Here is a 47,777-nt window from a genome sequence, read left to right on the forward strand (position 1 = left end):
CGACCCATCGACGTGACCGTCAGAGAGGACCTCACCGTCGGGCAGCTGGCCCGGGAGTTGGCGACGCCGACGGACTTCCTCCACTACATCGGCCACTGCGAGAACGGCGGCCTGCGCTGTCCCGACGGGACGCTGTCGACGGCCGAACTGGCCCGCTCGCGAACGCGGACGTCTTCCTCAACGCCTGTGGCTCCTACCACGAGGGTATCGACCTCGTCGAGGCCGGCAGTATGGCCGGAGCGGTGACGCTGACGGCCGTCCTCGACGAACAGGCCGCGACGGTCGGGACGACCTTCGCACGGCTGTTGACCCACGGATTCAGCATCGAACGCGGGATGCAGATAGCCCGGCGGCAGGTCCTGATGGGCAAGGACTACGCCGTCGTCGGCGACGGGACGAGTTCGCTCGTCCCGGTCCCCGAGGAGGAGGCCGTCGTCCACCTGACCGGCCGCGACGGCGAGTACGAGGTCCGCTACGAGGTGCTCACGACCGACGGGAAGGGCCAGCGCTACGACTGCCCGTTCGACGGGACGCCACGCCTCTGTGGCGACCCGACCGAACGGACGGTGTCGGCGGCGAGGCTGCGGACAGCCTTCGACGGCCGGACGCTCCCGGTTATCTACGACGGGGAACTGCACTGGTCGGACGACCTCGCGCCGCGGCTGTGACCGCCTGTGAAGGCGACCCTTGCGAACGAGCCACATTGACGTTACAATCGTGTGAAATAATTGAAGATGGCCAACACAGTTAAATATATCACGACGGTATATAGATATACAGTATGGTCAGTCAAAACCTCCTTGAAAAAGACATCGAAAACATCCTTACGACGGCACTCGGGTCCGTCGACGAGATGGTCGTCGTCAACCCCTCCCGGGAGATGATCCGGGAACTGGTGTCGGCGATGGACGGACTCGAAACCACCCCCGTGGTACACGTGCTCGCCGCCGAGCGTCCGTTGAAGGACGTGATGGACGACTTCCTCGTCGCGAGTACCGCCGCGGACCTAGTCGCCTCGGACACGCTCACCCTCCACGTGAAAGAGGATATGCCAGTGAACTCGCTGCTCGTCTCCGCGGAGTCGGTCGTCTCGGTCGTCAGCGGCGGCGACCACGTCGCCGGCCTCGTGACAGACGACGGGGCGTTCGTCGACGACGCCTACGCCCACTACACCGAGCAGTACGAGTCGGCCGACTCCTTCTCCCTGCGGACCCCCCCGCTCTCGCAGGTCCGGGAGACGCTCGACTCGGATATCGGTCCCGAGACCGCCGCCGACTTCGACGCCGTCCTCAGTTCCCTCCAGACGGCCCGCGGCGACGGCGACGGCCTCGACGAAGTGACGATCAGTCTGCTGGTCGCCGCCAAGAACGGCGAACTGCTGTACGACATCAGCAAGTGGGGCGAGGACATCGGCCTCGCCAGCAAGGCGACGTTCTCCCGGACGAAGACGCAACTGGAGGACCGCGGCCTGATCGACACCGAGAAGGTGCCCATCGACGTGGGCCGACCGCGTCTCCGACTCATGCTCGGTGACGACCGACTCGGCGACGCCGAGGCCGACGAACTCGCCAGCGTGGCCCAGAGCCTGCTGGCGTCCTGACGCCGCGACCCTTTTTACCCGGCCGCTCGTTCGGGCAGCTATGACTATCGCAGTCGTCGGATCGAGCCCCGCCGTCGAGGCCGTCGACGCCGCCCTCCGGGACGTCGACGCCGACGTGACGCCCTCGGGGACGGACGGAATCGGCGACGCGACCTCGCCGTCGTCGTCGCCGTCGCCGGAGCGGCCACACTCGAACGGGCCGACCGTATCGCTCGGGAGACCGGAACTCCGTGGCTCGCCGTCGAACTCGGCGGCGTCGGCGGCTACCCGGTCGTCGACGCCGCCGTCACTGGATTCGGCCCCGAAACGGCCTGCTACCAGTGTCTTCGGGCACGCGTGGGGTCGAACGTCGACCCCGACGAGGAACCGACCGCGGCCCCGCCGGGCCCGGTCGCCCGACTGGCCGGTGCGGTCGCGGGGCAGGCCGCGGCCTCCTTCGCCGTCGGCGAACCGGCGCTGTTCGGGACCGTCCGGGAGATACCACACGCCGAGCGGTCGCTGCTCCCGGTTCCGGGGTGTGAGTGTGCGGACGGCCACGACCGATCTCTCGATCGAAGCGTCGTCGACCGAGAACTCGAGGAGTCACTCTCCCGTGCCGAGCAGGGATTGGACGAACGAATCGGTGTCGTCCGGGAGGTGGGCGAGGCCGAGTCGTTCCCGGCCCCGTACTACCTGACGACGCTGTGTGAGACCGCGGGGTTCAGCGACGCCAGCGCGCCCGCGAAGGCCGCCGGCGTCGACAGCGACTGGAACCGCGCGCTGATGAAGGGTCTCGGCGAGGCCATAGAGCGGTACTGTGCGGGCGTCTACCGGAGCGAATCGTTCGAACACGGAACGACCGAGTCGGTCGCGGGCGCGGTCGATCCGTCGCGGTTCGTCGGCCCGGACGACCGCGAGTTGGCTGCCGAGCGGTGGTGGGTGGAGGGCGAACACCTCCACAGCGGCGACCCGGCGGCGCTGCCGGCGGAGTTGGTCACCTATCCGCCGAGCGACCACGACATCCGTCCGCCGGTGACGACCGGCCTCGGTCTCGGCAACGGCGGCGTCGACGCGTTGCTGTCGGGGCTGTACGAGGTGATCGAACGCGACGCGGCGATGCTGTCGTGGTACTCAACGTTCGACCCGTTGGCGCTGGCCGTCGAGGACACCGCCTTCGAGACGCTGTGTCGCCGCGCCCGCAGCGAGTCGCTGTCGGTGACGCCGCTTCTGGTGACACAGGACGTCGACGTGCCCGTCGTGGCCGTCGCGGTCCACCGGGACAAGGAGTGGCCGAAGTTCGCGCTGGGGTCGGCGGCGGACTTAGACGCGGTCGCGGCCGCCCGGTCGGCGCTGGCCGAGGCTCTCCAGAACTGGATGGAACTGCGCGGGATGGGGTGGGCCGAGGCCGCCGACGAGGACGGTGCCATCGGCGACTACGCCGGTTTCCCCGCGAGCGTTCGGTCGTTCGTCGACGTCGACGGACAGGTCCCGGCCAGCGACGTCGGCCCGTCCGAGGTCCCCGAGGGCGAGGCCGAACTGGACGCCGTCCTCGAACGCGTCGCCGACGCCGGGATGGACGCCTACGCGGCGGCGCTGACGACCCGCGACGTCGAGACGCTCGGCTTCCGGGCCGTCAGGGTGTCGATTCCGTCGGCCCAGCCGCTGTTTTTCGACGAACCGTACTTCGGCGACCGGGCGCGGTCGGTCCCCGAATCACTCGGGTTCGAACCGCGACTCGAAAAGGACCACCACCCGTTCCCTTAGATGCCGAACGTGGCCCGGACTAGGTCGCGGGTCCCGGGCCCAAGGCCGACGGCAGCGATAGCGATCAGGAGGATCAGCGAGTAGCGCGGGCTCTCGTCCATGAACTCCTCGGAGAACAGCCAGACGATAGCCAGCGCGACGACGAGTTTGACGACGAGGAACGGCCACGAGGTGCCGATGGCAGCCGACAGCGAAGCCGGCTGTATCGACTCGGTCACGCTGATGATGACGGCGTTTGCGGGGTGTTTCGGGGTGTAAGCGAAGGGGACGCCCAGAGCGTCCGTCCAGTCCGAAGCGAGGACGTTCGCCACGCCGTCGATGGCGTGGGCCCAGAGGACGACCAGCCCGATGTAGCCGGTCCCGGCGTTGATTTCGGGCGCGACCCGGTCGGCCAGCGCGTAGACGCCGTACGCCAGCGCCGAGGCCAATCCGAGGGTCGCGAGCAAGAACAGCGGATAGACGCCCACCTCGTCGTTGGTCGTCGCGAGGATGACCAGCGCCGCCGACGTGACGACCAACAGCGTAGTGCCGATACCGGCGAGCAACCGACTGTAGGAGTCGACGACGTCGCGCCGGGAGAGGGAGACGCTGCTGATCAGCGCCGCGAAGGTGAGACCGGCGACGGTGAAGTAGATGAGCGGGCTGATCAGCAGTGTGTTCGTCGGATAGCTGATGACCATCTCGCCGGTCTGTGAGAACACGAAGTCGTTGGCGTCTTCAATGACCCGTAGGACGCCGCCGAACAGCAGGAACGGGACGAGCGCGAAGAACATCTCCCGGTCGTGACCGAGGTTCAGTCGGTCCAGCAGGAGATAGATACCGATCAGGAAAAACAGCCCGACGATCATGTATCCGACTTCCGAGACGGCCGTGTATCCCGGCGTGACGACGATAGCGCTCTCGGCGGCGGCGCTACAGGTCTCGGCGAATCCCGGGCCGCCCAGTGAGGTACTTCCCCCGTCTTTGATCGCGCACTGGGCGTTGTGGGCGTCGGCGTACACCGGCCCCCAGAAGTACCGCCAGACGAACCGGTCCCAGACGGTCCGTGTCGCGACGAGCGAGCCCCCGCCGAAGACGAGAATCCCGGCGGCGAGCGCCCCCAGCCACGCCCGTACCGGTCCGATTCGGTCGATAATGTCCATACCCGTGGTGCCGTGTCGCGGCGTGTTTAGGTTTCCGGTCCCGTGTGCGGGTGGTGGGACTACGCTTCCGGGGCCGGCGTGGGAACCGCCGCGAGGACGGCCTCGTGGGAGTTGCCGTTGGAGGCGACCAACCCCTCGCTGTCGAGGGTCCAGCGCTCGCCGTCAACGCCGGTGACCGTCCCGCCGGCGGCGCGGACCATCCCGACGCCGGCCAGCGTGTCCCACGGCGCCGTCGGCTCCGTCGTCACCACGGCGTCGAGTTCGCCGCTGGCGACGAACGCGAGCGTCGACTGCAGGCTCCCGTACCGCCGGAAGTCGCCCAGCGTCTCGGTGATAGATTGGGCCAGCGTGCCGAGGCGGTCGGCGCTGTCGACCGACCAGCGGCCTGTGATAGCTGTCGCGAACGTCTCCGGGTCCTCGCGGTCGCTGGTCGACAGCGTCGTCCCGTCACGGCTCGCCCCGTCCGGGCCGACGGTGTAACAGTCCTGTGCGGCGGGGAGATACGTCGCGGCCCCGACGGCCTCGCCGTCCTCTACGGCGGCGACGACGCTGGCCCACAACCGGAGCCCGCGGGCGTAGTTCGCCGTCCCGTCGATGGGGTCGACGACCCAGCAGGTTCCCGACTCGGGCACCGAATCGAGGAACCGCTCGTCGGCTATCTCCGCGGGCGTCTCCTCACAGACAAACCGGGCGTCCGGGTCGGCCTGATCGATGGTGTGGACTATCTGGCGCTGGGAGTCGTGGTCGGCCTCGGTGACTAAGTCGTTCTTGTCGGCCTTCGTCGACACCGACAGCGACCCCCTGAAGGTGTCCCGCGCCACCGCGCCGCCGGCGCGTGCCGCCCGTTCACAGACCGCCGCCCGCTCCCGTGTGTCGCGCATACACGAACGTCCGCCCGCCGCTTTCTCCCACCGTCGATTGCGGCAAAACCTACTGGCGACGCTTGGTCTTCTCGATCACTTCGACGCCCTCGATGGCGGTATCGGGGTACTCCCCGTCGGCGTCCTTCTCGGCGGCTTTCACCATATCCCAGACGACGTTCAGCCCCGTCGTCACGCCCTGTAAGGCCTCCATCTCACAGCCGGTCTTGCCGGTCGTCTCGACGGCAACGGTCAGCGTGAGTTCGTCCTCGCCCACCTCGAACGCGACGTCGACGTTCGTGACGGGAATCTGGTGACACATCGGGATGGTCTCCCACGTGTGCTTGACGGCGTCGATAGCGCCGATTCGGGCGGTCGCCAGCACGTCGCCTTTCTCGACCGCGTTGTCCTCGATGGCCGCGACGGTCGACTCGGTCAACGAGATGGTCCCGCGGGCGACGGCCCGCCTGTGGCTGTCGGGCTTGTCGCCCACGTCGACCATCTGGACCTCGCCCTCCTCGCCGGTGTGGGTCAACTCGTCGTCACTCATCGGTGACACCCCACATCACCCGCGGGACGGCCTCCGGTACGTCGGTCGCCAGCAGGCCGTACCCCTGCTCGTCGGCGACGCTGTCGCCTGCCGCGCCGACGACGTACGCGCCGATCGCCGCCGCCTGCGCGACGGGGAGGGTCGCGGCGAGTGCGGCGGTCGTCCCCGCCAACACGTCACCGGTCCCACCGACGGTCATCCCGGGGTTGCCGGTCCGGTTGACGCGGTAGTCCCGTCCGTCGCTGATCACGTCGTAACGGCCCTTGACCAGCAACGTGTGGCCGAGTTCGGCGGCGAAGTCGGCGACGAGCGTCCCGCGCTCGCGGTAGTCCTCGGCCGTCTCGCCGCCCATCCCCCGCAGTTCGCCCTGATGGGGCGTACAGAGAAGCGTCGCGTCGGTGTCGACGTCGGGGACGACCGAGAGGGCGTCGGCGTCGACGACGGCCGTCCCGTCGAACCGCCCGAGGAACTCCCGGACCGCCGCCCGCGTCGCCTCGGACTCGCCCAGTCCCGGCCCGAGACAGACGCTGTCGTGGTCGGCCGCCAGTTCGAGGACGCGGTCGACGGCCTCGGGAGTGAACCGCTCGCCGTCGAACGGCCGGACGATGAGGTTCTGGTCGTAGCCGGCGATGGCATCGGCGACCGACTCGGGGCAGGCCACCCGGGCGAGGTCCGCGCCGGCCCGGAGCGCCGCCCGCGCGGCCAGCGCCGGTGCGCCGGTGTAGGGGCCGCCGCCGACGACCAGCACCTCCCCGAACGCGCCCTTGTGGCTGTCCGCCGGCCGCGAGAGCCGTGTCAGGTCCCCGCGTTCGACGAAGCGCTCTGCGGCCGCCGGGACGCCGATGTCGGCGACGGTCACCGTGGCGTCCAGGTCGGCGAGTCCGGGCTTGGGCTTGTGGAACGTGACGACCCGGTCGGGGTGGACGGCCCCGGCCGGGAGCGTCCCCGTCCCCGCGTCCAGTCCCGAGGGCACGTCGACGGAGACGACCGTCGCGTCGCTGTCGTCGATGGCCGCGGCGGCCGTCGCCGCTGGTTCTCGCAACGCGCCGCTGATCCCCGTCCCTAGCATCGCGTCGACGATCACGTCGGGGTCGCCCAACGCCAGCGCCGTCGAGTCCCGCACCTCGCGGGTGTCGTACTCGGCGTCCCGCAACGCTTCCCAGTTCCCGCGAGCGATGTCGGTCGCGATGGTCGCCGCGCGCCCGAGCAACAGGACCGTGAGGTCGAAATCGTCCAGAAAGCGGGCGGCGACGAACGCGTCCCCGCCGTTGTTGCCCCGGCCGGCGACGACGGTGACGCTGTCGCCGGGGTCGGCGACGGCCCGCACCTCGCGGGCGACGGCGTTGCCGGAAGACTCCATCAACTGCCTGCGCGGGACGCCCAAGGCCGCGGCGTTCTCGTCGACGACGGCCATATCGGCCCCGGAGATGACTGCCTCGATCATAGCGAGGCGTTCGACGGCCGGGCCGATAAGCGCTCGGCTACCGCCGTATCTCGAACCCCTCGATCCCCTCGGGGTCCTCTTCGGTCACCTCGACGTCCTCGACGCGGGCCTGCGGGCTCCCCTCGTGACAGAACTCGACCATCGCCTCGACGACCGCTGACGGTCCCTCGAAGACCGCCTCGACGCGCCCGTCGTCGAGGTTCTTCACCCAGCCGTCGGCCCCCTCCTCGCGGGCGGTGTCGCGGGTCGTTGCCCGAAAGAACACGCCCTGAACGCGTCCGGTGACGTACACGTGTGCGCGGGTGCGGTCGCTCATAGGCGAGTGTGTGGTCGGCACCCTCAAAATCCTACCCCCGCTGTCGGACTACTCGCCGCCGCCGTTGCGGAGATGGTGGAAGACGTACGTCTGGGCGTAGCGGCGTACTCGCCGCCCAGACGCGCCCGGATGGCCGCCGAGGTGTCGTCGTAGTTGCCCTGCTCGCAGTCGGGGTAGTACTCGGCGATGGTCTTGCGGATCCACGTGTCCAGCGGGACGGCCTCCAGAAACCCCAGCGAGAACAGCAACACGCAGTCGGCGACCTTCTGGCCGACGCCGACGAACTGCGTGAGGTACTCGCGGGCGTCGAGGTAGTCCATCCCGCGGGCCGCCTCTGGGTGGGCCTCGCCGTCGGCGACCATCTCGGCGCTGCGCTCGACGTAGGGCGCCCGATAGCCGAGGCTGAGGTCCCGTAAGTCGGCCTCGCTGGCGGCCGCGAGAGCCGACGGCGTCGGGTAGGCGTGGTACGTGCGACCGTCGAAGGTGACGGCCTCGCCGAAGGCTTCCATCAGCGACACCTGCATCCCGTGGATGCGGGAGACGCGCATCTGGGCCGAGCAGATGAACGATATCAGGCCGCCGAAAGGTGGGTCGCGGACGATGCGCAGGCCCGAGAAGCGGTCGAAGGCGTCCTCGATCAATTCGTCGTCTGGACAGGCCGCCCGGATGGCCGGCAGGTCGTCGTCCAGTCCCAGAAGCGATCGGACGGCGTCCTCGGCGGGGGCGGAGCCTCCCACTCCAGTCGGTCGTCGGTCTGCCTGACGCGGACGACGACCGGCTCCCCGCGGTCGAGTCGGATCGATCCGTCCGCGCGGCGGACGACCGTCCAGTACCAAGCGTCGCCACCGCTGGGCGCGTCGACCTCGTACATCCCGTCGTCCTCGCGCCGCCAGAGGTACGACTGGCCGCTCTCTAGGGTGGCCTGCAGGTCCATCCCGCCGTCGAGCGACGCCACGTCGATGTGCCCGCTGTGCATTCGGCCCCCTCTCAGGGGGCGGTCGGTATGGTCGTTTCGGGACGGTGCGAAGCTTCATATCGTTGGCGTGGTAACACGTACCTATGGATTGCCGTGTTGTCGTCGAAGCCGCAGTCCCCGTCTACGACGTAGAGACGGCCGACGAGGCGGTCCGTATCGCCATCTCCAAGACCGGCGAGATGCTCAATCCGGACCTCAACTACGTCGAGATAAATATGGGTGACCGGGAGTGCCCCCACTGCGGCGAGACGCTCGAACCCGCCTACATCGCCGCCGACGAGAGCCTCGTCTCGCTGGAGTTGGAGATGACCGTTTTCAACGTCGAACGCGACGAACACGCCGCCCGGATCGCACGGAAAGAGATCGGTCAGCGACTGGAGAACATCCCGCTGGAAGTCGTCGAGATAGCGGAGATAGACGACGAGGAGACGGACGAATCGACAGACGACGAAGCGGCAGGCGACGAGGCGACGGCCGAGGGCGACGACGAGGATATTCTGCCGGAGTTCGAGTCGCTGATCGACGAGTAGTCGTCTGCGTTCGCCAACTGCGGGTACGGGGTCAGGGAACGTACGAGAACGAGATGCCCCCACCGGGGAGCTGCCGTCTCGACCTGCTCAGTCGGCAGTCGCCGGCTCCGCCTCGACGGTGTCAGACTCCAGTTCGTCGGTCAGCCCGTCCGCCAGCGCGAACACGGCGGCTTTGTGGTCGGTCTTCGACTTGTGAATCGATGTCGGCCGGACGCCCTGATCGGTGTACTCGTCGTGGTCGACGGTGTTGCCGGTGTTGCCCTCGTAGTGATCTTGTACCTGTGCGAGCAGGCCGTGAAGGTGAATGAGCTCCTGCTTCTTCATAGTCAACTCCTTCTTTCGGCTCGGGGATTATAGTAGTACCCTGAGTACTGTTACCAAACGACTGCCGTTATCGGGCATTTTATCGCAGTCTATTCACCGAAATCAGGGTGGACGAAAAACTACCTCACAGATAGAGGGGTCGGTCTGAAAGACTTATACATCGAGGTCGGAAACGGATAGGTATGGATTACGACGACATGCTCGACCGGGCTATCGAGGAGACGCCCGACATCGACGGCGGTAGCGAGCGGTTCGACGTGCCCGACCCCGAGGTCCGACAGGAGGGGAACGTCAGCGTCTACGAGAACTTCCAGTCGACGGTCGACCGCCTCGGACGCGAGGAGGACCACGTCGTGAAGTTCCTCCAGAACGAGGTGGGGACCAGCGGCCACATCGACGAGAGCGGGCGTGCGCGCCTCACCGGTGAGTTCAGCGAGCGCCGAATCCAGAACGCCCTCGACGCCTACGTCGAGGAGTTCGTCCTCTGTTCGGAGTGTGGGCTCCCCGACACGCACATCGTCCGCGAGCAAGGGGCGGTGTTGTTGCAGTGTGACGCCTGCGGCGCGCGGTCGGCGACGAGCAGCTAGCTCCCGAGTCCTTTCAGCGTCTGGAGGTCGTGTTCGGTTCGCATAAACTCCGAGAGGTGGCGGGTCGCGTGACAGTTCGGGCAGTGGTACATCTCGTCCGGACCCGGTAGCGACCGCGGCGTCGACTCCCACTCCTTTGCACACTCCGGACAGAGCAGTCTGACGTACGCTTCTTCCATGCCTACCAGTGACACGGCAGACCGGGATAAGCTTTGTCACGGGATGCCACAGCGTCAGACGCCGCGATAAATATATATCGGGCGCGTCGCATACCTCGAAGATACTGGGGAATATGGGACGGCAGACACAACCTTCGGGGGGGCCGAGGAGTCGATGACTAGCCGCAGCGATGCACAGTCCGTCGGGGAGCAGTATCTCAGACTCGACGCCGGGACGCAGGCGCTGGTGGCGTGTGACTCGCTGCAACCGTCGCTGTCGCTGCTCCCGCCGTCGGCCTACAGCAACCTGCTGGTCGTCTCGCCGAAGTCGCCGCGGGCCGTCGAACGGACGATACGGGAGTCCGGCGGCGACGTCGCGAACGTCGGTCACCTGCCGCTGGCGTCGACGGCCCACGGCTACGACGGGCCGATGTGGACCGCAAAGGCCATCGACCCGAGCGACCTGACGGGACTCAGTATGCAGTACAGCCGCGCTATCGAGGCGCTGGCGGCTGACCACGGCTGGGTCCTGTTCGACGAGTTCAACGCGCTGTTGCTGTACTGTGACAGCGACCGCGTCGTCCGGTTTCTCAACCACACCGCCCGACAGACGCGAGAAGCGTCCCTCCGCGGTGTCTACACTGTCGTCCGGGACGCGATGGACGACACGACGTTCGCAAGTCTGCGCAACGTCGTCGACACGGACGTCGACGCCCGTTAGCTGGCCTGTCGTTCGATCAGGTCGACGTAGAAGGACTTGTCCCTGACGCCGACGACCTGTTCGACCTGCTCCCCGCCGGCGAACAGGACGAGCGTCGGAACGCCGCGGACACCGTACTGGCCGGCCAGCGACTGCAGAGCGTCGATGTCCACCTTCGCGACGACGGCCGCCGTCTCGGCCGCTATCTCTTCCATCGTCGGCTCCAGCATCTGGCAGGGGCCACACCAGTCGGCGTAGAAGTCGACCAGTACCACGTCGTGGTCGGCGGTCAACTCGTCGAGGTGGTCACCGCTCTCGACGTGGACCGGTTCGTCCGGGGTGTTCGCCGTCTGCTGTAACTGCTCGCGTTTCTGTGCTTTGATGTCCTCTATGTCGTCTGCCATACCTCCCGGTACGTGCCCAACCCGTATAATAGTTGTGCCAGTAATATACAATACCACCACGGGGTTACCAATCGGAAACCGGCCTCAAACCATACCCATCCGTATAAGAAGCTATTTCCCGGAATTAGAATTGCCCTGAAATAACAATATTGCACCGAGAGGGAGGGACCCGGACACCCGGTCCGGCGGTTGTCGGGGTCAGGCTCAGACGAGTGCCAGCGGGAGGCCGAAGATAACGGCGAGGCCGACGACCAGGACGACGACGCCGGTCAGGACCTGTCCGGTCGTGTACTCGCTCTGTGGGGCCGTGCTTCGGAGCGGCGGTGCCTTGGCGGGGATGGAGACGTTCTCGGGGTCGTAGTCTGGCCGGTCGCTCCCGTGGTCGTGGTCGTCGTGGTCGTCGTGGGTCGTGTCGTGGTCGTCCTCGGTCATACTCGGTCGTTCGGCCAGCGGCGGTTTCTAACTAACGGAACACTGCGGCGACACTGACGCCGAGCGAAACCGTATTGGGCGCTTGTGGCGAACCACTACGCAATGCTGACAAAGCGGATCATCCCGTGCATCGACGTCGACATCGACGACGACGGGGAGGCGGCGGTGTACACGGGCGTCAACTTCGAGGACTTGGAGTACACCGGCGACCCGGTGGAGATGGCCAAACGCTACAACCGCGCCGGGGCCGACGAGTTCGTCTTCCTCGACATCACTGCCTCCGCGGAGGGCCGGGAGACGATGCTCGACACCGTCGGCCAGGTCGCCGACGAGGTGTTCATCCCGCTGACCGTCGGCGGGGGGATCCGGACCCGCGAGGACATCAAGGAGACGCTCCGGGCGGGCGCGGACAAGGTGTCGATCAACTCCGGCGCTATCGCCAACCCCGACCTCATCGAGGAGGGCGCGCGCTCGTTTGGCAACCAGTGTATCGTCATCTCCGTCGACGCACGGCGGCGCTTCGACGAGGGCGGCGAGCACTACGTCGAGGTCGACGGCGAATCCTGCTGGTTCGAGTGTACCGTCAAGGGCGGCCGCGAGGGGACCGATCTGGACGTGATCGAGTGGGCCCGGGAGGCCGAGGAGCGCGGCGCTGGCGAGTTGTTCGTCAACTCCATCGACGCCGACGGCACCAAGGAGGGCTACGACATCCCGCTGACGAAGGCCGTCTGTGACAGCGTTTCGACGCCCGTCATCGCCTCCTCGGGCTGTGGCGGTCCCGAAGATATGTACGAGGTGTTCACCGAGGCCGGTGCCGACGCCGGGCTAGCCGCGTCTATCTTCCACTTCGAGGAGTACTCCATCTCGCGGGTCAAAGAGTACCTCGACGAGCGCGGGATTCCGGTTCGGCTGTAGTTCGGGACGGACGACACGCCGGAGGCGATGCCTTTTCCTCGCCGCCACCCCGATGGCAAACGATGAAATGGCGCTGTCCACAGTGTGGGAAACCCCACGAGCGCAACGACCCACCCTGTGACAACTGTGGGCACCACAAACTCGAGGAAGCTGTCGTCCCGACCGCCTCCGCCGGCGACGACTACGAACAGTTCGCGTGGGCCTGCACGGAGTGTGGCCGGGTCCACCAGCGGAACAGTCCGCCCTGCAAGCGGTGTGGTAACCCCCACTTCGAGAAGCAGTCGATGGAGTTCGACGACACCGAGGTCGGGAGCGTCCCGAGCTACCGGGAGTTGATCGGCCGCTTCGAGGCCGCGGTCATCGTCGCCGTCGTCGCCCTCGTCGCCGTGTTCGGGCTGGGGCTCCTCGGTGTCATCCAAGTCCCGGGTATCCTCCCGCTCGGGACGCCCGCCGTCAGCGACGTGCCGGGCGAGAACACGACCTACGGCAACGTCTCGATGGCCGACATCGAGGCGAACGTGACCGCCGACATCGACGCCCAGCGGACCGGGCCACCGCTGGAACGCGACGATGGACTCGACGACGTAGCCACGTACGTCACCAGACGAACAGTCAAGAACAACTACACCGACGAAAACCGGCCCGTGACCGAACGGGACATCCGACGGTTCGAGACGGACTGTTCGTCGACGCCGGGCGCGCTCACCCGGACGGTGTCGGGTGTAAGCGGCGACAAGACGGCGGTGACGCTGGCGCAGTCGCTCGGGTTCGGTGACGATCCGGACGTGATCGACCCCACCGACAGTGAAGTGACAAAGGCCGGCGTCGACGCCCACGTCGGGCCGGACGGACGGCTGTTCGTCACCGTCGCGTACTGTTAGATGGCGGCGTCGTAGGCCTCGGTCAGCGCGGTCGTCTTCTCGATGACGCGGTCGGTCCCGGCCTCCAGCGCGCTCAGCGCGTCCGTGTCGTCCTCGGTCTTGATCGTCAACACCGGGTCGGTCTGGCCGCCGGACTGCTCGGGGTTCATGTCGTAGGTCGCCGCGGCGACGCCCTCGGTCTCTAACAGCGCACCCTTGAGCACGTTCATGAAGGTGTGGTCCTCGCCAGTGATCTCGATAGAGAGGCTCGTGTCGTCTTTCTCGATGACCCGCAGGTCCATACTCTACTGTTCGTGGGCGGGCGAAAAACGCTTACGAACCAGCCGGACGGGACGGCCGAAGATGCTATTACCCGTTCCCCGGTAGGGGGTGGTATGTGCGGTTGGAGACGAAGAGTCGTCGCGGCCGTCGTCGCGGTGGTCGTCCTCGCGCCGTTGCTATCGGAGACGTTCCGCGGAGCGGTCGCCGTCGCGCGGGCGGTCGGTGACACCGTCAGTCGGAACGTCGGCCAGTCGATTCCACGGCCCGTCTTGATTGCGGCGGGGCTGATACTGTTTTTGGTCGTCTCCTTCGCGGTCATCTTCGGCCTCGTCCGCCTGTTCACGGAGGTCGGTGCGGCCAGCGGCGAGCGTCTCGCGACCACGTACGACCGACTGACGCCCGACTCGCCACAGACGAAGGCGCTCGCCTTCATGGTCGTGTTCGTCGTGGTGTTCATCGGCGGTCTCGGCGTCGCGGCACCGTGGTTCGCCAACACGCTGGTCGAAGACTCCGGTATCGACGACGTCGTCAGCGACATCGAGGACGCCCGCTACGAGGGGCAACTCGAGGAGCTGTTCGCGGACGACGGCGTCGGGAGCGACAGCCCCACGGTGTCGAAGGCGCCGACGAACACGACCGACAGCGACGGCGACGGCTTCCCCGACGCGTGGGAGGAGGCCGGCGTGACGCCGTGGGGGATGGACCTCTCGACCGCGAGCCCGGACCGGATGGACCTCTACGTCCAGTTCAACTACGGGGCGAACGTGACGGGGATGACCGAGTCCGAGCGCCAGCAACTCCGCAGCGTCTGGAACACGATGCCCATCGAGAACCCCGACGGGTCGAGCGGCATCGACCTCCACATCGTCGACGCCGGCGACACCGCCGGCCGACTCAACCGGTCGGTCGATATCGGGTCGAGCGACAGAGTCGACCGGTTCTACACCCGGGAGTTGCTCGGGGACCGGTACTGTGGCTACCACCAAGTCGTCCTCGGCGACGTCGGTGACACGAACCGCATCGGCTACAGCGAGACGCCGGGCTACGCGTCGGTGCTTGACGGCGGCCAGTTCGACGGCTACGACGGCGAGGTGACCTTCCGCGTCGCGATGGTAACACACGCCCTGTTGCACAACGTCGTCGGCCCCGTCGAGGACGGGACCCACACCGACGGCGGATGGCTCGACTACCCGGACCCGGACAACGAGGCACTGACCGACGCGGTCGCCGAACGGATCGACGGCGAAGGGTTCGTCACGACGCAGAACTACCGCGAGGAGTGCACCTAGAGGAACGCCCGGTGGGCCTGTCTGGTCTCGGCGAGGTCGCCGTCGGCGACCGCCAGCGCGAACCCGTCGATGCGCGCGAGGTCGGTCGCGTGCTCCCAGACGTCGTCGGGACCGATACCGTGGAGAACGACGGCGTTCGGCGTCGGGTTGACGACACGCATCGCCACCAGCGGCGACTCCCCGCGAGTGACGTTGGTGAACACCAGCGCGCGGTTGGCACTCTGGCCGTACAGCCGATAGAACTCCTCGCTAGAGAGTCTGGTTATCGCCTCGATGCTGTCGATGATCGTGTGCCCCGCGATAGTGTCCTGTGAGCCCGCGACTAGTTCGGTCGCCCCGACCGCGTCGTAGTACCGCGACAGCGGGACGGTCGCCGGATACTCCCGCAGGTCTAACACCACGTCCGTGTCGAACCCGGCCGAGAGGAGTCGCTCGTGTCGGCGGACGTGACTTCCGCCCCGGCGCTGGTCTATCTCGATCAGACCCGTCACCAACCGTCGAACCACGGCGATACCGGGGTTGTCCCGGCGGCCGCTCTCGTAGTCCGAGATCACCGACGAGGAGATGTCGAGGTTGTCGGCCAGTTCAGTCTGGGTTATCTCGAAGTCGGTCCGCCACTTCCGGATGGTCGCACCCACGTCGTCGCTGATCGCTATCTCCCCGGCGATTCGTTCGGCCAGCGTCCGGCGTGCGGCCTCGTCCATACCTTCTCGTCGTCGGGGAGCGCCAAACCACTGTCGAACCGCAGTCACGACAGTTGCCGAACCGGTCCGTCGCAATCGAGCAGTCCCCGTTTCTCTCACCGACGGAGCTGAGATTTATACGATTCGGGGGCCATCCGACGCGTATGAACGCGGGGACGACCGTTTCACTCGCGCTCGCGGCGGGGCTCGTCGCGGTTCTGGGCGTCATCATCAGGTACTTCGGGATGGTGCATCTGATCGCCGGATACGACGCCGAGCGCGTCACCGACGAGGAGGGACTGGCGGATTTCGTCGGGTTGAACGCACTCTACGTCGCCGCCATCACCGGGGTCGTCGCCGTCGTGGAGTACACGCGACCGTTCGGGGGGTCCCGTGCGGTCTGGATCCTCTACGTCCTCGGCGTTGTACTACTGACCGTACGGATGGTTCGCGGTGCGCGCCGGTACGAGACGGCCGGGAGACCAGTGCAGGTACCGCGCTGGGACCCCGAGACGCGCCGGGAGGCGCGTCCCAAGGGATATATCGACCCGTCACTCACAGTCGGCTATGCCCTCGACAGTCGTTCACGTATCACTCGCCGGGCTGATCGCGGCCGGGTTGCTCGGCCGGGCCTTCGAGTGGCGGTCGCTGGCCGTCGTCGTCGTCGCCGCGACGGTGTTCGTCGACCTCGACGTGTTCCTCGGGTGGTGGATCGGTGGCGCCCACCGCGCGGCCTTCCACACCCTGTTGCTCCCGGCGCTGCTCGCCGGGCTGATCGTCTACGACACCCGCTACCGGGAGGCGTCGGTCCTCCGGTCGCGGTTCGCGGCCGGCCCGCGCATCGCGTGGGTGACCGTCGCGGCCGTCACGTTCGGCGCTATCGGCCCCGACCTCTTTTTCAACGGCGTCAACGTCTTCTACCCCGTCCACGACCAGTTCTACAAACTCAACGGCGAGGTCCTGCTGTCGAACCAGCGTGGGTTCGTTCAGACCTTCGTGGACCTCTCGCCGCCGGAACCCAACGGCTCGAACGCCACGAACGCGACCACGCCCACCGGCGGCGAGGGCGAGAGCGGGGCCGTCGGCTCGACCGAGGAGGTCCACTACCGGACCGGCGTCGACCCGAGCAGGGGCGAAGAGTCCGCGAACGTCGAGCGCGTCTTCCCCGTCGTCCGGTCGGGCCAGCAGGCGCTGGTCGTCCTCACGAGCGCCTTCGTCGTCGGGTCGCGGCTCCTCGGGACCCGACGGAGCCGGTAGCTACAAAGTGGCCCACTCCTTGGTAGGGAACGTGACCCGACAGGCAGTCGAAACCGGGTTCGAACGGTTCGTCGATGACGCCATCGAGATAACCGCCGAGGAGTTCTCCGTCGCGCGGGCGCTGCGCCGGGGCACCGCCGGTCGGGGCGGGAAGCTAATCGACCGCCTCCTCAAGAACAGCGACGCGCTCTGGAGCCGCGTCGTCCAACCGGAACTGGACGCCTACCGGGACCAAACTGTCGAACAGTTCGCCATCCTCCTCGACTGCGTCGACGCCGGCGGCGACGTGGCCGACTACCGCGAGGAGTTGCTGGCCGCCGACGGGTTCGCCGCCGCCATCGAATCGTCGGTCCCGGCGTCGCGCCGCCGGGAGATAGAGGACGTCCTGATGGGCCGACTGGCGGGGCTGGCCGAGGCAGTCGAACCCGTCGTCGAGACGCCCGAGGAGGAGTTCTGGCCGGCCGTCCGCGCCAGTCTCGACGCCGACCAAGCCCGGGCGCTGGTCGAAGAGCACTTCGCGTTCACGTGGCCCCTCCGGGAGAACCGGGCGGCCTTTGCCCTGCAGACGAGTTTCGACCCGAAAGACGTCGTCGGCGGCGGCATCGGCGGCCTGCTCTCCCGCGGGATGCCGACGATGGACGTCGACTACACCGACGAGGCCATCCGGGCGATGCGCCGCGCCGAGCGCAAGGTCATCGCCGACGCTATAGACGATATCGACGAGCGGTTCGCCGACGCGTGAGGCCCGTGGCACAACCACTGTATCCGGGTCGCGCCTACGCCCGACAATGACCGACTGGACGGAGCAGTCAACAAAGTCCGATATCAGACGGACACACTGACAGTTGGTGTATTCCCACGCACGGGTTTATATTGGAAGCCGAACTACATTCTGACAATGGCAGACATCGTTCGGACTGACGACGTTCTCGGCGGCGACCCCCGCATAGAGGGGACGCGCGTCGGCGTGCTACACGTCTACGAACTGGTCGTCGGAGGCGACCACTCGGCCGCCGACGTGGCCGACCAGCTCGACCTGTCTCTCGGCGAGGTGTACTCGGCACTCGCGTACTACCACGAGCATCCCGAGGAGATGCGAGCAGTTCGCAAGGCACACGAGGATGCGGAGAGGGCGCTTGCCGAGAAGTCTCTGTCACCGCCCGAGCCAGCAAAGTAATCGCGCCTCTGCTCACCGACGAACACGTCCCACGAGTATTCATCAACACCCTCCAGTCGAACGGGCACGAGGTCGTCGAAGCCAGAGAGGCGTTCGGCGAGGCGACCGACGACGAGCGGCTCTACGGTACGCCGGTGGGAACGGTCACATCCTCGTTACGCACGACAAGAAGGACTTCGCCAGACTCACCGAAACAGTAGACCACGCTGGACTCGTCGTGTACACCGACCCGAACTATCTGCGTGACGACCCCGAAGGAGCCGTCCACACACTCGAACGAGTTTTCTCACACTATCCGTCCGAGGAACTGGCGAACGAAATCGTATGGCTGGATCAGTGGCGCCGGTAGGGCGCAACCACTAAACGGAGTTCGGACCAAGGGATGCCAATGACCGACTGGACGGAGAAGTACCGGCCCTCGACCCTCTCGGAGTTGCGGGGCAACGACAAGGCCCGCGACGCCCTACAGGAGTGGGCCGACACGTGGGAAGACCACCGCGAGGCGGTCGTCCTCCACGGCGTCCCCGGGGTGGGCAAGACCTCCGCCGCCCACGCGCTGGCGAGCGACAAGGGGTGGCCGACCATCGAACTCAATGCCTCCGACGCCCGGACGAAAGACGTCATCGAGCGGGTGGCCGGCGAGGCCGCCAAGTCCGGCACTCTCGGCGAGGGGGGATCGGGCCGACGCCTGCTGATTATGGACGAGGCCGACAACATCCACGGCAACGCCGACCGCGGCGGCTCCCGGGCGGTGACGTCGCTGGTCAAGGAAGCCAGCCAACCGATGCTCCTCATCGCCAACGAGTACTACGAGATGGGCCGGGGACTGCGCGACGCGACCCAAGACATCGAGTTCCGGGCCGTCTCCAAGCGCTCTATCGTCCCCGTGTTGCGGGACATCTGCCGCCGCGAGGGCATCGAGTTCGAGGACGACGCCTTAGACAGCATCGCCGAGATGAACAGCGGCGACCTCCGCGGGGCGATCAACGACCTGCAGGCGCTGACGGAGGGTCGGGACGCTATCGCCGCCGAGGACGTGGTGACGGGCGAACGCGACCGCAGCACCGGCATCTTCGAGTACCTCGACACGGTGTTGAAAGAGGGCGACGCCGAGACGGCGCTCAAAGAGTCCTACGACGTCGACGAGACGCCCGACGACCTCATCAACTGGATCGAGGACAACATGCCCAAAGACTACGAGGGGGCCGAACTCGCGCGGGCGTATCAGGCGCTCTCGCGGGCCGACCGATGGCTCGGCCGCGTGCGCGCGACCCAGAACTACTCCTTCTGGAAGTACGCGGGCGACAACATGACCGCCGGCGTCGCGGCCGCCCGAAGCGGATCCAAGGGTGGGTGGACCCGGTACGGTCCGCCGAGTTACTTCTCGAAACTCGGGCGCTCGAAGGGGGCCCGCGAGACCAGAGACTACGTCGCCCGGAAGATAGCCGAGGAAAACGGCGTCAGTATGGGCACCGCACGACAGGAGATTATGCCCTTCCTCTCGGCGATGACCCACCACTGCAAGAACCGGGAGTTGACCGTCGCGATGGCCGCCGCCTACGACCTCGACGCCGGCCACGTCGCCTTCGTCACCGGCAGCGGCGAGACCACCAACAAAGTCGAGTCCATCGTCGAGGACGCACAGGCGCTCCGTGAAGAGTCGGCCGTCGAGGCCAGCGGCGGTGCCTTCGAGGGCGGGACTGCCACCGGCGCGGACGACGACGGAACCGAGGACGAGGCCGACGACGAGGCGACCACGACGCTCGCGGCGGCCAGCGAAGCGGAAGCGACCGACGAGGAACAGGAGTCCGACGACGACGACGGACAGACCGGCCTCTCGGACTTTATGTGAGCGGTCCCGGTGGCGTCAGGTCGCGCCGGCGTCGGTGTCTGCCGTCACGGGGTCACCGTTTCCGTCGGTGACCACCGTTATCGCGTTCTCGCCGCCCACGTCGTCGATCAACTGCAGCGTCCCGTCGGTACCGACGAAGACGATTTCAGGGTCGAAGTCGCCGTCGACGTCCCGGGTCGCCATCGGGGCTTTCGCGGCCGTGCCATCGCTGGTCAGCGCCGTCGTCGTCCCGTCGGCCGCGACCAGCAGGACGTCGTTGCTGCCGTCGACGATGGGGGTACGAGCCTGTCCGTCGCCGTCGAAGTCCCCGGGTTCGCCCAGACCGATGCCGCCGCTGGTGCCGTACCCCTGTCCGGTCCCGACGAGCGTCGATCCGTCGTCGTCGACGTAGTTCACGGTGTCGCTGTTGCCGTCGGGGCTGTTGCCGCCGTAGACCAGTTCGTCCGCGCCGTCGGCGTCGATATCGCCGATGCCGGCTACCCCGTCGGCGTCCGTCCCGGCGATGTCCGCGGCAGTCCCGTCGGCCGTGACGCGGGAGACGTTGCCCGTGGTATCGTTCACGTAGAACACCGAGGGGTCGCTGCCGAGCCATCGGCCCGCGGCCAGACGCGAGGCGTCGGGTTTCGCGCCGGTCGTCAGCGCCGTCCGGTCGCCGTTCGCCGTGGCGACGATCAGGTCCGTATCGCCCTCAACGGCCGGGAGTTCCGCGACGCCCGTCTCCCCGAAGTTGACGAGGGCGGGGCCGATGGACTGCCCGATAGCGCCGTAGGTGTCGGTCACCACGCCGTCGACGGTGGCCGAGCGGAGATCGCTGCTGTTGGTGAACGCGGCCTGCTCGGCCTGTCGGAACAAGACGACCGAGGTTGCGCTCGCGACGCCGTGTTCGGTGACTATCTGGAGGCGTCGGGGGGCGTCAGTCTCGACGGCCCCGCGGAGGGTCTGGCCGGGGTTCCAGAGGTCGGTGTCTCCGTCCCCGTCGACGGTCGTCGAGAGGCTCCGCCGGTCGACGTACCGGCCGTCGACGAGCACGTCCGTCTTCGACACCGCGAGCGTCGTCGCGCCAGCGTTCACCACCTCGAACCGGAGGTGCGTCCCGTTGTACGACGTGGATTCGAGAGCGATGTCGGTCTCGTACTGGTCGATAGCGTCGGACTGGTCGGCCGCGGTGGCGTCGCTGAACCGTTCGAGGCTGCCGTTGACAGCGCCGTATGCCATCCCCAGCGAAACGAGAATGGCGACGCCGAGGATGACGTAGGAACCGCTGACGCTGAATCCCATCGACCGAAGGGTAGCGGCTGCGAGCGTATGAGTCTACTGCCCGTCTCAGCGGGAGACGATATCGCCGACGACGGGGAGGGGAACGCCGTCGATTCGGTAGGCCAACAGCGCGACGCCGACGAATGTCCCGAGGACGCCGGCGGCGACGGCGTTGGTGAGAAGCGGGTCGGCGACGCCGAGGAGGCGACGGCCCAGCAGCATCTGGAAGGAGAGCAAGACGGCGGCGACGACCGTCAGCGACCGGAGGCGGCGTGTGTCGCCCGCCCAGACGGCGACGCCGGTACCGGCCGCGAACAGCGCCAGCGACAGCGCGTAGTAGCCGACCTGATAGTAGGGACCGTACCAGATGCCGGCACCGAGGCCGAACAGGAACTGGAGGGGCGCTATCGCCGCGGCGAAAAGCGCCGCGAGTCGGAGGCGCGAACGCTCGATGGGGGCGTAGGCCAGCGCCGTCGCCCCGGCGAGGCCGGCGAAGATGACGAGTGCGGTCAGGTAGTGAGCGGCCTGAATCGGTGGGGAGTAACCGCCGGGGAACAGGCCGTTGAGCGTCACCGTCAGCGCGCCGAGCAGTATCTGGATCGGCAGGAGGACGATGGCCCCGACCAGCGCCCAGCGGATCCGGCGGTCGGCACCGCGTCGCCACGCGACGCCCGCGACGCCGAGGATGACGAAGCCGGTGATCATCGCCACGAGGCGGTGGAACCACTCGATGAAGCTCATCCAGTTAGCGGGGAACAACCCGAGGAAGCCGTCACAGAACGGCCAGCGCCCGGCACAGGTCAGGCCGGCCGCGGAACTGGCGGTGAACACACCCAGAAGCATCAGCACGGCCGTCAGGCCGGTCGTCCCCGCGAGCAGGCGGCGAAACCGGAAGTCCATACTCGGACCTGAGGCCTACGGCTACTTATCGTCCCCGTTTGCCGCGGCCGGTCAGAACAGCGCATCCGTGGGGTCGCGGATCCGCGCCGGTCCGCCGACCTCCCAGCGCCGGGTGTCGACACCGCAGTCGCCGATGGCCGACTCGACGCGGTCGACGTACTCTGCCGTCGTGTTGACGTAGACGCTCGCGCCGGTGTCGACCGAGAAGTACACCGTCACACCCTCCTCACGGAGTTCCCGGACGGTGTTGAACACCTCGATGGTCCGGGGTTGCCAGTAGACCCATCCGGCGGGGCCGGTCATCGTCGTCGCCGCCAGCGACAGCGAGTCGTGTTCGGCCATCTCGAACGCGCGGTCGAACTCCCCCGACCGGAGCGCGTCCCGCATGTTCGCTATCTGCCCGTGGATGTGGGCCATCCGGCTCTCGAACATATGGCTCTCGGCGGCCTCCTCGTGGGCCGCCTCGGTCTCCTTATACGAGGGGACCATCGCACCGATCACGCGGAGGTCATCCTCAAGCGGCGTCTCGATGCGCTCGGAGCGACAATCCTCGTCGTTGGCGCCGGTACGGAGATGCGAGAACGCGCCCGTCACCGCACGCGCGGCCGATGCGGACCCGCGGCGGGCGATGGTCGAGACGTCGGGTCGAGTGAGATCAAGGCCCGCGGCCTCGCTAAGTGCCATCGCCAGCGCAGCGAACCCCGAGGCCGAGGAGCCAAAGCCGATGTTCGTCGGGAAGGAGTTCTCGCTCTCGACCCGGACCGGTGTGTCGATGTCAGCGAGCGTTCGGGCGTGGTCGACGACGTCGTCGATGCGTTCGGCGCCGCGGCCGTCGACGACCTCGCCGTCGACGATGTACGTGTCGTCGTGGTCCGCGTCGAACTCGACGGTCGTCGTCGTCCGACTGTCGGCCGTACAGACGCTGATACTGTCGTGAAACGGCATCCGTAGTTCCGGGTCCCGCATCCCGTGATACTTTACGAGCCCCTGAATCGGGTGTGCCGTCGCGGTCGCTTTCATACCTCAGAGTCCGCGCCGCACTACTTATGCGTCGCGGGATGGCCGCGACCACGCACACTATTGTCGGTGGGGCCGGTAGCCGTGACCGTGTCCACCATCGACGCGAAACCGACGGTCCTGATCGTCGACGACGAGCAGGACGTCGCCGACCTCTACGCGCTCCGCCTGCAGGACACGTACGCGCCGGTCACCGCCTACGGCGGCGTCGAGGCTATCGAGAAGATGGACGAACACGTCGCGGCGGTGTTGCTCGACCGCCGGATGCCGGATATGCACGGCGACGAGGTACTGGAGCGGATCCGTGCGGAGGGCTACGACTGCCCAGTGATCATAGTCACGGCCGTCGACCCCGACCTCAACATCTTGGAGATGGACTTCGACGACTACCTCTGCAAACCGGTCGACACGTCGACGTTGATGACGACACTGGACCAGCACGTCACCACCCGCAACCGAAACGAGGACCTGGAGCGATTTCTCGGGATTATGGGGAAACTGCTGGTGCTCGAAGCCGAACACACCGAGGCCGAACTGTCCGAGAACACGGAGTACCGGGCGCTGAAGTCACAGGCCGACGAACTCGCGGCGGAACTCCGCGAGGAGGTCGGTGACCTCGAAGAAATCGTCCGCACGCACGAATCTATCGCCCGCGGCGGGTGAGGACGCTCAGACCAGTGCGCTCGCGGCCGCGCTGGCGTGTTCGCTCACGAGACCGAACCCGGGCAACAACAGCACCGTCACGACGGCGGCGATGACGATCGCCGCGTAGATGCCGACCGGGTAGGACTCTATCTCGAAGCTACCCTCGGGGTCGTCGATCCACATCGCCTTGACGACCCGCGAGTAATAATAGAGGCTCAGCGCACTGTTGATGGCCGCGATGACCGCGAGCCACCACAGCCCCGAGCGGACGGCCGCCCCGAAGAGGATGTACTTCGAGACGAACCCGCCGCCCAGCGGCAGGCCCGCGAGGCTGAACATGAACACCGTCATCGCCACGCAGGCGACCGGCGCCTCCCAGCCGAGGCCGTTGAAGTCCTCGAACGTCCGTCCGACGTCCCAGTACTCCGTCAGCGCGATGAACAGGAACGCGCCCGTGTTCATGAAGCCGTAGACCAGCAGGTGGGCCATCCCGGCCCCGAGCGCGTAGCCGTCACTCCCGGTCGTCACCGACGCCAGCGCGATGAGGACGTAGCCGGCGTGACCGACGGAGGAGTACGCCAGCATCCGCTTGACGTTCTCTTGGGTCGCCGCGGCGAAGTTCCCCAGCGTCATCGTGACGATAGAGAGGACGAGAAACAGCAGCGTCCAGTCGACGACGCCCTCGACGACGCCGATGGGGAAGGCGGTCACGAACAGGCGGAACGCAAGCACGAAGCCGGCGGCCTTCGACGCCGAGGAGATGAACGCCGACACCGGCGCGGGCGCGCCCTCGTAGGCCTCGGGCGCCCAGAAGTGGAACGGGACGGAGGCTGTCTTGAACGCCACGCCGCCGACGATCATCACGATGCCGACGCCGAGGATACCGACCAGTCCCGTGTCCGCGATGGCCTCCGCGACCGCGGCGAACTGGAAGGTGCCGGTGACGCCGTAGACGAGGCTGATCCCGTACAGCATCACCGCCGAGGAGAGCGCGCCGACGAGGAAGTACTTCAGGCCGGCCTCGACGCTCCCGCGGTTGTGTTTGAGATAGGCGACCAGCGCGTAGGAGGGGAGACTCGCCAGTTCGAGGCTGAGGAAGGCGGCGACGAAGCTGTTTGCCATCCCCAGCAGGATCATCCCCGAGGCGGCGAGGAAGACGAGCGTCTGATACTCCGCCTGATAGCGGTCGCCGGCGGCGTAGTCGTACCCCGCCAGCAACACCAGCACCGTCACGCTGGAGACGATGATCGAGAAGAACAGCGCCATCCCGTCGACGACGAGTGCCCCCTCGAACAGCGATATCGGTCCCTCGGTCTGGCCGGTCCCGGCGACGAGGAACCACGCCGACACCGACAGCGCCGTGACCGCACCGACGATGGCGACCGCGTTCAGCGCGAGGCGGTCGTTCTCGCCGGGTTCCGGCGAGATACTGTCGATGACGAGCAACAAAAGCGCCGTCACGATCATAATCACCGCGGGCGCGACCGCGGCGTACTCCGGCAGTTCCAACAGCGTCGCGCCCGTCATCGGAGCCCACCTCCGATGGCGCCGACGAGCGCATCTTGGACTTCGATGATCGGGTTGATAGCGTCCTGTATCATACCGTAGAAGATGTCAGGGTTGACACCCAGCCCGACCACACAGAGCAACAGCACCACCAGCGGTGCCACGTCGTGGACGGGCGCGGGCGTATCTCGTACTCCGTCTCCAAGTCGAAGGGGCCGAACAGCGTCCGCTGCATCGCCCACAGGAGATAGCCCGCGACGATGACGATGCCGAACATCGCCACGGCGGTGAACAGCGGCGAGATGGTCGAGTCGAACGAACCGAGGAAGACGAGCACCTCGCCGGCGAACCCGCTCATCAGCGGCAGGCCCATATAGCCGAACGCGGCCGCGACGAAGATGCCCACCGTCCAGGGCATCCGGTCGGCCATCCCGGACATATCGCCGACCATCCGGGTGTGGGTCTCGTTGTAGATGACGCCGACGACCATGAACATCAGCCCGGAGATGAACCCGTGGCTGAGCATCTGGAAGGTCGCTCCGCCGACGCCGTGGGTGGTGTAGGCGACGAGTCCGAGGATGACGTACCCCATCGAGGAGATAGAGGAGTACGCGACGATGCGCTTGAGGTCCTGCTGGGCCAGCGCCAACAGCGCGCCGTAGATGACGCTCACCACGGCGAAGACGGCGATGAGCGCGGCGTAGTCCCTGACGACGCCGGGCAGCATCGTGAAGTTGAACCGCAACAGCGCGTAGGTCCCCATCTTCAGGAGGACGCCGGCCAAAAGCACCGACACCGGCGTCGGGGCCTCGACGTGGGCGTCCGGCAGCCACGTGTGGAAGGGGACGATTGGCACCTTCACGGCGAACCCGAGGAACATCAGCGTGAACGCGAACAGCTTGACGGTGTTGGGGCTGAAGCCGGCGATGCCCTCGACGACGCCCGGCGTCCGGACGAGTTGGGCGACCTGCGTGAGGTCTATCGCCCGCACGGAGGGCCCCATCGAGAACACCAGCGTCAGGAACCCGACGAACATGATCAGGCTCGCGATGTTGGTGTAGACGAAGAACTTGATGGCCGCGTACTTCCGGCGCGGCCCGCCCCAGATGGCGATAAGGAAGTACATCGGCACGAGGACGACTTCCCAGAAGATGAACCACACGAAGAAATCGAGCGCGGTGAAGACACCGAGCAGTCCGGCCTGCAGGAACAGCACGAGGCCGTAGAACTGGGACTGTCGGGTGTCGATGGGCGTCCACGCGCTGACAATTGCCAGCGTGGTGAGGATGGTCGTCAGCACGATCAGCGGCATACTGATACCGTCGACGCCGACGTGCCAGTTCAGGCCGTAGGAGGCGAACTCGACCCACCGGGTCGTCGTCTCGTAGGCCATATCGCCGCCGAGCAAGGCGTTGCCCGCGGCGTCGTAGTTCAGCCACATAATTCCCGACAACGCCAGCGGCGCGAGCGACAGCGCGGCCGCCAGTTTGCCCGCGTAGCGGTTCGGGGCCAGCAGGACGATGCCAGAGGCGACCAGCGTCGAGAGGATGAGCGCTTCAATCCACATCTACACCCACCCCCCGACGACGGCGAACGCGGCCAAGAGCAGTACCAGCCCCAGCGTGAGCAGTGCCGCGTAGTTCGTGACGACGCCCGTCTGGAGTTTCCGGACCTGTCGGCCGGCCGTCCGGCTGACACTGCTCGCCCCGTTGACGACGCCGTCGACGATACCCTGATCGAACGTGTCGAGCACGCCCGCGAACGGAACGGTCACGTCCCGCGCGAGCCAGACCTGATACTCGTCCTGATAGTAGTTGTGCATAAGGATCGTTTTGACCCGGCCGAGCCGGTCGGTGTGTTCGACCGGTTGCGGGGCGTTGTAGAGCTGTCTGGCGGCGAGGACGCCCGCGAGCGCCAGCCCCAGCGAGACGGCCGCGCTGGCCGCCACGGTTCCGACTTCGCCCAGCGGCGTCGCCGCGTGGATACCCGCGAACGCGTCCGTCTCCAGTAGTTCGGTGTAGTGGTGGACGTTCGTCAGATAGGCCTCCGGCGCCATATCGAGGAACTGGTGGAGGTAATCTATCTCCAGCCCGGTGACCTTCTTCACCGGGACCATGTTGATGAACCCGACCGTCGCCGCGAGGACGCCCAGCACCGCGAGCGGCCCCTTGACGTTCCAGCGAACGGGTTCGGGGTCACGAGCGATATCGGACCGCGGTTCGCCGTGGAAGGTCAGATACACCATCCGGAAGGTGTAGAAGCCGGTGAAGAACACGGCCAACAGTCCCATCGCGTACGCGGCGAGCAACACGATACCGAGGCCGCCCTCGGTGCCGAGGCCGTGGATCAGCGCCTCGTACAGCACCTCGTCTTTCGACCAGAAGCCGGCGAACGGGACGATGCCGGCCAGCGCCAGCGACCCCGAGAGGAACGTCCAGTAGGTCACCGGCATCTTGTCTTTCAGACCGCCCATATCCCACATGTTCTCGTTGTGGTGCATCGCGATGATGACCGACCCAGCACCGAGGAACAAAAGCGCCTTGAACACGGCGTGGGTGGTCAGGTGGAAGACGGCGGCGACGTAGCCACCGGACCCCAGCGCGAGCATCATATACCCGTACTGGGAGATGGTGGAGTACGCGAGCACCTGCTTGAGTTCCTGCTTGACGACGCCCATCGTCGCCGCGAACAGCGCCGTGAAGCCGCCGACCAGCGCGATGATAGCCAGCGCCGTCGGCGAGAGCGCATAGAAGCCGTACATCCGCGCGACCAGGAACACCCCGGCCGCGACCATCGTCGCCGCGTGGATGAGCGCCGAGACGGGCGTCGGACCCTCCATCGCGTCCGGCAGCCACGTGTGGAAGGGGAACTGCGCGGACTTGCCCATCACACCGCCCAGGACGAGCAGTCCGAGGACGGTGAACCACGCCTGCTCGCCGAGGCCGAAGAAGGTGTTGACGTCGTATTCGCCCTCCAGAGCCAGTTCGGCCAGATGCGGGAAGCTCTCGCTGCCGGCGAAGGCACCGGTGCCGAAGGTGGCGAAGATGGCGACCACGCCGACGAGGAAGAAGTAGTCCCCGAAGCGAGTGACCAAGAACGCCTTCTTGGCGGCACTGGGCGGGCCAGCCTCGCGGAACCAGAAGCCGATCAGCAGATACGAGCAGAGACCGACGAGCTCGAAGAACATGAACGCCATCAGGATGTTGTTGGCGAACACGAACGAGAGCATCGAGAAGGTGAACAGGCCGAGCCCGGCGTAGTACCGCGGCAGGCCGGTCTCGCCCTCGTCGTTCATATATCCGAGCGAGAAGACGTGGACGAGCGTGGCGATCAGCGAGACGATCACCAACATCAGCGCCGAGAGCGGGTCGATCAGCACACCGAGATGGAGGCTGAACGTGTCCTGCCCGGCCACGAAGGTGTAGAGGTTCTGGTTGAAGCCTTCACCGGTGGTGAAGACCGTCACCGCGACGGCGAGCGAGAGGGCCAGCGACCCGGCGGTCGCGAGAATCCCGGGCAGCGCGCCCTTCTTCGGGAGGTCCTTGCCCGCGAACAGCGCGATGACGAACGATGCTAGCGGCAGCGCCGCAATCGCCGGAACGAGGTCGTATATCCCTGCCATGTTACCACCGCATCGTTGTGGGCGACGTCACGTCGATGTCTCCGAAGTTGCGGTACAGGACGAGGATGATGCCGAGGCCGACCGCGACCTCCGCGGCGGCCAGGGCCATCCCGAACAGCGCGAACACCTGCCCCGAGAGGTTGCCGTGCTGGAGCGAGAACGCGACGAGGTTGATGTTCGCCGCGTTGAGCATCAGCTCGACGGACATCAGGAAGATCAGCGCGTTCCGGCGCATCAGGATGCCGAGCAGGCCGATACAGAACAGCCCGGCCGACAGCATGAGGTACCACTCGGTCGCGATCACCGCTCGTCACCCCCGTCGGCGATTGCCGCCTCGTCTTCCTCACGCCGGGCGAGCATCAGCGCGCCGTCCAGCGCCGCGTCGAGCACGACTGCGACGGCCAGAAACGCGAACAGGAAGCCCTCGGTGACCAGCGACGACTGATCGACGAGGTCAAAGAGCGCGTAGCCGATGCCGTCCATAACGCTCACGCCCTGCTCGAAGCCCTGCGGCGCGCCGAACTCGGCGGTGAGGAACACGGCCGCCAGCACGCCGAACAGCGCAACGGCCGCCAGCCCCGCGATGGGATTCAGTTCGTCGGTCAAGCGGGGGCGACTCATGCGCCCACCTCGTCGACTGTGGTGTCTGAATCCCGTCGTGTGAGCATGATGGCGAAGGTGATCAAGATTAGTACCCCGCCGACGTACACCAGGACCTGCATCGCTGCCACGAACGGTGCCTGTTGCATCACGAAATGCACGGCGACGCTGAGCAGCGACACGCCCAGCAACAGCGCCGAGTGCCAGACGTCACGCACGAGGACGACGCCCAGTGCAGACCCGAGCGTGACGACGGCAAACAGCGCAAAAGCGATTGACTCGTACAATGCCATACTAATTGGCTCTGGGTCGGGGCGCCCTTTGAAGATTTCTTTCTCGTCCGCGCGCGTGTCACTTGTTCCGGTGGTTTTTGCCCCAACTAGCTGGAAACGGAGCAAAAATCGACCGCTCCCGGACCAACGCGACGTGGACCGGCAATCTCAGGGTCAGCGTGTGGATTTCACCACCGCGACCGCTGGCGGATGGAGTACGATCGTGGAAAACGAATGCGCGCCGACAGACGAGTCCGCTACTGGTAGTCTATCTCGCCGTCGCCTTCGCCGATCCACGCGCCGCGGTCCGGTTCACGGGAGGCAAGCGGGTCGATGTCTTTGTACCACGGGACGTTCTTGAGTTGCTCTTTGTTGTAGGCGAACTCGTCTTTGGTGTCCGCGGTGAACTCGAAGTTCTGGGTCAGCAGGATGGCGTCGACGGGACAGACCTCCTCGCACAGCCGACAGTAGATACACTGCCCGATGTGGAGGTTGTACTGCTCGCCGTTGCGCTGGTCGTCGGTGACGATCTGTATCGTGTCATTGGGGCAGACGTTCTCACACTGCCGACACCAGATACAGCGTTCCTGACTAAACTTGTGGACGCCCCGGAATCGGGGGCTGACCTCGGGTGCCTCTTCGGGGTACTCGACGGTGAACGTGTTCCCGTCGAGCGCGTGTTTCATCGTCGTCGCCATCGATTTCAGGACTCCGATCATCGTAGGTCACCTCCAGTAGTCACAATCGCACCGCGGCCGGCGTGTCGTCGGCGCGCCGGCGGCGTGGTTCGGACGGGGACGCCCATCAGGCGATCACCCCGACGATAGCCGCCGTCAGCACGAGATTCGCGAGACTCAACACCAGCATTCCCTTCCAGCCGATGGTGATCAACTGGTCGATCCGGACCCGCGGGACCGCCGAGCGGCACCACTGGGTCAGCAGGAAGACCAGCCAGATCTTGATCGTGAACCAGACGATGCCGGGCAGGACCGGCCCCGCCGGACCGCCGAGGAACAGCGTCGCGATGATCGCGCCGCCGAGGAAGATGTGGATGAACTCCCCGAGGTAAAACAGCACGAAGTAGACGCTGCTGTACTCGGTCTGGTACCCGGCGACGATCTCGGTCGGCGCCTCCGGGATGTCGAATGGGTTGCGGCCGACCTCCGCGAGGTTCGCCACGAGGAACAACCCGAACGCGAAGGGGTTGACGATGGCGAACCACTGCGGGATAGCGACGCCAGCGACCTCGAACAGCGTCGCCTCCTGGGCCGCGACGATCTCACTCATCTGCAGCGACCCCGCGAAGATCACGACCGAGACACCCGTCAGGACGAGCGGAATCTCGTAGGCGAGGTTCTGTGCGACCGCGCGCAGACCGCCGAGGAACGAGTACTTGTTGCTCGACGCGTAGCCGGCCATCACCAGCCCCAGCGACGCGATGGAGGCGATGGCGAAGACGTACGCCAGCCCGATCTCCGGGTCGGCGACCTGAATGCCGTTGCCCATCGGGATGACCGCAAACCCGAGCAGCGCCGAACTGGCGAGGACGAGGGGTGCGAGGTCGAACGCCGGCCGGTCGACCCGTTCGGGGATGATAAGCTCTTTCGACAACAGCCGGACGGAGTCGACGACGATCGTCCCGAGGCCGAACGGCCCGATCCGGTTGACCGAGATCCGGTCGGTGAACGAGGCCGTGATCTTCCGTTTGGCCCACGGGCCGGCGACGGCCGTGTTCAGCAGTACGAACGTCGCGACCAGCGCCGACGCGAGCAGTCCCGCGAGCAGTTCACCGGGCACGCCGAACTGGCCGAGACCGAGCAGGCCCGAGATTCGGTCCGGAAGCGGCGTCGCGGACTGCAGCGGCAACATCACCGATCGACCTCCCCGAGGACGATGTCGAGACTACCGAGCGAGGCGACCATATCGGGGATGTACTCCCCTTCGGACATCTCCGGCAGCGTCTGGAGGTTCGAGAAACACGGCGAGCGGATCTTGAACCGCGCGGGCTTGTCCGTGCCGTCACTGCGCATATAGATGCCCAGTTCGCCTTTGGCGCCCTCGACGGCCTCGTACACTTCCTTGTCCTCGTCCGGTCGGAGCGTCCGGGGAACGTTGGCCTGAATGTCGCGGTCGTCCTCGGGCCACTCCTCCAGCAGGTCGACACACTGGCTGATGATCTTCGCCGACTCCTCGACCTCCCGCATCCGGACGAGGACCCGCGCGTAGTTGTCACAGCCGTCCTGCGTGACGACGTCCCAGTCGAGTTCGTCGTAGTAGCCGTAGGGGTCGTCCCGGCGCAGGTCGTAGTCGATGCCGGACCCGCGGGCGACCGGCCCGGTCGCGCCGTAGTTCTTCGCCACCTCCGGCGGGAGGACGCCGGTGTCGATACACCGGATCTGGAATATCTCGTTGCCCGTGATGAGGTCGTGGTACTCCTCCAGTCGCTCGGGCAGTTCGTCGATGAAGTCCCGGACGTCTTCGAGGTACTCCTCGCGGGGTTCGGGCAGGTCCCACGAGACCCCGCCCAGCCGGAAGTAGTTGAACATCAGCCGCTGGCCGGTCAGGTCCTCGAGCAGGTTCTGGATGACCTCCCGGTCGCGGACGGCGTACATGAAGATGGCCGTGAAGTCGCCGTAGACGTCCAGCCCGAAGGTGCCGAGCGCGAGCAGGTGGGCACAGATCCGGGTCAACTCGGCGGACATCGTCCGCAGGACCTGGGCGTACTCCGGGACGGTGATGTCGGCCATCGACTCGGCCGCGCGGGCGTAGGCCCACTCGTTGAGGATGCCACCGGGCGTGTAGTCCCACCGGTCGGGGTAGGGCATAATCTGGTGGCGGTAGGTCGACTGCTGGCACATCTGCTCCTCACAGCGGTGGAGGTAGCCGATGTCGGGTTCGATGTCGGCGATCTGTTCGCCGTCCAGCACCGTCTTGACGTGGAGGACACCGTGGGTCGCCGGGTGGTGAGGCCCGATGTTCACGAACATCGTATCCGAATCCTCGCCGGCGGAGTGGTCCTCTTCGAGCGGGTTCGCGTGTTCCCGGAGCGGGACGACCTGTGGCTGGTTCTGATTGTAGTCCTTCGAGAGCGGGTGGCCCTGCCACGTCTCGGGCAGGAGGATCCGTCGCAAGTCGGGGTGGCCCTCGTAGTCGATGCCGACGAGGTCGTAGGCCTCCCGTTCGTGCCAGTCGGCGGTCCGGAACACCGGTTCCGCGGACTCGCTGACGGGGTCGTCTTTGGTCGTCGGGACGACGACGCTCAACTGCTGGGTCGGATCGTCGAACTTCTTGAGGTGGTAGATCGACTCGAAGCGGTCGTCGTACTCCTGGGCCGTGACGGCCGAGCAGTGGTCGAAGCCCGCCTCGTTCCGCAACGTCGAGAGCGTGTCCTGCACCGCGTCGGGCCGGATGACGAACCCCTCGGCGTTGACGTGCTGTTCGCGGTCGATGACGTTGTCGCCGACGAGCGCGGCCAGTTCGTCGTAGTCGAGGCCGTCGGCGGTGACGCCGACCTCGTCGCCGCCCGTCGGCGGTTCGGGCTGTTCTAAACTCATGGCGAATCAGTCCAGTTGTACCGCATCACGAGCGTCTCCTCGTCGATCTCCTGTGCGAGGTGGTCGACGAGTTCGTCCCGTTCGAGGTCGCCGAACTCCTCCAACTCGTAGGGTTTGACCGTCACCGGCGCGGACTCGCCGTTGGCGATCTGTTCCTGCAGTTTGGCGACACCGTAAACCAGCGCTTCGGGGCGGGGCGGACAGCCGGGCACGTGGATGTCGACCGGGATGACCTCCTCGGCACCCTTGACGACGTTGTAGCCCTCCTGGAAGGGACCGCCGGAGATGGTACACGAGCCCATCCCGATGACGAACTTCGGCTCGGCCATCTGGTCGTAGACGCGCTTCATCCGCGGCGCGAACTTCGAGACGATGGTCCCCGGGACGATGATCACGTCGGCCTGTCGCGGTGAGGCGCGGGGCACGCCGGCGTGGAAGCGGTCGAGGTCGTGTTTGACCGCGTAGGTGTGCATCATCTCGATGCTGCAGCAGGCGATACCGAACTGCAGCATGAACATCGACGACCCGCGGACCCAGTTCATGAACTTGTCGAACTTCGTGAGGATGAACGGAGACGTCCCGAACGCCTTCCGGAGCGGGGAGTTGAACCGGTCGTCGACTCCGTCGCCCATCCGCGCTTCCTGGGTTGTCTGGCCCTCTGTACTCGCGTCGGTCAGTGGTTGATCGCTGCTCATAGTTACTGTTCGACCTTCTGTCGTTCGGCCCGCGGGCTCCGCACCCACCGGACCGCGCCGTTTCGCCACGCCCAACCGAGTCCGACCACCAGCGTGGTCAGGAACACGAGCATCGGCACGAGCGCTCGCGCGAGGCCGACCTCGGCGACAGCGTCGCTGTAGATGACCGTCCACGGGAAGATGAGGACGGTCTCGATGTCGAACACGACGAACAACAGCGCGACCATGTAGTACTGGATGTTGAACCGGATGCGCGTGCTGCCCGTCGGGATCTCACCGGACTCGTAAGTGGCGCGTTTGCCCTGTTCCGGAACGCTCGGGCGCAGGAGGGCCGACGTAGCCATCATCACCACTGGAATAGCCAGACCCACGAGCGCCAGCGCCCCGATCGCGATCCACGGATTGCTCATACGGGTTACTCTGTTCGGCGCTTAGGAACGGCGGCATATAAGGGTTCAGTGTTGGGTTTTACGGCAACCGTTGCTGGCTCCCGCCCGCCCCGTCACCGCTCGTACTCGGTCAGTTCGAACAGCGGGGTCGGCCCGCCGTCGCCGACCGACAGCGGGAAGGGCCACTCGGCGTTCACGCACAGCCGTATCTCACCCGCTGTGCCGGACTCGGGCGTCCCGACGACTTCGGTACACTCCGTGCCCGCGACGGTGTTCGTCCCGACGACGTCCATCCGTAGGGAGTCGAGTTCCCCCGGCGTGACGGCGCGTTCCCCGCTGGGGCCTCCAGCGATGGAGTCCGTAGACGGCGGTTGGACGGTCCACGTGTTGTTCGCCGACAGCGAGTGGTTGCCGATCAGCCGGTCCTGATAGTTGTGCAACGCCGCGAACGGCGCGACGAGGAGCGCATCGAACGGCGAGTCGAGGTTCTCCCGAAAGCCCTCGAACGGCGCAGACGTTGACGCGCGGTACCGCGTCGAGTTGCCCCCGACGGCCACCGTCGCGGTCATCGTCGACCCGTCGAGGCTATCGACCGTCCACGAGATGGTCCGGTCGCTCCCGTTGAGCGAGTAGGTGTAACTGTCGCCCTCGTCCCACGTGTCGTCGGCCGCGTCGCCCCCGCCGTCGCCGCCGGAACAGCCCGCGAGCACCACGAGCATCGCGACGGCGACAGTCAAAAGCGCCTGTCTGGTCGAGACGGTCATCGACTGCCGCTTGGGACGGACCGGGCAAAAGCTGTCGGCTCTCGGCTCCAGTACGCGGCCGCCACTCGGGACGCGGCCGCTACTCCCAGTACTCGGCCTTGAACCCCGGCGTCCCCATCTCGTGCAAGTCCACCTTTTTCTCCTCGGGTATCCTCGCGCTGTTCGCGGGTCGCTTCGCTCCCACTCACAACGCTGCGGGTACCGCTCGTCGAAAAACGTGGGCGAAAAACCGCTCGCTTCGCTCGCGGCCGCTACTCCCAGTACTCGGCCTTGAACCCCGGCGTCCCCATCTCGTGGAGGTCACGCGACACCTCGCCGACGCCCTCCTGCAGTTCGTCGTGGTACTCGACCAGTCGCTCGCGGATCTCGGGATGTTTCCGGGAGAGCATCTGGGCCGCCGTCAGCGCGGCGTTGAACGACTTGCCGGCGTCGACGGCCGTGATCGGCGCGCCCTGTGGCATCCCGATGACCGAGTCGACGGACTTCTCTTGGACCGGGACGCCGACGACCGGCAGCGGGTAGGCGATGGAGGCGGTCATATTCGGCAGGTCCGCGGATTTCCCGCCCGCACCGGCGATGATCACGTCGATACCGCGGGCCTCGGCCGTCTCGGCGTAGGCGTACATCAGTTCCGGCGTCCGGTGGGCCGAGACGACGAACGTCTCGAAGGTGAACCGCGCATCGGGCGCGTCGGTGTAGTCGGTCTGTTCCGCGAAGTCCAGTTCCTCCGCCAACGCCGCGTACGCGCCGGGCCGTTTCCCCTTCCCGCCGGCCATCGTCGGGAGGTCCGAGTCGCTGCCCATCACGATGCCCACGTCCGGCGTCGCCTCGTTCGGCAGGTCCATCTTGGCCTGTTCGTGCAACTGGTCTATCAACGACTGCACGGAGTCTGCGGTTGTCATACGAGAGGATGCACGCGCGGCCGTCCTAAGCGTGACGGGACGAGAACGGGGCGGTCATTCCGTGAACGTCAGTTCCTCCCGCACGTCCCGCGTCGCCTCCAGCAGTTCCGTCGTGTCCGCGTCCAGCCGACCTATCTGTGTGATGTGGCCACACTTCCGGAGGTTGTACACCTCGTCTTTGCCGTAGAAGTGCATCTTGCAGCCGTCGGTCGACAGCACTGCGTCGACGCCGGCGAGGGTGGCCGGCTGGCGCTTTTCGACGTCGCCGAGGATATTCGCCGTGACGGTTGGACTCCGGCGCTCGGTCGACCCCAGCGGCCACCCGAGGACGCCCCGAAGGTGTTGCTCGAACTGGGAGGTCTCACAGCCCTCGATGGTCCAGTGGCCGGAGTTGTGCGGCCGGGGCGCTATCTCGTTGAGCAGTATCTCGCCGTCGGCCGTCTCGAACAACTCGACGCCGAAGACGCCGCGGCCATCGAGCACGTCCAGTACGTCAACCGCCACCTCGCGGGCACGCTCACGCGTCGTGTCGTCCGTCCGCGCCGGCGACACCGTCTCCCGGAGAATCTCTTCCTCGTGGATGGTCTCGGTGACGGGGAAAGTGTCGACTTCGCCGTCGCCCTGACAGGCCATCACGGCCAGTTCCCGCTCGTAGTCGACAAACTCCTCGACCATCCACGGGCCGTCGACGACTTCCAGCGCGGCCTCGACGTCGTGGCGGTCGTATATCGCGGCGTTGCCGCGGCCGTCGTAGCCGCCGACGCGGGCTTTCAGCATCAGCGGATAGCCGAACTCCTCAGCGGCGTCGACCACGTCTTGGATGCCGCCGACCGCGCGGAACCGCGGAACTGGGACGCCGGCCTCCTGCAACCGCCGCTTCTGGACGAGTTTGTCCGCGATCATCCGAAGCGTCGAGGGGTGGGGGTGGACCGGCGTGTCCATCTCCTCGGCGACGAACTCAAGATGGTCGGGGTCGACCAGTTCTATCTCGTAGGTCAACACGTCGACGCGTTCGGCGAGGCGGCGGTAGGTCTCGCGGTCGTCGAACTCGCCGACGAGTTGGTCGGTGACGACCGGTGCGGCCGGGGCGTCGGGCGTCGGGTCGGCGGCCACGAGGTCGACACCCATCGGGGCGGCGGCCTCGCCGAGCATCCGGCCGAGCTGGCCCGCGCCGACCACGCCGACGGTCGGTCCAGGGAGCGTTGTCATTACGCCGCCGTTCCACGAGCGCGGGCAAAAACGTATCGTGTGGCGGTCGTCAGCCGTCGAGCCTGTCGGTGTCGACGAAGATGGCCACCTCGACGCCGCGGGTCCGGATGAGCCCGACCCGCACGTCGTAGTCGGGGACGTACCGCGCGACGGTGTCGCGGTTCTGGACCTTGGTGACGACTATCGGCGGCGTCTCGCCCTCGGTGAGCTTGTCGTTGAGGTCGAAGCTGTCCTCGGCACAGGTGGTGTTGGCGTCGCTGGCGTAGAGATACCACGGGATGGGAAGGGAGCTGAACCACCCCGAGTCCCCGACGCAGGCCGGGCGTCTGGTCTCGGAGGGTTCGTTGCCGACGAAGGAATCGCCGTAGATCACCGCGTCGGTCCCGTTGTTCTCGGCCGCGAGGCGGTGGATGTCGTCGGTCGTCGCCCGGAAATCGCCGGCCGGCTGAGCGAACTGGGTGAGCTTGTTCTCGTCGGTGCGGGGAGAGTCGTAGACAGCCCCGAACGAGGTGACCGCGAGGTTCGAGACGAGGAGGACGACCAACAGGACAGACAGCGCGGTAGTGACGGCGTCACCGTCGAGGCCTGCCCAGCCCCATCGGAGAATCATCCCGACGCCGACGGCGGCCGGCACCGCCAGCGGGATGATCGAGTGAGTCGCGTTCCAGGCCCACGAGCCGGTGACGTCGAGCGCCAGCGGGTACGCCAGCACGGAGACGAACCCGCCGTAGGCGAAAAACAGCACGAGGTTCCGACTCCGGTCGCGGGCGTATCGCTCGGCGAGGAAGCCGATTACGGCCATCGACAGCACCGGCAGCGCGTGTGTGACGAGCACGTCGAGGTACTTCGGCGCGAACTCCTGGTACTTCCCGACGAAGTCTTTTCCCCCGGCCGTCCCAAACCACGAGAAGTACTCGGTCCCGAAGTACTCGGCCGTGTTGGCCAAAAGCGTCGGGAACTGCAGCGGGTTCCGGAGCGCTTCGCCGAAGGTCACCGTCCCGATTTCTGCTTGGGAGACCAGCGGGTACACCTCGGTCGGCGACCCCCGCGGCGCGAAGAAGTACAGCCAGACGACGCCGAAGACGGCGACGGCGACTCCGACCTTGCCGACGAACAGGCCACCGGTCCGTACCAGCCCTCGCTCGCGGACCGCACCGACTTTCCCACGGAGCAGGTCCAGCCCGTTGGCACGCTGCCGGGGGCGAAACAGCGCGGCGTCGATCAGCAGCGCCGACCCGCCGAGCCACGTCAGGACGTAGAGGATAGCGTTCTCCTTGGAGGCGACGCCGAGGGCGAACCACGCCGCACCACCCCAGAGGTACCGCGCCCGTCGGGTGTCGTAGTACCGGACGAGGAAGCCGAAAGCCGTGAACACGAACGCGCCGACGAGCACGTCGCTGCGCATAAATCGCGAGTAGTACAGCAGCACGGAGTTGCCGGCGAGAAACACCGCCAGCGGGACCATCTCCTCGTCCCGGAGGTGCTCGCGGAACAAAAGCGCCGATAGCGGGAGCAGGCCACCGACCAGCGCCACCGGGAGGCGCGCGAGGAGGTCGCTCGGCCCGAAGAGGCCGAACAGGAACCGGGCGGCGTGCTGAGCCAGCGGCCCGTGGACGATATGACGGTAGACGAACGAGCCCGTTTCGTCGTACCGTAACGCCCAGTGGGCGACCCGGGCCTCGTCCCAGTGGGCGGTGCGGTAGCCGAGGCCGTACAACCGGAGGGCAAGCGCGAGGAGGGCGACGAGGGCGACGGCGACCACGACGGCGTCGGTCCGGGCGAGGCGGCCGGGCAGCGGCACCGTCTCGGGGAGCAGGGCGCGGAGCGTCCGTCGGTCGCCGTCCCCTTCGGTGTCCGCCGTCGGCCCCGGCTCGGGGGTGTCGTCGCGGTCGGTCGAACCCTCACGACCGGAGTCCATACCGGATGCCTGCCGGGCGACCGTTAGAACAGTTCTGGTTTCAGTCGGCGACGTAGACGGTGGCCTTCGGGAGCGAGGTGTCCTTCGACCGGAGGTTGTACGTCGTCGCCGCGTACTGTTCGTCCAGCAGGTCCGCCGGGACGCTGTCGTCGGCGGCGTTCGTGACGATGATGGCCGGCGGGTCGGTGTTCAGTCGTTCCCGGAGGCCCTGCCGGTCGGTCTCACAGGAGGCGTTCGCGCCGCTCTGGGCGAGATACCAGTGGATGGGCAGCGACTCGCTCCAGTCGGTACAGATCGGCTGGAAGTTGGTGTAGGCATTGTATCCGGCCCCGGCGGGATCGCGCTTGACGAACGAGCCGCGCATACTCGAATTTCCGTAGTAGAGGACGCCCGCGTCGGCGTCGGCGGCGGCGTCAAGTTGCGCCTCAAGCGTCGAGAGGTCGTCGTTCGGTTGGCCGTGCTGGACGAGGATGTTCGTGGTGTCGCCGCCGGTCGCGGGCGTGAGGTAGACGAGGTTCGCGCCGTTGAGCAGGACGAGGCCCGTGACGACGACCACGACCAGCGCCGAGAGGCCGACGCTGATCGCGTCGTCGTCCGCGAAGGCCTCGTAGCCCCAGCGGCCGACCATCGCGACGCCGACGGCCGCCGGGACGGCAAGCGGCAGGAGGATGTGGACGTTGTTCCAGCGCCACCCGCCGCCGATGGACAGGCCAGCGGGGTAGCCGACCAGCGAGGCGACGCCGGCGAAAAACAGCAGCATCACCAGCGGGCGACCCTCGGCGACGCCGTAGCGCTCGCGGACGAAGCCGGCGACGGCGAACAGGGACAGCGGCGCCGCGGCGTAGCCCAATCCTTCCAGCGTGCCGCCGAGGCGGGTGAGGTACGCGTCGATGGTCAACTCCGTCGAGGAGGCCCCCCACGCGCCGTACTCGGCGATAAACTGATCGACGGTGGCCCCGACGACCGTCGGCCACTGGCCTGGCGCGGTGACGGCCGTCCAGAACCCCGGCAAGGTGTCGGGTGAGGCGGGCAGATAGAGCATTCCCTCCAGTCCCGCGCCCCGCGGCGCGAACATAAAGACGAACAGCGCAAAGCCAAGCGCCGCCGACCCGAGACGTGCGGGAGGTACCGACGCCCGACGGCGGGATAGTCGACGGCCCGGACGTGCCCGGCGGCGGTCCTAAGCCTGTCGACGCCCGTCCGGTCTGACCCGGGCGAATCCAGCGCCCGGTCGGCCAACAACACGAGCGCGCCGCCCCACGTCACGAGATAGAGGATGGCGTTCTCCTTGGAGGCTATCGCGAGCGTGACGAACGCGGCGATACCGTAGAGGTACCGCGGCCGGCGGGTGTCGAGGAATCGAACTCCGAGCCCCAGCGCGGTGAACATGAACGCGCCGACGAGCACGTCGCTGCGCATAAATCGGGAGTAGTAGAGGAAGACGGGGTTGAACGCGAGGAACGCGGCGAGGACGCCGACCTCGATTCGGCGCAGGCGCTTTCGGAACAGAAGCGCCGACAGCGGAAGCAGGCCGCCGACGATGGCGACCGGCAGGCGGACCGTGAAGTCGCTCGCCCCGAACAGCGGGAACAGCCAGCGGCTGGTGTGCTGGACGAACGGGCCGTGGATGATGTGCCGGTAGGCGAACGACCCCTGTTCGTGGGTGTACAGCGCCCAGTAGGCGACGCGGGCCTCGTCCCAGTGGGCCGCGCGGGAGCCGAGCGAGACCAGTCTGAGGGCGAGCGCGAGGGCGGTGAGCGCGAGGACGGCCGCGAGCAGCGGGCGGCGACGAACTCGGTCGAGGACGGCCGCCTGCCGGTCGTCCGGTGGGGGGCCGCCAGTGCCGTCCGCCGACGCGGGACGGGCAGTGTCGTCCGCCGGCGTGTTGCTGTCGGTAGCGTCCGCTGACGGATTGTTCTCGGTGGCGTCGTCCGGGGCCTCGCCCGCGTCCGCCGTCGGGTCGTGGTCCGAATCGTTCGACGGGGGCGTCATTGTCGTAGCGACCGCACCGGGTGGATAGAAGGCTTGTGGTTGCCGACCGCGAGCGGAACGGTAGTTCTTTCAGGGCACGCGCCCACCCGCCAGATATGGTCAGGCTCGGGCTGGTGATCGCCCAGTACGACAAACACGGGGCGGTCCTCTCGGAGATGGAACAGTCGGCCCGCGAGGCCGCCGCCGACCGCGACGCCGAGATAGTGGCGACCCACGAGGTGCCCGGCGCGTACGACACGCCGCTGGCGGCCGACCGACTGGCCCGCCGCGAGGACGTCGACGCCGTCGCGGTGCTCGGCGTCATCGTCTCGGGCGACACCGACCACGACCAAGTGATCGGTCACGCCGCCGCGCAGGGGCTCACGGAGGTCAGCCTCGACCGTGACACGCCGGTCACGCTCGGCATCATCGGCCCGGGTATGAGCCAGGACGAGGCCGCGGCCCGCACCGAGAAGGGGCGCGAGGCCGTCGAGAGCGCCATCGATATGAGTAAACTATGAGCTACGAATTCGACTTCGCAGACCGCGTACAGCGTGTGGAACCGTCCGCGACTATCGCCATCAGCAACCTCGCGGCCGAACTGGAGGCCGAGGGGAAAGACGTCGTCGACCTCAGCGTCGGCGAACCCGACTTCGACACACCGGAGAACATCAAACAGGCCGCCAAGGACGCGATGGACGCCGGTGAGGTGGGCTACACCCCCTCCAACGGCATCCCCGCGCTGAAGGAGGCCATCGTCGAGAAGTTCGAGGCCGACGGCCTCACCCAGTACGGCACCGACAACATCATCGTCACGCCGGGCGGCAAGCAGGCCCTCTACGAGGTGTTCCAGTCGGTCATCGACGATGGGGACGAAGTCTGTCTCATCGACCCCGCGTGGGTCTCCTACGAGGCGATGGTCAAACTGGCAAACGGCTCGGTCACCCGGATGTCCACGGCCGACCACGGCTTCGACCTCGAACCCGCACTGGACGAACTCGCCGACACCGTCAGCGACGACACCGAACTGCTGGTCGTCAACACCCCGGGCAACCCCCACGGGTCGGTCTACTCCCGCGAGGCCCTCGAGGCGTCCGTGACCTGGCCGTCGAACACGACTTCCTCGTCATCTCCGACGAGATATACAAGGAGATTACCTACGACGACGCCGACCCGATCAGTCTCGGGACCCTAGAGGGGATGGAGGACCGCACCATCACGCTCAACGGCTTCTCGAAGGCCTACGCGATGACCGGGTGGCGCCTCGGCTACATCGGCGCGCCCGAAGCGCTCGTCGATCAGGCCGGGAAACTCCACAGCCACTCGGTGACCTGCGCAGTCAACTTCGTCCAGCACGCCGGCGTCGAGGCCCTAGAGAACACCCACGACCCCGTCGTCGAGATGCGCGACGCCTTCGAGGAACGCCGGGATATGCTCGTGGACCTGTTCGCCGACCACGGCAAGGACGTCCCGGTTCCGGAGGGCGCGTTCTATATGATGCTCCCCGTCTGGGAGGACGATCAGGCGTGGGCCGAAGCGGCCGTCGAGGAGGCACAGGTTGCGACCGTGCCGGGCAGTCCGTTCGGGACGCCCGGCTACGTCCGCCTGTCCTACGCCGCGAGCAAGGAACGACTGCGGGAGGCCGTCGAGCGACTGGCCGAAGCGGACCTGCTGTAGGTTCGGACTCCGGCGTCGCCCGCCGGAAAACAGTTTCTCAGTGGTGGCGGTCGAGAATGCGCTGGACGATAGCGCTCGTCGACAGCAACTCCTCGTCGAAGTCAGGTTCTCGGGGGCCGGCACGCTCTATCGAACAGTCGATACCCCGCGTCGCGAGAGCGTCGGCGATTGCCGCCTCGTCGTGGTGTTGGTCGTGACCGAGAACGATGAGGTCCGGGTCGATGCGCTGGATGGGGACGAAGATGTCCTCGGGGTGGCCGAGGTGGGCCTCGTCGACGGGGTCTAACGCCCCGACCATCTCGGTACGCTGGCGGCCGTCCAGCACGGGCGCGTCCTTGTGGGTGACGTTCTCGTGACGGGCGACGATGGCGTGCAACTCCGTCCCCATCGCCGCGGCTTCCCGGAGGTAATGGAGGTGGCCGGGGTGGAGCAGGTCGAATGTGCCCTGTGCGACGACGCGCGTCAAAAGAACCACCCGCCGTCGCGGTCGTCCTCCTCGCTGGGTGCGAGTTCGCGGTCGATGTCGGCCTGCGTGAAGTCGAAGAACTCCTTTTCGGGCAACTCGACGTCGAGTACCGGGAGGTCGATGGGGTCGCCCTCCGTGTCGAAGGCCTGCCAGTCGCCGCGTTCGTAGGGCGCGCCGACGATGATGTGGACGTCGCCCTTCCCGAAGGTGGCGAGGTCGGCGTCGCTTGGCTTGAGGACGCCGTTCGGGTGGGAGTGTATCGACCCGGCGGCGCTGACGTCGTTGGGGACCATACTCGTCTTGACCGTGGCGCTGACGGGATTGGACTCGGTACCGGGGATGACCAGCACGTCGCTGAGGACGGTCCCGCTCCGGTCGAGGCCGAGTTTCCGGGCGTCTTCGCCGCGGAGCAGCCCCATATACTCGTTCGGATGGCTGTCCCGTGAGGATTCGAGCGCGAACGTGAGGGCGCTCTCGGCGATACCGATGATCTCCGAGTTGCGGAACAGCCGCATACACCCCCATCGGGTCGGCCGCCTTCTAAGCGTTCCGACTGCTGGGGGTGAGCCAGCGGCCGCTTCCAAAGCTTGAAACCCCGAGGGTGCCGACACAGTAGTAATATGTCATCTCCCGATTCCTCTCCGGAGGGAGCCGCGACCCCGACAGTGTACGACCTCGACTCCCGGTGTGGGCCCGAGGCCGTCGAGTCGGACTCGCTCTATCTGGCGACCGTCAACGGCGTCGTCGACTACGGCGTGTTCGTCGACCTCAGCGAGTCCGTCTCCGGCCTCGTCCACGACTCGAACCTGCTGGGGTCCTACGAGATGGGCGAGCAACTGATCGTCGAACTCGACGAGCGACGCCCCGACGGCGACCTGAGTTTCCGCGAGCGAGCGCCCGGCGAGTACGACACCGAGAGCGTCACCGCAGGTGTCGACCTCACGGTCGAGAGCATCGACGACCACGTCGGCGAGACGGTCACGCTGACGGGACAGGTCGCCCAGATCAACCAGACCGGCGGCCCGACTATCTTCCAAGTCCGTGACGGCACCGGCGTCGTCCCCTGTGCGGCCTTCGAGGACGCCGGCGTCCGCGCGTACCCGACCGTCGACGTCGACGACTACGTGAGCGTGACCGGCCGCGTCGAAACCCGCGACGGCGGCCACCAGATCGAGGTCGACGACCTCGACGCCATCGAGGGCGAACAGCGTGACGCCGTCGCCGAGACGGTCGCCTTCGAGACCGAGACCGCCGCCGAACCGAACGACGTCGATCCCCTCGTCGAGTGGGAGTCCTTCGAACCTCTCGCCGAAGACCTCCGGGAGGTGGCGACCCTGCTCCGGAAGACGGTGCTCGAAGGCCGCCCCCTGCGGATGCGCCACCACGCCGACGGCGACGGTATCTGTGCCTCCGTGCCGGTCCAGTTGGCCCTCGAACGGTACATTGAACAGACCCACGAGGACCCACAGGCCGCCCAGCACCTCATCAAGCGCCTGCCGAGCAAGGCGCCGTTCTACGAGATGGAGGACGTGACCCGCGATCTCAACTTCGCGCTCGAAAACCGCGAGCGACACGGCCAGAAGCTCCCCCTCCTGATGATGCTCGACAACGGGTCGACCGAGGAGGACACGCCGGCCTACGAGAACCTCGCCCACTACGACATCCCAATCGTCGTCGTCGACCACCACCACCCCGACCCCGACGCCGTCGAGGGCCTCGTCGAGAGCCACGTCAACCCGTATCTCCACGGCGAGGACTACCGGATCACCACCGGGATGATGTGCGTCGAACTCGCCCGGATGATCGCCCCCGACCTGACTGCGGACCTCGAACACGTCCCCGCCGTCGCCGGCCTCTCGGACCGATCGGAGGCCGACGCGATGAGCGACTACCTCGACCTCGCCGCCGAGAAAGGGTACGACGCCGAGGAGCTGCGACGGGTCGGCGAAGCGCTGGACTACGCGACGAACTACCTCCGGTACAACGACGGCGGACGGCTGATCACTGACACGCTCAACGTCGACTGTGACGACCGACAGCGCCACGAGGAGCTGGTCGCGTTCCTCGCCGACCGCTCCGAGCGAGACATCGACCGCCAGCTAGAGATGGCGATGCCCCACGTCGAACACGAGGCGCTCGACAACGACGCCCACCTCTACCGCCTCGACGTCGAGAACCACGCCCGGCGGTTCACCTACCCCGCTCCGGGGAAGACGACCGGCGCTGTCCACGACCGGAAGGTCGAGGAGACGGGCGAACCGGTCATCACCATCGGCTACGGGCCGGACTTCGCCGTCCTCCGCAGTGACGGCGTCCGGCTGGACATCCCCGAGATGGTCGCGGAGCTGCGGGAGGAACACCCCGGGGCCGGCGTCTCCGGCGGCGGCCACCTCGTCGTGGGCTCGATCAAATTCGTCCGCGGCAAACGCGAGGCGGTGCTGGACGCCCTCGTCGAGAAGATGGCCGAGGCCGAACTGGACGAGGACCTCCACAGCTCCGTCTCGCTCCCCCACGAGAGCGAGTGATCAGGGACGAAACTGTATCTTCCTACCGACGGCCGCGGCGACGGCGACGACGACCAACAGCACGACGACCAATCCGAGTTGTAATCGCCGAGCGCCGCCCTCCCAGTCGGCCGCGAAGACCCGACCGTAGTACGCGCCGACCGCCTCGCCGCTGACCAACAGGACCACCTCGCGGTTGTTCTGGAAAGCGTTGTCGTTCCAGTTGAGGCTCCCGAGGACGACGTGTTCGCCGTCGACGACGAGTCCCTTCGCGTGGATCTTCTCGTACCGGCCGTTCGGGTCCGCGAGCCGGACCGACAGCGGGACGCCCGACTGTTCGGCCGTCGCTGTCAGGTTTGCCGCCAGCGCGCGGTTCTCCTCGGCGGCGTACCACGCCCGCGACAACAGCAGGTCGACGTCGACGCCGCGACGGGCGGCGGCGATTGCCGCCCGGAGGAGCCTGTTTTCGGGACCGTCGACGGACACCTGCAGGATCCGTATCGAGTCGCTCGCGTTCGCCAGCAGCGACTCGATGCGCCCGACGGCGTTGTCCGGCGCGACCAGCAGTTCGACCCGGTCGGCGTCGAGTCTCGCGGCGTCGAACCGCGAGGGGTAGCGGCCGCTCACCGGCGTGGTGTTCTCGACAGTAATATCCGCCCGGTGGCGCTCCCACGGGACCGTCGAGCGGTTGGTCGCGTCGGCACGGAACGTCCTCACCAACCCCTCGACGACTTCCGGTTGCGTCGTCGTGATACCCCATCCACGGCTTGAGTGCCCGCCGACGCCCGCTGGCTTCCAGTTCTCGGTCAGCACGACGGCCCGGTCGTCCGCGACGGCGTACTTCGGGTGGTGAAACCGGTAGGGAGCAGTCGGTCCCGCGAGCATCGACACCGTGACACCGTTGTCGACGAGTCGGTCCAGCACCGCGACGCTCCGGTTGGTGAACCCGCCGACCGGCCCGCCGTCGAGCAACACCTCGACCGCCGCGCCGCGCTCCTCGGCCGCGACCAGCGCGTCCGCGGCGCGTTCGGAAGCGAACGTGTAGCCAGCGAGCAGGAGGCGTTCCTCGGCCCCTCGGATCGCATCGACGGCTGCGTCCGGCGCGTCCGGCAACACGAACGCCTCGACGGTGGTCGGTCCCCCGCCGACCGGGTCCCGGTCGGTCCCCGACAGCGGTCGCCACGCCTCGCCGTCGGTCAGTTCGTCCGTGGGCGCGGCGGCGTAGGTCAGCGTGTCGAGCGTCCGGTTCTCCGTCTCGAGCGTGAGGGGTTCACCGCCGTTGGCCAAGGCCGGAAACCCGCGTACTTCGACGACCCGCCCCTCGACAGCGTCCGGGACGGCCGTCGCGTTGTCGGTCAGGACGACCCGTCCGGTCGCGGTGACGTTCGGGAGCGTGGCCGTCGTCTCGTCGTCACCGAACGTGTACGCCGACAGCGAGCGCTCGTCGGGAACCGAGAGGGTGACGAACTCGCCGGCGTCCCCGTCGGCGACTGGGTTCGGGTAGGCGGCGACGATCGTCGGTTGGTCGTCAGTTGCGTTCGTACCCCTCGTGGGTGCGTCTGTCGCCCCCGCGGCGGGCACAGCGAAGACTCCCGCTACTCCGAGAAGGACCACGGTGACGGCTATCGCGTGACGCACACCTCCGGGTGGTCCCGGTATCGAATATAAACCTCCGGCGGACTCGGGTCTCGGTCGCGGGGACCGTCTCGTCGGCGTGCGTGACAACCCCTAGTCGCGATTCGCTTCGGCGGGCTCTCGACCGGCCGAAGTCGGCACTGCTTGGTGGTGGGTAGTGTGAGAAAGTGGGGTCGGAGGGATTTGAACCCCC

49 protein-coding genes and 5 pseudogenes are annotated in these 47,777 nt (G+C 66.9%); 19 read left to right on the forward strand and 35 right to left on the reverse strand.

Annotation, left to right across the window (positions count from 1 at the left end; all coding sequences use genetic code 11):
* The 4 genes and pseudogenes from GJ629_RS15935 to GJ629_RS01185 form a co-directional block, all read left to right on the forward strand.
* Window positions 1-246 (forward strand): hypothetical protein (locus tag GJ629_RS15935; RefSeq protein WP_370515742.1); only part of this gene is annotated, 246 nt, incomplete at its 5' end.
* A complete protein-coding gene (locus GJ629_RS01175; protein ID WP_157511371.1) occupies window positions 231-668 on the forward strand; it encodes a hypothetical protein in 438 nt (145 codons plus the stop codon). The genes GJ629_RS15935 and GJ629_RS01175, both read left to right, overlap by 16 nt.
* A gap of 113 nt (window positions 669-781) precedes the next feature.
* Window positions 782-1,600: a transcriptional regulator TbsP gene (tbsP, locus tag GJ629_RS01180; protein ID WP_157511372.1), complete on the forward strand. Its 819-nt coding sequence runs from the start codon at window positions 782-784 to the stop codon at window positions 1,598-1,600.
* Window positions 1,601-1,640: 40 nt separating this feature from the next.
* A pseudogene (locus GJ629_RS01185) lies at window positions 1,641-3,343 on the forward strand (YcaO-like family protein).
* Here GJ629_RS01185 and GJ629_RS01190 read toward each other — a convergent pair.
* The 6 genes and pseudogenes from GJ629_RS01190 to GJ629_RS01215 all read right to left on the reverse strand — a co-directional run bounded on the left by GJ629_RS01190 (window position 3,340) and on the right by GJ629_RS01215 (window position 8,631).
* The gene (locus tag GJ629_RS01190) at window positions 3,340-4,485 is read right to left on the reverse strand and encodes a DUF63 family protein (RefSeq protein ID WP_157511373.1); all 1,146 of its coding nucleotides are present in this window, start codon (window positions 4,483-4,485) and stop codon (window positions 3,340-3,342) included. The pseudogene GJ629_RS01185 and the gene GJ629_RS01190 sit on opposite strands and share 4 nt — an antisense overlap.
* Window positions 4,486-4,544: 59 nt before the next feature.
* Window positions 4,545-5,366, reverse strand: coding sequence for an inositol monophosphatase (locus GJ629_RS01195; protein WP_157511374.1), 822 nt, complete (start codon window positions 5,364-5,366; stop codon window positions 4,545-4,547).
* 49 nt (window positions 5,367-5,415) lie between these two features.
* The gene (gene moaC, locus GJ629_RS01200) at window positions 5,416-5,895 is read right to left on the reverse strand and encodes a cyclic pyranopterin monophosphate synthase MoaC (RefSeq protein ID WP_157511375.1); all 480 of its coding nucleotides are present in this window, start codon (window positions 5,893-5,895) and stop codon (window positions 5,416-5,418) included.
* Window positions 5,888-7,339: an NAD(P)H-hydrate dehydratase gene (locus tag GJ629_RS01205; RefSeq protein ID WP_157511376.1), complete on the reverse strand. Its 1,452-nt coding sequence runs from the start codon at window positions 7,337-7,339 to the stop codon at window positions 5,888-5,890. Before GJ629_RS01205 ends, moaC begins: the two co-directional genes overlap by 8 nt.
* A 37-nt stretch (window positions 7,340-7,376) precedes the next feature.
* Complete coding sequence (locus tag GJ629_RS01210; protein ID WP_157511377.1) at window positions 7,377-7,655, reverse strand: acylphosphatase; 279 nt, start codon at window positions 7,653-7,655, stop codon at window positions 7,377-7,379.
* Window positions 7,656-7,703: 48 nt separating this feature from the next.
* Window positions 7,704-8,631: pseudogene (locus GJ629_RS01215) on the reverse strand (DNA-3-methyladenine glycosylase family protein).
* Window positions 8,632-8,714: 83 nt separating this feature from the next.
* Here GJ629_RS01215 and GJ629_RS01220 point away from each other — a divergent pair.
* Window positions 8,715-9,161 carry a DUF555 domain-containing protein gene (locus tag GJ629_RS01220; RefSeq protein ID WP_157511378.1) on the forward strand — a complete coding sequence of 149 codons (447 nt, stop codon included), beginning with the start codon at window positions 8,715-8,717 and terminating at the stop codon, window positions 9,159-9,161.
* A gap of 87 nt (window positions 9,162-9,248) precedes the next feature.
* Here the strand turns inward: GJ629_RS01220 and GJ629_RS01225 are convergent, their stop codons facing one another.
* Window positions 9,249-9,485: a UPF0058 family protein gene (locus GJ629_RS01225; protein WP_157511379.1), complete on the reverse strand. Its 237-nt coding sequence runs from the start codon at window positions 9,483-9,485 to the stop codon at window positions 9,249-9,251.
* Between the two features lie 182 nt (window positions 9,486-9,667).
* Between GJ629_RS01225 and GJ629_RS01230 the strand changes: the two genes are divergently transcribed.
* Entirely contained in the window at window positions 9,668-10,072 is a 405-nt protein-coding gene (locus tag GJ629_RS01230) for a translation initiation factor IF-2 subunit beta (RefSeq protein ID WP_157511380.1), read from the forward strand.
* On the opposite strand, the gene GJ629_RS01235 is transcribed toward GJ629_RS01230, so the two are convergent.
* Window positions 10,069-10,251, reverse strand: coding sequence for a hypothetical protein (locus tag GJ629_RS01235; protein ID WP_157511381.1), 183 nt, complete (start codon window positions 10,249-10,251; stop codon window positions 10,069-10,071). The genes GJ629_RS01230 and GJ629_RS01235 overlap by 4 nt on opposite strands.
* A gap of 154 nt (window positions 10,252-10,405) precedes the next feature.
* Between GJ629_RS01235 and GJ629_RS01240 the strand changes: the two genes are divergently transcribed.
* On the forward strand, window positions 10,406-10,951 hold the full coding sequence (locus GJ629_RS01240) for a hypothetical protein (RefSeq protein WP_157511382.1): 546 nt from the start codon (window positions 10,406-10,408) through the stop codon (window positions 10,949-10,951).
* On the opposite strand, the gene trxA is transcribed toward GJ629_RS01240, so the two are convergent.
* Both trxA and GJ629_RS01250 read right to left on the reverse strand, forming a co-directional pair.
* Entirely contained in the window at window positions 10,948-11,334 is a 387-nt protein-coding gene (gene trxA, locus GJ629_RS01245; protein WP_157511383.1) for a thioredoxin, read from the reverse strand. The genes GJ629_RS01240 and trxA overlap by 4 nt on opposite strands.
* 204 nt (window positions 11,335-11,538) lie before the next feature.
* Entirely contained in the window at window positions 11,539-11,766 is a 228-nt protein-coding gene (locus GJ629_RS01250; RefSeq protein WP_157511384.1) for a hypothetical protein, read from the reverse strand.
* A 102-nt stretch (window positions 11,767-11,868) separates the two neighbouring features.
* On the opposite strand from GJ629_RS01250, the gene hisF reads away from it, so the two are divergent.
* Together hisF and GJ629_RS01260 are read left to right on the forward strand one after the other, a co-directional pair.
* A complete protein-coding gene (gene hisF, locus GJ629_RS01255) occupies window positions 11,869-12,681 on the forward strand; it encodes an imidazole glycerol phosphate synthase subunit HisF (protein ID WP_157511385.1) in 813 nt (270 codons plus the stop codon).
* Between the two features lie 62 nt (window positions 12,682-12,743).
* Window positions 12,744-13,562 (forward strand): hypothetical protein, encoded by an 819-nt coding sequence (locus GJ629_RS01260; protein WP_157511386.1) that lies wholly within the window; start codon window positions 12,744-12,746, stop codon window positions 13,560-13,562.
* Here the strand turns inward: GJ629_RS01260 and GJ629_RS01265 are convergent.
* Entirely contained in the window at window positions 13,559-13,843 is a 285-nt protein-coding gene (locus GJ629_RS01265; RefSeq protein ID WP_157511387.1) for a DNA-directed RNA polymerase subunit L, read from the reverse strand. The two genes, GJ629_RS01260 and GJ629_RS01265, sit on opposite strands and share 4 nt — an antisense overlap.
* 93 nt (window positions 13,844-13,936) lie before the next feature.
* Between GJ629_RS01265 and GJ629_RS01270 the strand changes: the two genes are divergently transcribed.
* Window positions 13,937-15,112 (forward strand): hypothetical protein, encoded by a 1,176-nt coding sequence (locus GJ629_RS01270; protein ID WP_157511388.1) that lies wholly within the window; start codon window positions 13,937-13,939, stop codon window positions 15,110-15,112.
* Here GJ629_RS01270 and GJ629_RS01275 read toward each other — a convergent pair.
* Window positions 15,109-15,816 carry a helix-turn-helix domain-containing protein gene (locus tag GJ629_RS01275; RefSeq protein ID WP_157511389.1) on the reverse strand — a complete coding sequence of 236 codons (708 nt, stop codon included), beginning with the start codon at window positions 15,814-15,816 and terminating at the stop codon, window positions 15,109-15,111. The two genes, GJ629_RS01270 and GJ629_RS01275, sit on opposite strands and share 4 nt — an antisense overlap.
* Window positions 15,817-15,959: 143 nt before the next feature.
* Here GJ629_RS01275 and GJ629_RS17785 point away from each other — a divergent pair.
* From GJ629_RS17785 to GJ629_RS01300, 5 genes and pseudogenes are all read left to right on the forward strand, one after another.
* Window positions 15,960-16,265 (forward strand): annotated as a pseudogene (locus GJ629_RS17785) (DUF3784 domain-containing protein); the annotation flags it as partial.
* Window positions 16,266-16,362: 97 nt separating this feature from the next.
* Window positions 16,363-17,052, forward strand: coding sequence for a metal-dependent hydrolase (locus GJ629_RS01285; RefSeq protein WP_157511390.1), 690 nt, complete (start codon window positions 16,363-16,365; stop codon window positions 17,050-17,052).
* Between the two features lie 31 nt (window positions 17,053-17,083).
* Complete coding sequence (locus GJ629_RS01290) at window positions 17,084-17,794, forward strand: hypothetical protein (protein ID WP_231754421.1); 711 nt, start codon at window positions 17,084-17,086, stop codon at window positions 17,792-17,794.
* 156 nt (window positions 17,795-17,950) lie between these two features.
* Entirely contained in the window at window positions 17,951-18,229 is a 279-nt protein-coding gene (locus tag GJ629_RS01295; protein ID WP_157511391.1) for a DUF433 domain-containing protein, read from the forward strand.
* 388 nt (window positions 18,230-18,617) lie between these two features.
* Complete coding sequence (locus GJ629_RS01300; RefSeq protein WP_157511392.1) at window positions 18,618-20,081, forward strand: replication factor C large subunit; 1,464 nt, start codon at window positions 18,618-18,620, stop codon at window positions 20,079-20,081.
* A gap of 15 nt (window positions 20,082-20,096) precedes the next feature.
* Here GJ629_RS01300 and GJ629_RS01305 read toward each other — a convergent pair whose 3' ends face one another.
* From GJ629_RS01305 to mvaD, 3 genes are read right to left on the reverse strand one after another with little or no spacing between them, the layout of a single operon-like run.
* Window positions 20,097-21,359 carry a hypothetical protein gene (locus tag GJ629_RS01305; RefSeq protein WP_157511393.1) on the reverse strand — a complete coding sequence of 421 codons (1,263 nt, stop codon included), beginning with the start codon at window positions 21,357-21,359 and terminating at the stop codon, window positions 20,097-20,099.
* A 45-nt stretch (window positions 21,360-21,404) separates the two neighbouring features.
* Window positions 21,405-22,238 (reverse strand): COX15/CtaA family protein, encoded by an 834-nt coding sequence (locus GJ629_RS15940; RefSeq protein ID WP_197428368.1) that lies wholly within the window; start codon window positions 22,236-22,238, stop codon window positions 21,405-21,407.
* Window positions 22,239-22,289: 51 nt separating this feature from the next.
* Complete coding sequence (gene mvaD, locus GJ629_RS01315) at window positions 22,290-23,258, reverse strand: phosphomevalonate decarboxylase MvaD (RefSeq protein ID WP_157511394.1); 969 nt, start codon at window positions 23,256-23,258, stop codon at window positions 22,290-22,292.
* 87 nt (window positions 23,259-23,345) lie between these two features.
* On the opposite strand from mvaD, the gene GJ629_RS01320 reads away from it, so the two are divergent.
* A complete protein-coding gene (locus tag GJ629_RS01320) occupies window positions 23,346-23,918 on the forward strand; it encodes a response regulator transcription factor (RefSeq protein WP_370515743.1) in 573 nt (190 codons plus the stop codon).
* 6 nt (window positions 23,919-23,924) lie between these two features.
* Here the strand turns inward: GJ629_RS01320 and GJ629_RS01325 are convergent, their stop codons facing one another.
* The 17 genes and pseudogenes from GJ629_RS01325 to GJ629_RS01400 all read right to left on the reverse strand — a co-directional run bounded on the left by GJ629_RS01325 (window position 23,925) and on the right by GJ629_RS01400 (window position 41,323).
* A complete protein-coding gene (locus GJ629_RS01325) occupies window positions 23,925-25,427 on the reverse strand; it encodes an NADH-quinone oxidoreductase subunit N (RefSeq protein ID WP_157511396.1) in 1,503 nt (500 codons plus the stop codon).
* Window positions 25,424-26,973, reverse strand: a pseudogene (locus GJ629_RS01330) (NuoM family protein). Before GJ629_RS01330 ends, GJ629_RS01325 begins: the two are co-directional and overlap by 4 nt.
* The gene (nuoL, locus tag GJ629_RS01335; RefSeq protein ID WP_157511397.1) at window positions 26,974-29,028 is read right to left on the reverse strand and encodes an NADH-quinone oxidoreductase subunit L; all 2,055 of its coding nucleotides are present in this window, start codon (window positions 29,026-29,028) and stop codon (window positions 26,974-26,976) included. It abuts the pseudogene before it with no gap.
* A 1-nt stretch (window position 29,029) separates the two neighbouring features.
* Window positions 29,030-29,332 carry an NADH-quinone oxidoreductase subunit NuoK gene (nuoK, locus tag GJ629_RS01340; protein WP_370515744.1) on the reverse strand — a complete coding sequence of 101 codons (303 nt, stop codon included), beginning with the start codon at window positions 29,330-29,332 and terminating at the stop codon, window positions 29,030-29,032.
* Window positions 29,329-29,649, reverse strand: a complete 321-nt coding sequence (locus tag GJ629_RS01345; RefSeq protein WP_157511398.1) for a hypothetical protein — start codon at window positions 29,647-29,649, stop codon at window positions 29,329-29,331. Before GJ629_RS01345 ends, nuoK begins: the two co-directional genes overlap by 4 nt.
* Window positions 29,646-29,921 carry an NADH-quinone oxidoreductase subunit J gene (locus GJ629_RS01350; protein WP_157511399.1) on the reverse strand — a complete coding sequence of 92 codons (276 nt, stop codon included), beginning with the start codon at window positions 29,919-29,921 and terminating at the stop codon, window positions 29,646-29,648. Before GJ629_RS01350 ends, GJ629_RS01345 begins: the two co-directional genes overlap by 4 nt.
* A 236-nt stretch (window positions 29,922-30,157) precedes the next feature.
* Entirely contained in the window at window positions 30,158-30,619 is a 462-nt protein-coding gene (locus GJ629_RS01355; protein ID WP_157511400.1) for an NADH-quinone oxidoreductase subunit I, read from the reverse strand.
* Between the two features lie 85 nt (window positions 30,620-30,704).
* Complete coding sequence (locus tag GJ629_RS01360; protein WP_157511414.1) at window positions 30,705-31,769, reverse strand: complex I subunit 1 family protein; 1,065 nt, start codon at window positions 31,767-31,769, stop codon at window positions 30,705-30,707.
* Window positions 31,769-33,454 carry an NADH-quinone oxidoreductase subunit D gene (locus GJ629_RS01365; RefSeq protein WP_157511401.1) on the reverse strand — a complete coding sequence of 562 codons (1,686 nt, stop codon included), beginning with the start codon at window positions 33,452-33,454 and terminating at the stop codon, window positions 31,769-31,771. Before GJ629_RS01365 ends, GJ629_RS01360 begins: the two co-directional genes overlap by 1 nt.
* The gene (locus GJ629_RS01370; protein ID WP_157511402.1) at window positions 33,451-34,149 is read right to left on the reverse strand and encodes an NADH-quinone oxidoreductase subunit B; all 699 of its coding nucleotides are present in this window, start codon (window positions 34,147-34,149) and stop codon (window positions 33,451-33,453) included. The genes GJ629_RS01365 and GJ629_RS01370 overlap by 4 nt, the downstream gene beginning before the upstream one ends.
* 2 nt (window positions 34,150-34,151) lie before the next feature.
* Window positions 34,152-34,559 carry an NADH-quinone oxidoreductase subunit A gene (locus GJ629_RS01375; RefSeq protein WP_157511403.1) on the reverse strand — a complete coding sequence of 136 codons (408 nt, stop codon included), beginning with the start codon at window positions 34,557-34,559 and terminating at the stop codon, window positions 34,152-34,154.
* Window positions 34,560-34,651: 92 nt separating this feature from the next.
* Window positions 34,652-35,302: a hypothetical protein gene (locus GJ629_RS01380; protein WP_157511404.1), complete on the reverse strand. Its 651-nt coding sequence runs from the start codon at window positions 35,300-35,302 to the stop codon at window positions 34,652-34,654.
* A gap of 251 nt (window positions 35,303-35,553) precedes the next feature.
* Window positions 35,554-36,204, reverse strand: a complete 651-nt coding sequence (purE, locus tag GJ629_RS01385; RefSeq protein ID WP_157511405.1) for a 5-(carboxyamino)imidazole ribonucleotide mutase — start codon at window positions 36,202-36,204, stop codon at window positions 35,554-35,556.
* Between the two features lie 54 nt (window positions 36,205-36,258).
* Window positions 36,259-37,413 (reverse strand): 5-(carboxyamino)imidazole ribonucleotide synthase, encoded by a 1,155-nt coding sequence (locus GJ629_RS01390; protein WP_157511406.1) that lies wholly within the window; start codon window positions 37,411-37,413, stop codon window positions 36,259-36,261.
* 49 nt (window positions 37,414-37,462) lie between these two features.
* Complete coding sequence (locus tag GJ629_RS01395) at window positions 37,463-39,331, reverse strand: flippase activity-associated protein Agl23 (protein ID WP_157511407.1); 1,869 nt, start codon at window positions 39,329-39,331, stop codon at window positions 37,463-37,465.
* 40 nt (window positions 39,332-39,371) lie between these two features.
* Complete coding sequence (locus GJ629_RS15945; RefSeq protein WP_197428369.1) at window positions 39,372-40,229, reverse strand: hypothetical protein; 858 nt, start codon at window positions 40,227-40,229, stop codon at window positions 39,372-39,374.
* Window positions 40,226-41,323: a flippase activity-associated protein Agl23 gene (locus tag GJ629_RS01400; protein WP_157511408.1), complete on the reverse strand. Its 1,098-nt coding sequence runs from the start codon at window positions 41,321-41,323 to the stop codon at window positions 40,226-40,228. Before GJ629_RS01400 ends, GJ629_RS15945 begins: the two co-directional genes overlap by 4 nt.
* Window positions 41,324-41,418: 95 nt before the next feature.
* Between GJ629_RS01400 and ribH the strand changes: the two genes are divergently transcribed.
* Together ribH and GJ629_RS01410 are read left to right on the forward strand one after the other, a co-directional pair.
* Window positions 41,419-41,823, forward strand: a complete 405-nt coding sequence (ribH, locus tag GJ629_RS01405) for a 6,7-dimethyl-8-ribityllumazine synthase (protein WP_157511409.1) — start codon at window positions 41,419-41,421, stop codon at window positions 41,821-41,823.
* Window positions 41,820-42,979: pseudogene (locus tag GJ629_RS01410) on the forward strand (pyridoxal phosphate-dependent aminotransferase). Before ribH ends, GJ629_RS01410 begins: the two are co-directional and overlap by 4 nt.
* 37 nt (window positions 42,980-43,016) lie before the next feature.
* Here the strand turns inward: GJ629_RS01410 and GJ629_RS01415 are convergent.
* Both GJ629_RS01415 and GJ629_RS01420 read right to left on the reverse strand, forming a co-directional pair.
* A complete protein-coding gene (locus tag GJ629_RS01415; RefSeq protein ID WP_157511415.1) occupies window positions 43,017-43,445 on the reverse strand; it encodes an adenylyltransferase/cytidyltransferase family protein in 429 nt (142 codons plus the stop codon).
* On the reverse strand, window positions 43,442-43,960 hold the full coding sequence (locus GJ629_RS01420) for a Mov34/MPN/PAD-1 family protein (RefSeq protein WP_157511410.1): 519 nt from the start codon (window positions 43,958-43,960) through the stop codon (window positions 43,442-43,444). The genes GJ629_RS01415 and GJ629_RS01420 overlap by 4 nt, the downstream gene beginning before the upstream one ends.
* A gap of 105 nt (window positions 43,961-44,065) precedes the next feature.
* Here GJ629_RS01420 and GJ629_RS01425 point away from each other — a divergent pair, with 105 nt between their 5' ends.
* On the forward strand, window positions 44,066-45,970 hold the full coding sequence (locus GJ629_RS01425) for a DHH family phosphoesterase (RefSeq protein WP_157511411.1): 1,905 nt from the start codon (window positions 44,066-44,068) through the stop codon (window positions 45,968-45,970).
* Here GJ629_RS01425 and GJ629_RS01430 read toward each other — a convergent pair whose 3' ends face one another.
* On the reverse strand, window positions 45,971-47,530 hold the full coding sequence (locus tag GJ629_RS01430) for a phospholipase D-like domain-containing protein (RefSeq protein WP_370515745.1): 1,560 nt from the start codon (window positions 47,528-47,530) through the stop codon (window positions 45,971-45,973).
* Window positions 47,531-47,777: the final 247 nt, after the last annotated feature.

This window comes from Halapricum sp. CBA1109 (assembly GCF_009741825.1).
Lineage (GTDB): Archaea > Halobacteriota > Halobacteria > Halobacteriales > Haloarculaceae > Halapricum.

Coding starts and splice junctions, on each gene's coding strand:
- GJ629_RS01175 (WP_157511371.1), top strand. CDS start 231: ATGGCCGGAGCGGTGACGCTGACGGCCGTCCTCGACGAACAGGCCGCG.
- tbsP (WP_157511372.1), top strand. CDS start 782: ATGGTCAGTCAAAACCTCCTTGAAAAAGACATCGAAAACATCCTTACG.
- GJ629_RS01190 (WP_157511373.1), bottom strand. CDS start 4,485: ATGGACATTATCGACCGAATCGGACCGGTACGGGCGTGGCTGGGGGCG.
- GJ629_RS01195 (WP_157511374.1), bottom strand. CDS start 5,366: ATGCGCGACACACGGGAGCGGGCGGCGGTCTGTGAACGGGCGGCACGC.
- moaC (WP_157511375.1), bottom strand. CDS start 5,895: ATGAGTGACGACGAGTTGACCCACACCGGCGAGGAGGGCGAGGTCCAG.
- GJ629_RS01205 (WP_157511376.1), bottom strand. CDS start 7,339: ATGATCGAGGCAGTCATCTCCGGGGCCGATATGGCCGTCGTCGACGAG.
- GJ629_RS01210 (WP_157511377.1), bottom strand. CDS start 7,655: ATGAGCGACCGCACCCGCGCACACGTGTACGTCACCGGACGCGTTCAG.
- GJ629_RS01220 (WP_157511378.1), top strand. CDS start 8,715: ATGGATTGCCGTGTTGTCGTCGAAGCCGCAGTCCCCGTCTACGACGTA.
- GJ629_RS01225 (WP_157511379.1), bottom strand. CDS start 9,485: ATGAAGAAGCAGGAGCTCATTCACCTTCACGGCCTGCTCGCACAGGTA.
- GJ629_RS01230 (WP_157511380.1), top strand. CDS start 9,668: ATGGATTACGACGACATGCTCGACCGGGCTATCGAGGAGACGCCCGAC.
- GJ629_RS01235 (WP_157511381.1), bottom strand. CDS start 10,251: ATGGAAGAAGCGTACGTCAGACTGCTCTGTCCGGAGTGTGCAAAGGAG.
- GJ629_RS01240 (WP_157511382.1), top strand. CDS start 10,406: ATGACTAGCCGCAGCGATGCACAGTCCGTCGGGGAGCAGTATCTCAGA.
- trxA (WP_157511383.1), bottom strand. CDS start 11,334: ATGGCAGACGACATAGAGGACATCAAAGCACAGAAACGCGAGCAGTTA.
- GJ629_RS01250 (WP_157511384.1), bottom strand. CDS start 11,766: ATGACCGAGGACGACCACGACACGACCCACGACGACCACGACGACCAC.
- hisF (WP_157511385.1), top strand. CDS start 11,869: ATGCTGACAAAGCGGATCATCCCGTGCATCGACGTCGACATCGACGAC.
- GJ629_RS01260 (WP_157511386.1), top strand. CDS start 12,744: ATGAAATGGCGCTGTCCACAGTGTGGGAAACCCCACGAGCGCAACGAC.
- GJ629_RS01265 (WP_157511387.1), bottom strand. CDS start 13,843: ATGGACCTGCGGGTCATCGAGAAAGACGACACGAGCCTCTCTATCGAG.
- GJ629_RS01270 (WP_157511388.1), top strand. CDS start 13,937: ATGTGCGGTTGGAGACGAAGAGTCGTCGCGGCCGTCGTCGCGGTGGTC.
- GJ629_RS01275 (WP_157511389.1), bottom strand. CDS start 15,816: ATGGACGAGGCCGCACGCCGGACGCTGGCCGAACGAATCGCCGGGGAG.
- GJ629_RS01285 (WP_157511390.1), top strand. CDS start 16,363: ATGCCCTCGACAGTCGTTCACGTATCACTCGCCGGGCTGATCGCGGCC.
- GJ629_RS01295 (WP_157511391.1), top strand. CDS start 17,951: ATGGCAGACATCGTTCGGACTGACGACGTTCTCGGCGGCGACCCCCGC.
- GJ629_RS01300 (WP_157511392.1), top strand. CDS start 18,618: ATGACCGACTGGACGGAGAAGTACCGGCCCTCGACCCTCTCGGAGTTG.
- GJ629_RS01305 (WP_157511393.1), bottom strand. CDS start 21,359: ATGGGATTCAGCGTCAGCGGTTCCTACGTCATCCTCGGCGTCGCCATT.
- GJ629_RS15940 (WP_197428368.1), bottom strand. CDS start 22,238: ATGGACTTCCGGTTTCGCCGCCTGCTCGCGGGGACGACCGGCCTGACG.
- mvaD (WP_157511394.1), bottom strand. CDS start 23,258: ATGAAAGCGACCGCGACGGCACACCCGATTCAGGGGCTCGTAAAGTAT.
- GJ629_RS01325 (WP_157511396.1), bottom strand. CDS start 25,427: ATGACGGGCGCGACGCTGTTGGAACTGCCGGAGTACGCCGCGGTCGCG.
- nuoL (WP_157511397.1), bottom strand. CDS start 29,028: ATGGCAGGGATATACGACCTCGTTCCGGCGATTGCGGCGCTGCCGCTA.
- GJ629_RS01345 (WP_157511398.1), bottom strand. CDS start 29,649: ATGAGTCGCCCCCGCTTGACCGACGAACTGAATCCCATCGCGGGGCTG.
- GJ629_RS01350 (WP_157511399.1), bottom strand. CDS start 29,921: ATGGCATTGTACGAGTCAATCGCTTTTGCGCTGTTTGCCGTCGTCACG.
- GJ629_RS01355 (WP_157511400.1), bottom strand. CDS start 30,619: ATGATCGGAGTCCTGAAATCGATGGCGACGACGATGAAACACGCGCTC.
- GJ629_RS01360 (WP_157511414.1), bottom strand. CDS start 31,769: ATGTTGCCGCTGCAGTCCGCGACGCCGCTTCCGGACCGAATCTCGGGC.
- GJ629_RS01365 (WP_157511401.1), bottom strand. CDS start 33,454: ATGAGTTTAGAACAGCCCGAACCGCCGACGGGCGGCGACGAGGTCGGC.
- GJ629_RS01370 (WP_157511402.1), bottom strand. CDS start 34,149: ATGAGCAGCGATCAACCACTGACCGACGCGAGTACAGAGGGCCAGACA.
- GJ629_RS01375 (WP_157511403.1), bottom strand. CDS start 34,559: ATGAGCAATCCGTGGATCGCGATCGGGGCGCTGGCGCTCGTGGGTCTG.
- GJ629_RS01380 (WP_157511404.1), bottom strand. CDS start 35,302: ATGACCGTCTCGACCAGACAGGCGCTTTTGACTGTCGCCGTCGCGATG.
- purE (WP_157511405.1), bottom strand. CDS start 36,204: ATGACAACCGCAGACTCCGTGCAGTCGTTGATAGACCAGTTGCACGAA.
- GJ629_RS01390 (WP_157511406.1), bottom strand. CDS start 37,413: ATGACAACGCTCCCTGGACCGACCGTCGGCGTGGTCGGCGCGGGCCAG.
- GJ629_RS01395 (WP_157511407.1), bottom strand. CDS start 39,331: ATGGACTCCGGTCGTGAGGGTTCGACCGACCGCGACGACACCCCCGAG.
- GJ629_RS01400 (WP_157511408.1), bottom strand. CDS start 41,323: ATGACGCCCCCGTCGAACGATTCGGACCACGACCCGACGGCGGACGCG.
- ribH (WP_157511409.1), top strand. CDS start 41,419: ATGGTCAGGCTCGGGCTGGTGATCGCCCAGTACGACAAACACGGGGCG.
- GJ629_RS01420 (WP_157511410.1), bottom strand. CDS start 43,960: ATGCGGCTGTTCCGCAACTCGGAGATCATCGGTATCGCCGAGAGCGCC.
- GJ629_RS01425 (WP_157511411.1), top strand. CDS start 44,066: ATGTCATCTCCCGATTCCTCTCCGGAGGGAGCCGCGACCCCGACAGTG.